Consider the following 55,459-nt stretch of genomic DNA (forward strand, 5'->3'; position numbering starts at 1 on the left):
TCGGCTTCGGTCGCATGCTCGGCGGCCGAGGCGGCGGCGGCGCCTTCCAGCAACTCGCGCACCGCGTAGAGCTGCTGCATGGCGGCATCGTCGATCGAGGCGACGACCAGTCCGCGGCGCGGGTGCGGCGTCAGCAGCCCCTCGTTCTCCAGGCGGCGCAGGCCCTCCCGGACGGGCGTCCGGCTGATCCCCAGCCACTCGGCCACCTTGTACTCCGACACGCGATCGCCCGGCTTGATATCGTTGGCCAGGATGGCGTCGCGCACGGCGTCATAGGCGATGTCCCCCAGCAAGGCCTGGGAATCGGCAATGGTCTTCTTCATCAGGAAAATCTCGGTTCCCACGTTTACCAGGCGGCAGCATAACGCAGCGGAGCCATCCTTGCCGGGGTCTCGCGCAATTCCCGCGGCGCGCATTTCACCGAGGCATCGCGGCGGCCCGGGTCAGAAACTTCCTCTCTACAAGCCAACCTTCTCATCATAGTCTCCATCTATAAGATCCATTGCGACAATGATCTTTAATCCTGGCCGGGCTGGCGTATAGTCGTTTGCACCCTGCTCTGCCGGGCCACGCCGACCGCGCCGGATGCCGCATCGAAGCACGCGCCGGAGGCGTCCCCCCGCATTTACCCAACGGAGATCACATGACCAACGAAGCGAAGTGCCCATTCAATCACGCCGCCGGCGGCGGCACGACCAACCGCGATTGGTGGCCCAAGCAGTTGAGACTGGACCTGTTGAACCAGCACTCCAACAAATCCAATCCCTTGGACAAGGATTTCAACTACGCCGAAGCGTTCAAGAGCCTGGACCTGGCCGCCGTGAAGAAAGACCTCGCGGCCTTGATGACCGACTCGCAGGACTGGTGGCCGGCCGACTTCGGCCACTACGGCGGCCTGTTCATCCGCATGGCCTGGCACAGCGCCGGCACCTACCGCATCGGCGACGGGCGCGGCGGCGCCGGCCGCGGCCAGCAGCGCTTCGCGCCGCTGAACAGTTGGCCCGACAACGTCAGCCTGGACAAGGCGCGCCGGCTGCTGTGGCCGATCAAGCAGAAATACGGCCAGAAGATATCCTGGGCCGACCTGTTGATCCTCACGGGCAACGTGGCGCTGGAAACCATGGGCTTCAAGACCTTCGGCTATGCCGGCGGCCGTGAAGACACGTGGGAACCCGACCTGGACGTCTATTGGGGCAACGAGAAGACCTGGCTGGGCGGCGACGTCCGCTACGGCAAGGGCGCGGCGGGCCGCGACGCCGGCGACGAAGGCGTGCTGGTGGCCGACGCCGACATGCATGGCCAGGAAGCAAGCCGCAACGACGAGCGCCTGCTGGAGAATCCGCTGGCCGCCGTGCAGATGGGCCTCATCTACGTCAATCCCGAAGGCCCGGACGGCAACCCCGACCCGGTCGCGGCGGCGCATGACATCCGCGAGACCTTCGCCCGCATGGCGATGAACGACGAAGAGACCGTGGCGCTGATCGCCGGCGGCCACACCTTCGGCAAGACGCACGGCGCGGGCCCGGCCGACAACGTCGGCGCCGAACCCGAAGCCGCCGACCTGGAGCTCCAGGGCCTGGGCTGGCACAACAAGTTCGGCACCGGCAAGGGCGCCGACACCATCACCAGCGGCCTGGAAGTCACCTGGACCTCGACGCCCACCCGATGGGGCATGGGCTTCTTCGCCAACCTGTTCGGCCACGAGTGGGAGCTGACCAAGAGCCCCGCCGGCGCGCACCAGTGGGTAGCCAAGAACGCCAAGGCGGACATCCCGCATGCGCACGATCCGTCGAAGAAGCTGTTGCCGACGATGCTCACCACCGACCTGTCGCTGCGCTTCGACCCGGCCTACGAAAAGATCTCGCGCCGGTTCATGGAGAACCCCGACGCGTTCGCCGACGCCTTCGCCCGCGCCTGGTTCAAGCTGACCCACCGCGACATGGGCCCGCGTTCGCGCTACCTGGGTCCCGAAGTGCCGGCCGAGGAACTGGTCTGGCAGGATCCCGTGCCCGCCGTCGATCATCCGCTGGTCGACGACAAGGACATCGCCGCCCTGAAGCAGAAGATCGCCGCGACCGGACTGTCCGCGACGGAACTGATCTCCACGGCCTGGGCCTCGGCCTCCACCTTCCGCGGTTCGGACAAGCGGGGCGGGGCCAACGGCGCGCGCATCCGCCTGGCGCCGCAGAAGGACTGGGAAGTGAACCGGCCCGAGCAACTGGCCAGGGTGCTGGCGGCGCTGGAAGGCGTGCAGCGGGAATTCAACAACGCGGCCTCGGCGCCATCGGGCAAGAAGATTTCGCTCGCCGACCTGATCGTGCTGGCGGGCTGTACCGGCGTGGAACAGGCGGCCGAGAAGGCCGGCCATCGCGTGTCCGTGCCGTTCGCGCCGGGCCGCACCGATGCCTCGCAGGCGCAGACCGACGTCCAATCGATCGATGCCATGCGGCCGGCCGCCGACGGCTTCCGCAACTATGTCCATCCGCGCGTGCGGATCCCGGCGGAGCATCTGTTGATCGATCGCGCGCAACTGCTGACGCTGACGGCCCCCGAGATGACCGTCCTCGTCGGCGGCCTGCGGGTCCTGGGCGTCCAGGCCGGCGCGGAAACGCATGGCGCGTTCACCGACCGTCCGGGCGCGCTGTCCAACGACTTCTTCCGCAACCTGCTCGACATGGGCACGGCATGGAAACCCCGGTCGCCGGCCCGCGACGTCTTCGAAGGCCGCGACCGCAAGACGGGCCAGGCCAAATGGACGGGCACGCGCGTCGACCTGGTCTTCGGCGCCGACTCCCGCCTGCGCGCCTTGTGCGAGGTCTATGCCAGCGCGGACGCGGAGAAGAAGTTCGTCGACGACTTCGTCAAGGCCTGGGTCAAGGTGATGAACCTGGATCGCTTCGATCTGGCTTGAATTTGACTTGAGCCGGATGTCGGTTCGGCTTTGAACCGACGCGGCGCCGGGACCTCTCATCACTCACGAGACTCAGGCCCGGCGCCTTTCAGAACAGCTTCCGGGCCTGCACGCTGATGCTGAAGACGTTGCCCGGGTCCTGGTACTGCGCCGCATCCTGTTCGCCGATGTCGATGCGCTCCATCTCGTCGGCGGCATACGACTTCTTCGAAAAATAGCGCACCACCTTGCCGGTGGCGAGCAGCTTGTCCTTGTACAGCGCGGGCGAGAAGTTCACCTTGTGGCGATGGAGGTCGGCGCTGACGGCCACCAGGGTCCAGTGGCACACGCCCTGGCCGTAATAATCCTCGTCCTTGGGCAGGTCGAAGACCAGCTCCCCGCGGTAGGTGTTCGGCGCGACGCGACGCAGTTCGATCGGCGCGCGGTACTCGGGAACGATGGTCGCGCCCGTGAAGCGGGTCAAGGGCACGCAATTCGGCGTGTCCACGACATAATCGGCATAGCCCTGGACCGGTTCGAACGCCAGCGAGGGATCGCTGACGGTGGCCGTGATCTCGTATTTCATCCGGGCATCCGGATTGAGCTTGATATCGGGCTTCCTGCCGGCCGCGGCCTGCGCGGACAGCGAAGACGCGGCTGCAAACGTGGCAGCGAGACTCAACAGAACCGGACCGAACCGCAACGCCATTCCTATCTCCTGTTTCTTGCCCGCCCGTGGCCCACCGCCGCGCGCCGGCGCAATGCATCAACAAGTGCCGGAAAACGAAAGAAGAAAAACGAAAACAAAACGAAAAGCGGCTTGAAGGATAAACCTTCAAGCCGCTTTGACCGCTATACGACACGGTGGAATTTGGCGCGCCCGGCAGGATTCGAACCCACGACCCCTTGGTTCGTAGCCAAGTACTCTATCCAACTGAGCTACGGGCGCTTTGGTAAAGAAGAAAGATTTTAGCACAACTTTTTGCGGGTAGCTCGTGTATTTCACACTCGCTGCAAATCGCTGCGCGGCTTTTTCTCACCGCCTTGCCGGAACATTTGCGTACCCGATTTGTTTTCGTGTCCGCGTTCAAGCAAGAACGCGACTATAGCACGGTTTTTTTAACGCGTGCAAGTCGAAGGGAGAAATCGTTGGAGAGGCAGGAGAAATCCGGTCCGGCGCCAAGCGGAAATGCCGGCATGAAGTCCCGCGCAGCGCCGCATCCCGCCGCCGGAACGCGCGACGTGCGACAGGCCGCGCCCCTGACGGATGCGGCCGGCGCAGGCACAATAGCGGCATGGCCTCACCGGCGCCGGCGCGCGCCGCGCGCCCAAGAATCAACAACAGGAGACCGCCTCATGTCCGTCCCTCGCAATGGCGCCGCGGCGCTGGCGTCCACGCTGGCCGCGGCCGGCGTCAGGCGCTTGTTCACGCTGTCCGGCAATCACATCATGCCGGTATTCGACGCCTGCCTGGACGCCGGCATCGAATTGCTGCATACGCGCCATGAAGCCGCGGCCGTCCATATGGCCGACGCCTGGGCCCGGCTGACCGGCGAACCCGGCGTGGCCCTGGTGACGGGCGGCCCGGGCCATGCCAATGCGGTGTCCGCCCTCTATACCGCCAGCATGGCCGAGTCGCCCGTGGTGCTGCTGTCCGGCCACGCGCCGCACGCGCAACTGGGCATGGGCGCCTTCCAGGAAATGCGCCAGACCGATATCGCGGCGCCCCTGGCCAAGGCCGCCACGCTGGCCGCCAGCGCCGACAGCCTGCCGGCGGACATGCTGCGGGCGCTGCGCCTGGCAGGTTCCGGCCGCCCCGGTCCGGTGCACCTGAGCCTGCCGACGGACGCGCTGGAGGCCGCCTGTACGCAGCCGCTGCCCGAGCAGACCGGCGCCGGCCTTGCCGCGCCCCTTGCCCAGGCGCTGCCCGCGGATACCGCGCGCGCCGTCCTGGATACCCTCGCGCAAGCGCGGCGCCCCCTGATCCTGACCGGTCCCGCGGCCATGCGCGGCGCGGACCAGCAAGCGGCCAACGCGCTGGAGGCGGCCTGCGGCATTCCCGTCATCGGCATGCAAAGCCCGCGCGGCGTCGCCGACCCCGCGCTGGGCGCTTTCGCCGAAATCCTGGCGCAGGCCGATTGCATCCTGCTGCTCGGCAAGCGCCTGGACTTCACCCTGAAATTCGGCGCGGCTCCCGCCATCGCGGCCGCCTGCGCCTTCCTGCAGATCGATGCGGACGCCGTCGAATTCGAACGCAGCCGCCGCGCGGTCGGCGAGCGCCTGGGGCTGACCGCGCAGGCCGACCACGGCACGGCGCTGGCGGCGCTGCGCGACGCCTGCGCCGGCTACACGCCGCGCCATGCGGCCTGGACCGCCGACGTGCGCGCCGCCCTCGCCTACCGTCCCGCCGCCTGGGCCACGGCGACGGCGAAGCAACAGGGACGCCTGCATCCCTACCAGGCGCTGGCGCCCGTCCAGGCCCTGCTGGATCGCCACCCGAACGCCGTGCTGGTGGCGGACGGCGGCGAAATCGGACAGTGGGCGCAAGCCATCCTGCACGCGCCGGACAAGGTATTCAACGGCGTCGCCGGCTCCATCGGCGCGGCGCTGCCCTTCGCGGCGGCGGCCAGCCTGGCGCGCCCGGGCGCGCCGGTCGTGGCGGTGCTGGGCGACGGCACCTTCGGCTTTCACGCGGCGGAGATCGACACCGCCGTGCGCTACCGCCTGCCCTTCATCGCCGTCGTCGGCAACGACGCGCGCTGGAACGCGGAATACCAGATCCAGCTACGCGAGTACGGGCCGGAACGCACCGTGGGCTGCGAGCTGCTCCCCACGCGCTACGACCTCGTCACGCAAGCCTTCGGCGGCCACGGCAGCCTGGTGACGATGGCGGAAGCGGTCACGCCGGCGCTGGCGCAGGCGCGCGGCTGCGGCCTGCCGGCCTGCGTCAACGTCATGATCGAAGGCCTGCCCGCGCCGGTGGTGCGCCGGTAGCCGAACGACGCGCGCGTGAATCCGGCGCAAACCCGATGCATGGCGGCCAGCGCGCGCGAAATACAAAACGGCGGCAATCTTGACATAATCGGCAACTGGCGGGGGCCGGCGACTCCCGTCTTTTATCGTCCGTGCCGACAGCCCGTCCCAACAAGGAGATCCGTATGCGCATTTCCCGTGTCCTTCCCTCGCTCGTGTTCGCCCTGGCCTGCGGACCCGCGGCCCATGCCGCGGGCGTGGCCTTCATGAACAACACCATCGTCGCCCGCATCCCCGCGCAGGAGTGGCCGCAGTTCGAGAAGACGGTGGCGCAATCGCTGAACGACTCGCCCGACGGCGCCGCCACCACGTGGACCAGCCATACGAAGCGCATGCGCGGCGGCCCGGTGACCGTGACGCTGACGCCCAGCAATACGACGCGGGAAGGACGCTGCCGCCTGATGTCGGCCGAGGTCTCGCAACAATCCGCGCGGGAGCACTGGCAATTCCTGTTCTGCAAGAACGCGGAAGGCGCCTGGCGCGCCAGCAGCGACTGACCGGGAGAACGGACGGCCGCGCCGGACGGTAAAGGTAAACTTCCTTCCTTCCCCCTGCCCGGCAAGGGGGAGCGCCCTATCGTGAGAAGATAGCCCCGGAAAACACACGAAACCCAGCGGAAGGATGGAAGTTATGGAAGCAATCGGGATCACCCTGGCGATGTTCGCCGCCGTGCTGGTCAGCGGCATGGTGGTCCGGGTACTACCGGTAGCCGTGCCCTTGCCGCTGGTGCAGATCGCCCTTGGCGCCCTGATCTCCAGTTTTTCCGATCACGGCGTGCGGCTCGACCCGGAAGTCTTCTTCCTGCTGTTCCTGCCCCCCTTGCTGTTTCTCGACGGCTGGCGCATTCCGAAGGAAGGCGTGCTGCGCGACAAGTACTCCATCCTCGAACTGGCGTTCGGCCTGGTGTTCATCACGGTGCTGGGCGTCGGCTACTTCATCCACTGGATGATTCCGGCCATGCCCTTGCCGGTGGCCTTCGCGCTGGCGGCCATCGTCTCGCCCACGGATCCGGTGGCGGTGTCGGCCATCACGCAGCGGGTCGCCATCCCCAAGCGCGTCATGCACGTGCTCGAAGGCGAGTCGCTGCTGAACGACGCCAGCGGCCTGGTCGCCTTCCGCTTCGCGGTCATGGCGGCCGTATCGGGCAGCTTCTCCCTGGGTTCGGCCGCCGTGTCCTTCCTGTGGGTGGCCATCGGCGGCCTGGCGGCCGGCGCGATCTTCACGATCCTGGTGACCGCCGCCAAGAACCTGTTCACCCGCAACTTCGGCGAGGAGCCGGGCTCCGAGATCCTGCTCAGCCTGATCATTCCTTTCGGCGCCTACGAACTGGCCGAGCACATCGGGGCCTCGGGCATCCTTGCCGCGGTGGCCGCCGGCGTGGCCATGAGCTACGTGGAGCTGTCCGGCAAGGCCATGGCCATCACGCGCATCCAGCGCAATGCCGTGTGGAACATGCTGCAGTTCACGCTCAACGGCATCATGTTCGTCCTATTGGGCGAACAACTGCCCGCCATCTTCAACGGCGCCGTCGGCGTGGTGCGGGACACCGGACACCTGAATCCCTGGTGGCTGCTGGCCTACGCGCTGGCCATCAACGTGGCGCTGGCGGCCTTGCGGTTCGGCTGGGTGTGGCTCTCGCTGGCCATCGGCCGCCGGATCGCCGCGCGCCGGGGCACCCTGGCGCCGCAGCCCAGCATACGGCTCATGCTGGCGGTATCGCTGGCCGGCGTGCGCGGCGCCATTACGCTGGCGGGCGTGCTGACGCTGCCCTTCGTGGTGGACAGCGGCGAGCCCTTCCCCGCCCGCGACCTCGCCATCTTCCTGGCCGCCACCGTCATCATCGTCTCGCTGCTCACGGCCAGCATCGGCCTGCCGCGCCTGCTGCGCGGGCTGGACGTGCCGGAAGAAGGAGAGCACCATCGCCAGGAAGACCTGGCCAACGCGGCGGCGCGGGAAGCCGCGCTAAAGAGCATCGAGGCCACGGCGCACGAGCTGACGATCAAGAATCCCCAGACCGATCCCACGATCTATACGGAAGTGGCCACCCGCCTGATGAACAGCATCCAGCAACGCGCCACCGGCGGCCGGGACCAGGAGGTGGAGCCGGAGGTCATCAAGCTGCAGCAGGAAATCGAACGCCAGATGCGGCTCGCCGCGCTGGCTGCTTCGCGCGGCGAGCTTTACCGCATGGCGCGCCACGGCAAGCTGTCGGACGAAATGGCGCGCGAGATGGTGAAGGGAATAGATTTGCAGGAAGCGCGCCTGCGGGCTTGACGGCGGCCCGGCGCGCCGCCCCCGATTGCAAGAAAGGAGTTCTTCCATGGCGCCGGCCTCCAATTCGCTCGCCTGGGTTTTCGACGTCTTCGAAGGCGAGGAGACCTACCTGTCCAAACCCATGTTCGGCTGCCTGGCCGCCTACGTCGACGGCCTGCTGTGCCTGGTCGCCGCGGACCGCGGCGCACCCTGGGATGGCCTGCTCGTATGCACCTCGCAAGACCGCCATGCGGCGCTCGTCGAGGAATTGCCGGCCCTGCGCCGGCATCCGGTGCTCGGCAAGTGGCTCTACGTCCCGGAATCCGATCCCGAGTTCGAGCACACCGCCCGGCGGACGACGGCGCTGGTGCTGGCCCGCGACGAACGGATCGGCGTCGAGCCCAGGCCCAGGCGGCGCGGCGGGGCCGCCGCGCTTCCCAAGGCCTCGCGGACGGGCAAGCGCGCCGATGCCGCGCAAGAGAAAATACCGTTGTCCAGGCCCCTGGGGCTGGGCGATCCCGACGACGGCCAGGGCCGGGCATTGGACCCGTTCACCGGCAAGCGCGGCAAAGCGGTCAAAGGACGCGGGCGACGATAGCGGCACCCCTCACGACGCCGGCATCGCGTAGTGGGTCGCCTGCCGCGCGCCCATCGCAACGCTCGAATGACGTTCGAATGACGCTCGAATGTCGATCAGACGCCGCTCAAGCGGCGCCGGGCCGCCTGGCGTGCCGCGCGAGGAAGCGGTCCAGTTGCCCGGCGAACGCCCTGCCGTCCTGCTGCGAGTACGAGGAAGGCCCGCCCGTCTCCACGCCCGCGCTGCGCAGTTGATCCATCACGTCCCGCATCGTCAGGCGCTCCTGTATGTTTTCACGCGTGAACCAGTTTCCGCGCGGGTCCAGCACGTGGGCCTGCTTGTCGAGCGCGGCGGCGGCCAGGGGAATGTCGGCCGTGATGATGAGATCGCCCGGCCCCGCCATCTCGACGATGCGGGCGTCCGCCACGTCGAAGCCCGCCGGCACCTGCACCGCCTTGATGAAAGGCGAAGGCGGCGTGCGCAGGTACTGGTTCGCCACCAGCGTGACGCACACCTCGACCCGCCGCGCGGCGCGAAACAATATTTCCTTGACGACGCCGGGACAGGCGTCCGCGTCAACCAGCACCTGCATCGCGTTCTTCCGCCAGCAACAAAGGGCCTCCATCTTACCGCCCCGCCCGCTCGCGAGCCGCGGCGACAGCCGAAGCCATCGCGCGGATCCGCGACGCCCCCATTGCGTGCGAAGGCGCGCTCATGGGCGCGCCCCTCCGCAACACGGCGCTAGCCCGCGCGCTTGCGCCCCTTGAAAAACCGCCACATCAGCAGCGAGGCATTGGGCCCCTGCCTGGAATGGAAGCGTATGCGGCCGTCGCCGCCGCTCCAGGCGTGGCCCAACCCGGGCACTTCGCACAGGCTCACGACGGGCCCGCGCCGGCTCGGCGCGTCCATGCGCAGATAGCGGCGGGCGCTGCCGGCGTCCTTTTCCTGGGACGGAGCGGCATCGTCGCCGCCGGCGTCCATGCCGTTGACCCACGCCATCTGCTCGAACAACTGGTGTCCGTTGCGCTTGTCCACCACCACGTCGTCATCCCCCTGCAGGATGATGGCGGGCATGCCGGGAAACGTCTCGCGATCCACCATGAGGGAGGCCATGGCCTGGTCCGGCGTCGCCTCGGCGCCGTGGCGCATCACGCGCAAGCCCTGGCCGGCGTTGTGCGCGCCGCCCAGCGCGGCACCCGAGTGCATGCCCACGGCGGCGAACAGGTCCGGATGCCGCAAGGCCGTCAGCGCCGCCATGCCCGCGCCGGCGGACAGGCCGGCGATGTACACGCGAGCGGGGTCGGCCTGGTAGTCCGCCACCGCGGCGGCCGCGATGCCGGCAATGGCGTCCGCTTCCGCGTAGCCATGGGCGGAGTCCGGCTGGTACCAGTGCCAGCAGCGGTTGTGCTGCCCGCGCCGCGATTGCTGCGGATAGACCAGCAGCAGCCCTTCGCGATCCGCCACGCGGTGCATGCGCGTCCCCACCGCGAAATCCCGGGCGGTCTGCTCGCAGCCGTGCAACATCACCAGCACCGGGCATCCCTTGCGCAATCGCGGCGGCGCGTAGACGAAATAGGACAGGCGCACCGGCCATACGCCGGGGACGGGAGGCGTTCGATACACGCGCGTCTTCCACGTCCCCGCGAACGCGGCGGCGTCGAACTCCGGCCCGGCGCCGGCGGCCGCCTTGTCCACGGACGCGCGTTTCCTGGCGGCCTTGGCGCTCGCCTGGGAAGCCGAGGCCGAGGACTGCCGCATCACCTCCTTGAACAGCGCGTGCGGCGCCAGGCGCCAGGCCGTGCGCTGCAGGCGCGCCATCTTGCGGACGGCGGAGAAAAACAGCGCGGACGATTTGTTTCGGGTCACGATCAACCTGGGTACATGCGGAATCAGCCCATTAAATCGGATTTGCTGCAATGCAGCAACCACGATTCACAAGATGTCACGCTTGACGCGCGTTGCCTGGGGAGCGCTTGGCCTCGTGGACCATTTTTCAGCTTCAAGACAGATTCCGGGCCGGCAAGCCCCCGCCAAGCGCATCGACGGAAGCCCTCCCCGCGGCCGGCCTCCGCTTGTTGGACAATAGCGGATTCCCGCCTTCCCGACCGCCATGTCCCGACCCGATTCCTCCCTGGCCACGCGCCTCCTGCCCTGGGCCGCCCTGCTGCTGCCGTCGCTGTTCTGGGCGGGCAACTTCATCGCGGGCCGGGCGATGCGCGATGCCGTCACGCCGATGACGCTGGCGCTGGGCCGCTGGCTGATCGCGCTGGCCTGCCTGCTGCCCTTCGCGTGGCGCGGCATGCGCCGCGACGCCAGGCGCTACCTGGCGCATCGCTGGCTGATCCTCGGCACCGCCGTGACCGGCGTGGCGGCGTTCAGCTCGCTGGTCTACGTCGGCCTGCACACCACCACCGCCAGCAACGGCCTGCTGCTCAACTCCCTGATTCCGCTGCTGATCGTGCTGGCCGGCGCGGTGTTCTACCGGCAGCGCCTCACGCTCGGCCAGGGCGTGGGGCTGGCGCTGTCCTTCGCCGGCGTGCTCACGCTGGTGCTGCAGGGGCAGTGGACGCAATGGCGGCAGGTGTCCCTGGTCCCGGGCGACGGCATCCTGCTCGTCGCCATGGTCTGCTTCGCCTTCTACACCCTGTGGCTGCGGCAGTTGCCGCCCGAACTGGACCGCCTGGGCCTGACGGCCACGCAGATCGCCGTCGCCATCCTCGTGCTGCTGCCTTTCTGGCTGGCCGAACGCGCGGGCGGCACGCGCACCGAATGGACCCTGGCCAGCGGCGCGGCCCTGGCCTATGTGGGCATCTTCCCGTCGGTGGGGGCCTATCTTCTCTACACGCGGGCCGTGCAGCACTTCGGGCCGGCGCGCGCCGGCCTGAGCATCCACCTGATTCCCGTCTTCGGCGTCGTGCTGTCCGCCCTGCTGCTGCACGAACGGCTGCATGCCTGGCATGCGGCCGGCATCGCCGCCATCGCGGCCGGCCTGGTCTGCTCCAACCTGGCCCCGGCGCGCCCGGGCGCCCTGATCGGGAAGACCGGCGCGCCCGCCCCGGACAAGCCACGCTAGGCGCCGGGCGCGCCGGCCTTATTTTTCGCCCTTCCCCATCCGGCCGAACTCGACCGCCGTCTTCACGAAGAAGACGTCGATGTCTTCCTGCTCCAGCGCGGCGATGAACGCGTCGCCCTTGTCCTCGGCGATGGCCACCGTCACGCCCACCGGCTGGTCGGCGAGTTCGAAGAAATGCGCGGAATGGATCCGGCCGTCTTGCCCGAAACCCTCCGCCGCGCTGAACATCGTGCCGCCCAGCGCGCCGTGTTCGCGCGCGAACGTCAACAGCCATTCGGCCAGCGGCGTCTTGCCATGGCGGCGGTCTTGCTGGGTATAGAAAACCAACTGGTAGCCTTTCATCGGTCACCTCCAGGAGTAATAGGAGTCAGGCGGCCGCCGCGTTCGCCGCGTGCTCGTTCACGCCGTGGATCAGGGGCAGCTCGCACTTCAGCAACACCGCCTTCACCTTGTGCAGTTCGGCGGCATGGTCGCGCAGGAACTTGCGCAGCACGGTCTCGCTGTCGACCAGTTCGACGCATTGGGGATGCCGCATGGCAACGACCTCGGGATGATGGTGCGTGATCTTCTGTCCTTGCAGATAGCCGGCGTGGATGGTGTGCAGCACGGCCTGGCTGATGCCCGACTTCTTGGCGGCGACCAGCAAATGGTGGGCCAGGGCGGGCGCGCTCAGGTGGTGCCAGAAGCGGGTGGCGGTGGCGCGGGCGGAATTGGGGAAATAGAGCCGCAGCGCGGCGTGATCGTTCGTCATGATGTCAGTGAAAGTCGAGGATTTATTTTTCGGCGGGAACCACGGCTTGCTTGCCGAGGGTCTTGCGATAGGCGGCCAGTTCGGAAATGCGCAGCCCCTCGGGCAGCATCCGGTGCTTGGCGTGTCCCACCCGCTGGGCGTGGTAGATACCCGTATGGCCGGAAAAGTGATAGGCGGCGATGCAGGCCACGGCGGCGAAGGGCGCGATCGACGGGCCGAACAGCTCGATGGCCATCACGATGGTGGCGATGGGCGTGTTGGCGGCGCCCGCGAACACGGCCACGAAGCCCAGGCCCGCCAGCATCGAATACGGCAGGTGCAGCAGCGGCGCCAGCGCATTGCCGAAGGTCGCGCCGATGTAGAACAGCGGGGTCACCTCGCCGCCCTTGAAGCCGGTCCCCAGCGAAGTCACCGTGAACGCCAGCTTGCCCAGGAAGTCCCAGGACGACAGCGGGTGCTGGAAGGCCTCGACGATGGTCGGTATGCCCAGCCCGATGTAGCGGTCCGCGCCGAGCGCCCACACCGCCACCGCGACGACGAGGCCGCCGAGGAAGGGGCGCAGCGGCGCATAGGGCACGTGCCGTTTCATGAAGGCGCCCAGCGCGTGCGCGCTGTTGGCGAACACCATGCCGATCACGCCGAACAGGATGCCGGCGACGACGACGCCCAGCATGCTCGCCAGGCCCACGGGCACGACCTGGGTGACGACGTAGTGGGTGTGCTCCACGCCCCACAGCAGCCCGATCTGGTCCGCCGCGATGGCGGCGACGAAGCACGGGAACAGGGCGTCGTAGCGCATCCTGCCGATGGCCAGCACTTCGAGTCCGAAGATGGCCCCCGCCAGCGGCGTGCCGAAGACCGAGGAAAAGCCCGCCGCGATGCCCGCCATGAGCATGATGCGGCGATCCTCGGGGCGCAGGCGCAGCATGCGGGTGAGCTGGTCGGCGAGCGCGCCGCCCATCTGCACCGCGGTGCCTTCACGGCCGACCGACGCGCCGAACAGGTGGGAGATGACGGTGCCGCCGAAGACCAGCGGCACCATGCGCAAAGGGATGGTTTTCTTGGGGTCGTGGATTTCGTCGATGATGAGGTTGTTTCCCGCCTCGACCGGCCGGCCCATCCGCAGGTAGCACCACCCGACGACGAAGCCGGCCACCGGAAGCAGCCAGATGAGCGCGCGGTGCGCTTCGCGGGTGGCCGTCGCCCAGTTCAGGGCATGCAGGAAGACGGCGGAGGCGCTGCCTGCCAGGCAGGCGACGAGAAAGGAGATGACCAGCCATTTGCCCGCGTAGGGCAGGAGATCCAGTTGTTCGAATTTGGATGAGTGTCGCATGTGATCATGTGTAGGGTGCCTTGCGCACCTGACCACCGGACTGCGAGACGCAAAAGTTGCCCACAGCCCTGAGGCGATCAGGGACCTGTAGGCATCATCAGCCGCGTATGAAGGACCGCGGCGGTTGACGGAGGAATGCCATCTCCGGAAAGACGCGAGACTTTAGCAAAATTGCCCGGCGCTGACAATTCGCGCGGGCGGCGCGCCGCCCTTGGCTGGCGCGACTGTCGGCACATTGCTACACTCGGATGGACGGAGATGGCATTCCTCCGTTAACCGCCTCCCGGCGCCGTCAGCCGGTCGGCTGATGATGCCTACATCGCCCCCGAGGGGCCGGTGTGGGCATGTTTCTCCCCCCTCCTCTCCCCTTGGGCCCCGGATCAGCATCGCGGCTTGCGCATTCTTGCCGCCCCGCCTTGGTGCACCGATCCTCGCGCGCGCGCGTCCGGCCGACGCGGCGCGGCAGGAACAGGAGGCCTGAATGCCGTACTACAGCGTGCTCTTCCAGGACCCGGCCGCGGCGGATGCGGTATGGGCCGCGCCGCCCCCGGCGCCCGAATTTTTCGGCGACCTGAATCTGGACCAGGCGGTGCGCCACGCCATCTCGCCGCGCGAGCAGTACGACCTGGCGCCCTTCTTCCACGCTCCCCTGCACAGCCGCGAGGACATCGCCTATCGCCACGAGGTCTTCCGCGACATGGAGGACGCCTCGCTGGTCAACGACCTGGAGCGGTTCACCGAGGCCATGCGGCAGATGCGCACGCACGCCGAACAGACCGCCAAGCTCTACCATCCCCTGCAACGCCAGCGCTGGTTCGTCGAGACGGTGCTGCGCTACTGCAAGGCCGCGCTCACGCTGTTCGACTCGCTCGAATCCGCGGCGCTGCGCTCGCACGCGCTGCTGGGCCTGCGGGACTACCTGGACGGCTATCTCGCCTCGCCCGCCTTCACCGGCCTGCACGGCACGGCGCAGCAGGTGCTCAACGACCTGGACGGCGTCGCCTATACGGTCCAGATCGACGGCCCCACCTTCATCGTGCGCAACTACGAGGACGAGCAGGACTACAGCCAGGTCATCGCCTCGGTCTTCGAGAAATTCCGCCAGGGCGAGGTCAAGGACTACCGGGTGGAGTTTCGCGACTATCCCGACATGAACCATATCGAGTCCCAGGTGCTGGAGTTCGTGGCGCAGCTCAACCCCGCCATATTCGCGCGCCTGGCCGAATTCGAGGCCGGCCACCAGGATTTCCAGGACACCACCGTCACGCGTTTCGACCGCGAGGTCCAGTTCTACCTGGCCTACCGGGAGCTGATCGCCCGCTTCGAGACCATCGACCACGGCTTCTGCTACCCGGAAATCTCCACCGACAAGACGGTGCGCTGCGTCGACGGCTTCGACCTGGCGCTGGGATGGGCGCTGCTGACCGCCGGCAAGCGCGTGGTCCGCAACGACATGGCGCTCGAGCACGGCGAACGCATGATCGTGGTGACGGGGCCCAACCAGGGCGGCAAGACCACGTTCGCCCGCATGTTCGGCCAGTTGCACTACCTGGCCGCGCTGGGCTGTCCGGTGCCGGCCACGTCGGCCACGCTCTACCTGTGCGACCGCATCTTCACGCACTTCGAGCCCCAGGAAGACATCGGCACGCTCAGCGGCAAGCTGCAGGACGACCTCATGCGCATCCGCCGCATCCTGGACGAGGCCACGCCGTCGAGCATCGTCATCATGAACGAGATCTTCACCTCGACGACGCTGGCCGACGCGCTTTTCCTGAGCCAGCGCGTCCTGGAGCGGGCCATGGCGCTGGACCTCATCGGCGTGTGGGTCACCTTCATCGACGAAGTGGCCTCGCGCGACGGCCGGGTGGTGAGCATGATCAGCACCGTGAACCCGGCGCAGCCGACGCAGCGCACCTTCAAGGTCGTGCGCGGGCCGGCCGAAGGCATGGCCTATGCCCTGTCCCTGGCCGCCAAGTATGGATTGACCTTCGATCGAATCCGGGAGCGCATCGCCTCATGAAAGCCTATCTCATGCACCACGACCGCGATTTCGATCCGCGCCGCCCCTTGCCGCTGAACGGCCGCGACCTGCTCGACGACCTGGAGCTGCACGGCATGCTGGAGACGATGGCCGCCGACGACGAGCTCGTGCTGGACGTCTGCCGCGCCGCGCTGCTGGGCGCGACGCGCAGCGACGCCGAGACCATCCGCCACCGGCAGCAGGTCCTGGCCGACGCCCTGGCGCACCCGCAGTTCATCCGCGACCTGTACACGCTGGCCACCAGCGCGCAGGAAGTGCGCAAGAAAGGATACTGGGGGCTTTCGCTGCACCATGCCTCGGGGGTGCTGCACGGCGCGGTCGACTTCGTCGGCAACATCATTCCCCTGCTGCGGCAGGTCCGCATGCTGGCCGCCGAGGGCGGCGTCAACTTCCAGTCCGAGGGACTGCGCCGCCTGTTCTCGATGCTGGAGGCGGAGCTTTCCGACGACTATATCGCCCTGGTGCAGCAGCACCTGAAGACCTTGAAGTTCTCCCATGGCTTCGTCATGAGCGCGCGCATCGGCCAGGGGAACAAGGGACGCGACTACGTGATCCGCACGCCCAACCCCGACACGCGCGGCTGGATACGGCGGCTGTTCGACCGCCGCCTGCCGCCCCAGCACTACACGCTGTCGCCGCGCGACGAGGCGGGCGCGCGGGCCCTGTCGGAGCTGGGCGACCGCGGCATCGACCCGGTGGCCAACGCCGTGGCGCAATCGGCGGAGCACATCATGAGCTTCTTCATGATGCTACGCACCGAACTGGCCTTCTACATCGGCTGCATCAACCTGCACGAACGCCTGATGGCCGAAGGCCAGCCGGTATGCATGCCCCGGCCCCTGCCCCAGGACGAACGCCGCCTCGCCTTCAACGGGCTCGCGGACCTGGCCCTGGTGCTCAAGCTCGGCCGCAAGGTCGTGGCCAACGACCTCGCCGCCGACGGCCGCGACCTGGTCATCATCACCGGCGCGAACCAGGGGGGCAAATCCTCCTTCCTGCGCGGCATCGGCGCGGCGCAACTGATGATGCAGTCGGGCATGTTCGTCACGGCCGCCGCCTTCAGCGCCAACCTGTGCAACGGCATCTACACGCACTACAAGCGCGAGGAAGACGCCGGCATGGAAAGCGGCAAGTTCGACGAGGAGCTCAAGCGCATGAGCCAGATCGTGGATCTCATCGCCGGCGACGCGCTGGTCCTGTTCAACGAGTCGTTCGCCGCCACCAACGAGCGCGAAGGGGCGGAGATCGCGCGGCAGATCGTCGACGCCCTGTTGAGCCGGCGCATCAAGGTGCTGTTCGTCAGCCACCAGTTCGAGTTCTCGCACGGCTTCCTGCGCCGGGGACTGCCGAACGCGCTGTTCCTGCGCGCCCAGCGCCAGGACGACGGCGCGCGCACCTTCAAGATCGCGGAAGGAGAGCCGCTGCAAACCAGCTACGGCCTGGACCTGTATCGCAACATCTTCGGCGCCGACGCGGCGCCGGCGGACGGCGAGACCCCCGCGCCGGTCCCGGAAGCCGAGGGCGAGGCCGAGCGGCGCGAAACGGTCCCGTGACGCCCCGGCGGTCGGCACGCGTCGTCGATACCGGACCGCCCTCGCCTACTTCGGCCGGATGCCCTCCAGGTGGGCCGTGTCGTTGATACGGACGACCTGGATGCCGCGCGGACCGATCTCGATCTCGTTGATGCAGCAGGGACTCTGGGCCAGCGTCCAGTAGGCGGACAAAGGCTGGTCCAGCAACTGCAACAGCAGCGCGCGGTTCACGCTATCGTGCCCGACGAGGAAGACCTCGCCGCGCGGATGGCGCGCCAGCACGTCCCGCAAGCCATCGGCCGTGCGCGCGACCAGGTCCTGCAACGACTCGCCGCCGGGAAACCGTATCAGGTGCGGACGCTCGAACCATAGGCGATAGAGATCCGCCGCGTCCCGCCGGACGTCTTCATGCGCCTTTCCCTGCCACTGGCCGTAGTCGATGTCGTGCAGACCTTCGAGCGGCTGCCCCGCGACGCCCAGCGCGCGCGTAATGGGAAGGGCCGTCTGCACGCAGCGGCCCAGCGGGCTCGTGTACAGCGCGGCGGGCTTGCCGCGCCGCGCCAGGCGGCCGGCCAGGGCCTCGGCCTGTTCCTGCCCGAGGGCGCTGAGCGGCAGCTCGGCCCGGCCCCGGAAGCGCTCCGGGGCGATGCCCTCGACGTGGCCGTGGCGCATGAGAAGAAGCGTGGTCAATGCGTGCAACCTCTACGAAAAAATAAACCCACTGAAAAGGCCATCAAAAAAGCCATCAAAAAAGTCACTACAGCGAATCGGGCTGTCCGATGGTGCCGAACTCCACGTGGCTCTTGGCGTAGAACAGGTGCAGGCCACTCTCCTCGCGCAGGCGTTGCAGCAGCGCGTCGCACTCCTTCTCCGAGACGACCATGGTGATTTCTATCGGCTGGTCGGCCAGGTCGAAGAAGCGCGCCGAATGCAGACGGTGATGGCTGCCCACGCCCTCCTGCGCGGCCAGGAGCGTCGCGCCCCGGATCTCCATGGACTGCACCAGCTTCAGCAGCCACTGGTGCAGCGGTTGCCGATGGTGGTATCGGTCCTGTTGGGTAAAGAAGGTCAATTGATAGCCTTCCATGGCGGCCTCCGTCGTATTGAAGCCGGGGGCGGCCACACCCCCGGGTCGTTTCACTCGGAACAGCGGCGAGTGTCGGGGGATCGGGTCCGCACAAGGCGTATGGCGCGTGGGCGGCCCATGCCGGACAGCCTGCTCAAGCATCCATAAGCGAGCAGGACCAGCAGCAGATCCATGGCGAGGTGATTCATGTCGTCTCCTTCCGGGCAATGAGGGAAGTGCATCGGGAGACTGGAGAGGGCAACAAGCGAAAAAAAACCTACCGCTCCCTATCCAGGGCAGTAGGCATCATCAGCCGCGCGGGGCGGCGGTTAGCGGAGGAATGCCATCTCCGGTGGCTAGTTTGCGACAGTCCCGGCAAAAAGGCAATCGGGCCTGCCCCGGGGATGCATGGGCCCGTCCTTGGGATAGCCAGGCCTGGCCCGAGGACCAATGCCAGGGCCGGGACTAACGCCGCGTGCCGGCCGGCGAACCGGCAGCCGCGGCGGCGGGCGCGCCGGCCGGGGGCACCAGCCGGACGGCCTGTATCGTGCGGCCGTCGACCCGCACGATCTCCAGGCGCCAGCCGTCGACGGTGACGTGCTCCCCGGCCTGCGGCAGGCGCCGCAGCTTGCTCAGGATCAGGCCGGCCACGGTCTTGTAGCCGGGCGCCTCGGCATCGCGCAGCGACAGGAATTCGGCCAGGTCGTCGGCCGGCATGGTGCCCGGGACCAGATAGCTGCCGTCGGACTGGCGCTTGACGTCCTGCGCGCCGCGCTCGTCGCGCTCCAGCTCCGGCACGTCGCCGGCCAGCGCTTCCAGGACGTCGGTCAGCGTGACGATGCCCATCAGGGTGCCGAACTCGTCCACCACGAACAGCATTTGCGCCCGCGCGTGCTTCAGCTTGTTCAACACGGTCATGACCGTGGCGGTGTCCGGAACGAAGACGGGCGGCGTGAGCAGCGGCGCCAGGGCCATGCTCTGCTCGGCCAGGTATTGCCGCAGGAAGTCCTTCTTCGCCACCACCCCGACGGGATGATCGAGATCGCGTCCGCTGGTGACCACCAGCTTGGAACAGGGGGAATGGGCAATGCGCTCGATCGCCTCCTCGCGCGGCATCTCCTGGTCCACCCATTCCAGTTCCTGGCGGGACGTCATGATGGTGCGGACGGACCGGCTGCCCAGTTGCAGGATGCTCTCCATCATGTCGTGCTCGGCGTGGCGCAGCACGCCGGACTGCACGCCGCTGGCGATGACGTACCGGATTTCCTCCTCCGTGGTCTGCGGACCGCGCCAGTCCCGCACGCCCAGCACCCGCAGCACGCCATCGGTGGACCACAGCAGGGCCCAGATGAAAGGGCGGAAAACGCCCATGCTCAGGCGCACCAGCGGCAGCGCCAGCAAGGCGCAGCGCTCGGGAGCCGACAGCGCGAGCCGCTTCGGCAGCAACTCCCCCAGCACCAGGGTCAGGTAGGTCGTCAGCACCACGGCCAGCAGCGAGGCCAGCGGCTGGACGTAGCCGTTCGCGGCGTCCGCGCCCAGCATCGCGGCCGCCTGGGCGAACGCGTGTTCGAACGCCACCACGCAGAAGGTGCCGGCCAGGATGCTGGCCATCGTCACTCCCGACTGGGTCGTCGCCAGGAAGGCGCCGGGCTCCTCCTTCAGCGCCTGGACGCGCGCGGCGGCGCCGTGGGCCGCCGACTGCGTCTGCAACCGCTCCGGGCGCGAGGCGACGAGCGCCAGCTCGGCCACGTTGAAGAACGCCGTCACGGCCAGGAGCAGGACGAACAATCCGATGTAGAAAAACATGGCAAGCGATCCTGAAAGAGGCATCGGCGCCACGCAACGAGCAGGCCGGGCGCCCGACGACGAGGGGAAAGTGTAGGCACGGCGATTTCTTTGATGATAGGATGATCGCCCAGGAGATGGCATTCCTCCTGTATCGAACTGCCGGACCGTCCGGCTGATGATGCCTACGACTTCTTTCAAGGAGATCGTAGTGCTATCCGACCTTTATTCCTACACGGCGCGCAACGCGCTACCCCCCGATCCCGTGCCGCGCGACGCCATCGAAGCGCACGGCCGCCATGCCCCGACGATGCAATGGGCCGTCCTGGGATTGGACGATGCGGAGATCTTCCGCTGCCCCAGCCTGGAGCAGGCCTACCGCGCCATCGAACGGCTGCGGCCGCAACTGAACGAGAAGGCGGCCAAGGCCTTGCGCGTGGCCGAAGCGGCGCCGGAAGTTGCACCGGAACCGACGACGCTGGAAGCCATGCCGGAAGGCGCCCTGGAAGCGGCGCGCCGCCTCGACGACGGCGAAGGTTCCGGCCCGGGCGGCGCCAGCGTGCCCGATTGCACGTGGCTGCTGCGCCGACTGGGATACGTCACGATCTTCGCGTTCAGCCGGGACGACAGCGACGCCCAGTTCCTGGTGGTGGGCCGCGACGGCCAGCGCGTCGAGGGGCCCACGCTGACCGCCGCGCTGCATGCCTTGCTGCGCGCGCGCGATTGCGCGTCCAGGCTCCCGCCGGCCGCCGGCCCCGCGCCGTCTTCCTGGCCGGACGACGACGTCTGACCCTGCCATTGCGGGGACAGTTGCCGAGTCCATCAAACCCAGTTAGAGTAATTCAGCACGGAGATGGCATGCCTCCGATAACCGCCGACCCCGTCGGCTGATGATGCCTACCGATTTCCTGTTTCCCACGCGGAAAGGATAGGTGGCGTCGATGAGAAAAAGAACCAATCTCTCCGTGCATGGCCAGGCGCCGGCCCCGCGGTCCATCGCGCGGCATAGTCATTCCCATATTCATCCCCTTCCCCATCTCCATCCCTATCGCGCGCCCGCACCGCCCCGCGCGTCGCGTTTCGCGTCGACCCTCGGGTCTCTCCCCATCATCGGGCGCAGGGAGACGGCGCGATGATGCGCGACGTCCTCCTGCAGATCGCTCAGGTCCTCGCCGTCCTGGTCTGCGCCCCGCTCTTGCAGGGGCTGATCCTGCAATGGGAGGAGCGCGTCCAGCGCGCGCGTGGCCCCGGCATCTTCCAGCCCTACCGCGACCTGTGGAAGCTCTTCCACAAGCAGACCGTCGCGCCCGACACGGCCAGTTTCGTCTACTGGATCGCGCCGGTGATCGCCTTCACCTGCATGCTCACGGTGCCCATCCTCATCCCCGTCCTGACCGACTTCCCGCTGCCCGAGTCCGACATGGGCGACATCCTGGGCGGCGGCCTGGTCCTGACGTTCGGCTCCTTCATGATCACCCTGGCCGGCCTGGACAGCGGCAGCGTCTACGGCGGGATGGGGTCGTCGCGCTCGGTCATGCTGGGCATCCTGGCCGAGCCGACGCTGATCCTGGTGTTCGTCGGCATCACGCTGCTGGCCAAGGCCATGCTGCCCTTCGTGGTCAACCACCTGCTGGTCCAGCAGCCGGCGGTCTACTGGAGCCCCGCCCATCTTTTCCTGGTGGCGGCATTCTTCATCCTGCTGCTGGTCGAGACCGACCGGCTGCCGATCCACTCCAGCACGCACATCGAGGTCTACATGATCGAGGAGGCGCGCATCCTCGAATACGCCGGCCCGCTGCTGGGCCTGCTGCGCTGGGCGTCGATGATGAAGCAATTCATCCTGTACACGATCTTCTGCAACGTGCTGCTGTTTCCGTGGGGGCTGTCCCGCCTGGGCCAGCCCATGGGCGTGCTGGGCAGCCTGGCGGCGCTGCTGGCGAAATTCTGCGTCGTCGCCCTGGCGGTGGTGTTCGTGGAGACGGCGCAGTCCCGGCTGCGCTATTACCGCTACCAGGAGCCGCTGGCCGCCTCCTTCCTGCTGGCCATCCTGGCCATCGTCGCCAACCAGCTCAGGTGACGCCATGCTCGCCGCGCATCTTTCCCCACTTGCCGCCTCGCTCTTCAGCCTCCTGGCCATCGGCAGCCTGCTGCTTTCCTTCGTGATGCTGGGCTCGCGCTGGATGAAGGACTACCTGGTGGCGTTCATGGCCCAGTCCTGGCTCATCGCGGGGCTGTCGGCCTGCGTGGGCTACTACGGCGGCTACGCCGAGCTGTACCTGATCGCCCTGCTGACCGCCCTCTTCCGCGGCGTCCTCCTGCCCTGGATGGTGCACCGCGTCGTCGTGCGCCTGGACGTCGAGCGCGAACTGCACGAACGGCTCTCGCCCAGTTTCAGCCTGGTCCTGGGCGCCCTGCTGACGCTGTTCGCCTTCGTCGTCTCCAGCCACCTGGCCGACTCGCTGCACCTGTCGGGCACCATCGTCGTGCTGGCGCTGACGGTGATGCTGGCGATGAAGCTGCTGGGCTTCCTGATGCTGTCGGTGCGCGGCGAGGCGATCACGCACGTGCTCGGCCTGCTCGTGCTGGAGAACGGCATCTTTCTCGGCAGCCAGATCCTCGTGCCCGGCATGCCGCTGCTCATCGAACTGGTGATCCTGTTCGACCTGCTGGTGGTGGTGGCCTGTTTCGGCGTGCTGGTGCGCTATCTCGTCGCCCATGCCGGGGCCACCAATGCGCGCGCCCTGCGGCGGCTGGTGGGATAGCCATGGCCCCTACCCTGCTCGCCCCCCCCCTGCTTGCCATCACGCTGCTCGCGCCGCTCGTTGCCATCGCGGCGTGCCTGGCCACGCGCCATCCGCGCGTGGCCGAAGCCGCCAACCTGATCGCCGCCATCCTGGTCTTCGCGGCCGTGCTGGGGCTGGTGCGCGCCAGCGCGGGCGCCACGCAGCGCTATCTCTCCGGCTACATCCTGCTCGACGCCCTGGGCGCCTGGGGGCTGCTGTGCGTGGCCTGCGTCTATCTGCTGGGCTCCCTCTACGCCATCGGCTACATGCGGATCATGGGCGAGGAAGACCGCCTGCACCGCTTCTACGCCCTGTACGCGGGCTTCGCCTTCACGACCCTGTCCGGCCCCTTGATGAACAACGTCGGCGTCTACTGGATCGCCATCGAGCTGACCACGCTCATCTCCACCTTCCTGGTCTGCTTCGAACTGGGGCGGGAAAGCATCGAGGCGGCATGGAAGTACATCGTCGTCGTCTCGGCCGGCATCAGCCTGGCGCTGCTGGGCACGATCCTGTTCTATTGGGCGGGCAGCCTGGTGCTGGGGCCGACCTACGACATGACCTGGGAAGCCCTGCGCGACGTCGCGCCGCGCATGGACCCCGCGCTGGCCACCACCGCCTTCCTGCTGGTGGCGGTGGGCTTCGGCACCAAGGTCGGCCTGGCGCCCATGCACACCTGGCTGCCCGACGCGCACAGCGAAGGCCCGACGCCGGTGTCGGTGATGCTGTCGGGCGCGTTGCTGAACACGGCCATGATCGGCATCGCGCGCTACCTGCAGATCAGCGACGCCGCGCACATCGGGCGCATTCCCCGCGCCGTCGTGGTCGCGCTGGGCGCCTTCTCGCTGTTCGTCGCCGCCCTGTTCATCGTGCGCCAGCGCGGCATCAAGCGGCTGCTTGCCTACTCCAGCATCGAACACATGGGCGTGCTGGCGCTCGGCTTCGGCTTCGGCGGGCCGCTGGGCATCGCCGGCGCGCTGTACCACATGCTGAATCACGCGCTGAACAAATCGCTGATGTTCTTCGGCGCCGGCAACGCGATGCGCGTATGGCGCAGCAAGCGCATCGCGGCCATACGCGACGTGCCGCGGCGCCTGCCGGTTTCCGGCTGGCTGTGGCTGGCCGGCGCGGTGGCCATCACCGGCGCGCCGCCCTTCGGCCTGTTCCTGAGCGAGATCGTCATCCTGCGGGCTGGGCTGGCCAGCCCCGACGCCTGGGCCGCCTATGCGATGGTGGCGCTGCTCATCGTGATCTTCATCGGCTTCCTGAACCATTTCCGCGCCATGTTCTTCGATTCGCCGGCGAATGAAGACGCGGCCGAAGACGCGGCCGCCGCGGATCGCGCCGCCGCGACGCCGGACGCGCACGGCTTCCCGACGCTGTGGTGCACGGCGCCGATGTGGCTGGCGCTCGTTCCGCTGCTGGCGATGGGACTCTGGTGGCCGGATTTCTTCTCCCATCTTTTCGACCTGGCCAGCCGGCAACTGGCCGCGGGAGGCGCGCCATGAAGCCCGGCATCGGACAGCAAGCCGCGGAGGAAGTCACGGTCGACGCGCTGCCCGCGCGCTGCCGGCAGTTGCTGGCCGAAGGCGGCTGCATGCGGTTCGCCTACGTGTGGCTGCCCGACGCGGCGGCGCCGGAGCTGCGCTACGTGGTCAACCGCTCGCCCTGCGAGCCGCCGGAGACCTGGCGCTGCGCGCCGCGGGACGGCAAGGCGCCCAGCCTGACGCCGCTGGCGCCGCTGCTGTCCTGGTACGAGCGGGAGATCGCCGACCTGAGCGGCATCGTCTTCGAGGGCCATCCGCAACCCGTGCCCTTGCTGCTGCTGCCGGGCGCGCAGGTGGATGCCTCCTTGCAGCAGGTCGCGCCGCGGCCGCCGGCGCCGGAAGCGCCGCGCGGCGATCCGCTGCCTTACCACCTGCCCTCGGTCGCGGGGCCGGACTTCGGCGACGTCCAGCGCTTGCCGTTCGGGCCGATCCGGGCGGACGTCGTCGAATCCGCGCAGTTCGTCTTCCTCTACACGGGCGAAGCCATCCTGCACTACCACCCGCAACTCTTCTTCAAGCATCGCGGCATGGAGCGGCGCTTCGAGGGCAAGCCGCCCGCGCTGGGCGTCATCCTGGCCGAGCGAGTGTCCGGCGTCGGCAGCCTGGCCCACGCGCTGGCCTATTGCCAGGCCATCGAAGCGGCCGCCGGCTGCGCGATTCCGCCGCGGGCGGCGATGGCGCGCGTGATACTGGCCGAACTGGAACGGCTGTACAACCACCTGCATTTCCTCGGCCAGCTTTGCCACACCACGACATTGAAAGTGGGAGAAGCCGAGGGCAAATACCTGGAAGAACGCGTCAAGCAGATCAACGCGCGCCTGACCGGCAACCGCTTCCTGCGCAACGTGCTGGCGCCGGGCGGCCTGCGCACCGACCTGCAACTGAACGGGCTGGCGCCCGCCCTGGCCGCGATCCGTGCGGAATTCGCCGGCTACGCGCGCATGCTGGAGTCCAGCACGCCGCACCTGGACCGCCTGATCACGACGGGCGTGCTGTCGGAGCAAGTGGCGCGGGACCAGGGCGCCACGGGCCCGGTCGAACGGGCCTCGGGATCGGCGCGCGACCTGCGCCGGGACCTGCCCTACGCCGGCTATGCCGGCCTGCCCATCGACGTGGCCCAGCGCACGGCGGGCGACGCCCATGCCCGCCAGCAGGTGCGCATCGCGGAAATCGAGGCGAGTTTCACCCTGATCGGCCTGGCGATCGAGGCGATGCCGGCCGGCGAGACGCGGACGGCATGCCGGGTCGACGCCGGCGCCGAGGGCCTGGGGTGGGCCGAATCGCCCCGCGGCGCCTTGTACTACGCCGTGCACGCCGATGCCGAGGGCCGCCTGGCGCGGGTGAAGATCAAGTCGCCCAGTTTCTCGAACTGGCGCGCCTTTCCCTTCACCGTGCACGACAGCAACATGATGGACTACGCCATCAACGAAGCCAGCTTCGGTTCCACCATGGCGGGCTGCGATCGATAGGAGCGGACGATGCCACTCTGGACTCTCTACGGACTGATCAAGGGCAATGCCAGCACGCCATGGCCGTCGCCGGACGGCGCCGCCGCGGACGGACAGGCGGGCGTGCAGGGCATGCCCCGTTTCGATCCCGGCGCGTGCCGGCAAGGCTGCCGCGAATGCGCCGAGGCCTGTTTGCCGGAAGCCATCGCCTTCACCTCGGACCACACGCCGCCGACGCTGGACTATGGCCGCTGCATCAACTGCCAGGCCTGCGTGGAGGCCTGTCCGACGGGCGCCTTCACCATTTCGCAGGATTGGGCGTTCGGCGTGCGCCGCCGCGAGGACCTGGAGTGGGCCGAGACGCTGGCCGCGCCGGCGGCACAACGGTTGCGTCGACAGATCCGGCGCGTCTTCGGCCGCAGCCTCCATGTCCGGCACGTCGACGCCGGCTCGTGCAACGGCTGCGAGTCGGAGCTGCAAGCGTTGGGCAACCCCTTCTACAACCTGCATCGGCTGGGGATATTCTTCACGCCCTCGCCGCGCTTCGCCGACCTGCTGCTGGTCACCGGGCCGGTCACCTACGCGATGCGCGGGCCGCTGGAGGAAGCCTATGCGGCCATGCCGGACCCCAGGTTCGTGATGGCGATGGGGACCTGCGCCGTCTCGGGCGGCGTGGCGCGCGGCGGCTATGCCTGCGGCAACGGGCTGGAGGACGTCCTGCCCGTCGACATCTTCCTGCCCGGCTGTCCGCCCAACCCCGCCGCCATCATCCACGCCCTGCTGATACTGCTCGAACGCGCGGAGCAGCGCGTGCGCCACGGGAAACTGGCGGAAGGAGAAAACCATGGGTGACCTGCTTGCGTGGAGCGCGGCGCCCTTGCTCGCCGGGCTGCTCCTGGCCTTTGCCCGGTGGCCGCGAAGCGCGCGCCTGCTGATCGGATTGGCGGCCGCGCTCGGCGCCGCGTCCGCCGCCTGGGGCCTGGCCCACGAAGGGCAGGCCCTGGCCTTGCCGTGGCGGGTGGCCGGGCAGGCGGTGGCGTTGCGCTACGACACGGCGGCGCGATGGCTCATGCTCTTCGGACTGGCGCCGGCCGCGCTGGCGATCTGGATGGGCGCGTCCGCCCGGACCGCGCAAGCCGGGTGGCTGATCGGCGCCAGCCTTTCCCTGCTGGGCGCGTGGGGCGTATTCGGCAGCCAGGACGGCTATACGCTGTTGATCGCCTGGGAGGTCATGAGCCTGGGCGGCGCCGTCATGCTGCTGTCCGAACGACTCGACCGTGACGCCGGCAAGGCGGTGCTGTTCATGCTGGCGCTGCTCGAGGCCGGGGCGGTCGCCATGCTGCTGGCGGTGCTGCTGCTGGGCCGCGGCGGCGCGGGGCTGGGGGTCGACGACCTGGTGCAAGGCGGGCTGGCGCTCGGCCCGGCCGCCCGCGGCTTCGTCGGCATCCTGCTGCTGATCGGCTTCGGCGCCAAGCTCGGCATCCTGCCTTTCTACGAATGGCTGCCGCGCGCCTACGGCGTGGGCACGGGCGCCACCGGCGTGGTGTTGTCGGGGGTGGTGCTGAACGCGGGCTTCTTCGGCTTGTCGCGCGCGTTGATGCAATGGCTGCCGGCCAGCGCGGGGCTGGGGACGGTGGTCGCCGCGGCCGGGGTGATCTCCGCCATCCTGGCCGCCTTGCAGGCCTTTCAGCAGGACGACTGGCGCCGCCTGCTGGCGTTCTCGTCCGCCGAGAACGCCTCCATCGCCGTCACGGCCCTGGGCGCGGCCCTCATGTTCCGGGCGGACCGTCATCCCGAACTGGCCGCGCTGGCGTGGACGGTCGCCTTGCTGCACATGGGCGGCCATGCGCTGGCCAAGGGCGGCCTGCTCCTGTGCGCCGACGCGGTCCACCGCGCCAGCGGCCGGTATGCGATCGCGCAGGATGGCTGGCTGCGGCGCGCGCCATGGGGTTTTCGCATCGGGGCCTTGCTGTGCACCATGAGCCTGGCCGCCATCCCGCCGCAGATCGGGTTCGCCAGCGAATGGTTCGTCTTCCAGACGCTGTTCCAGGGCTTTCATCTGGGCAGCCTGCCCGGCCGCCTGGTGCTCGCCCTGGCCGGCGCCGGCATCGCGCTGACCGCGGCGGTCGCCTTCGCCACCTTCGTCAAGCTGTTCGGCCTGGGCCTGCTCGGCGCCCCCGCGGACCCGGGCGAGGCGCCTCCCATCGCGCGCCGATATGGCGCGAGCGTCGCCATCCTGGGACTGGGCGTGCTCGTGGCGGCGATCGGCCTGCCGCGCTGGCTGCCCTTGCTCGACGAGCTCGCGACGGCCTCGCTGGGCGTGCATGGCGGGCAGGCCATGGTCAAGGGCTGGCTGCTGGTCCCGCTGACCGATACCTTCGCCTTCATCTCGCCGTCCAAGCTGGTCATCGCCTTGCCGCTGCTGAGCCTGATTCCGCTTGCCTTGCTGGCCATCTCGGCGCGCCATCGGCGACGCATTACGCCGGTGTGGTACGGCGGCATGCGCGAGCGCCCGGCGGTCGTGCGCACCACGTCGCTCAGTTTCTCGAACGCGATGCGCACCTTCTACCGCTTCATCTACCAACCCACCCACGACACCCGCAGGGATACGGACGGCGGTCCGTATTTCCCCAGCACGCTGGAGTTCGAGCACGGCGTCACCGACGTTTTCGATCTGCTCGTCTTCCGGCCCTTGAAGAACGCGGTATGGAGGGCGGCCGGCTACCTGCGCGCGCTGCAGTCCGGCGATTTGAATTTCTACCTGGCCTTGATCGGCGGCCTGCTGGTGTTGATCCTGTGCCTGACTTTCCGCTGATGCCGCCGATACCCCTGATGCCTCTGATGCCCGGGCCCGACGCTCGCATCCACGCGCGTGCCCGCATGCATGGACGCGTTGCGAACCCGTTCCGGCCGGCCGCGCCGCCACGCAGGAAGGGATCGGAAGTGATAGACTTCATGCCAGGAGATGGCATTCTCCCTGAACCGCCGCAAGGCTGATGATGCCTGGAAAAAACGAGTCGCCTGGAAGGCATGCGCCAACCGGACGACTGGTCGATAAACAAGAAACCAGGTTCTCGGCATGTACAAGACTATTCTCGTCGTGGCGGTCGGCGGCGCATTGGGATCACTCGCCCGCTGGATTCTAGGCGTTCGCCTCAACCCGATCTTCCCGTCCTTGCCCTACGGCACGCTGGCCGCCAATCTCATCGCCGGCTACATCGTCGGCGTCGCGCTGGCCTTCTTCGCGCGGATGCCCGGCCTGCCGGGCGAGTGGCGGCTGTTCGTCATCACGGGCCTGATGGGCGGCCTGTCGACGTTCTCGACCTTCTCCGCCGAAGTGGCCACCCATCTTCGGAACGAAGAGTTCGGCTGGGCCCTGGGCGAGATCCTCATCCACGTCACCGGCTCCATCGTCATGACGCTCCTTGGCTTCCTGACCATCGCATGGATCAGCCGCTGAACATGCCCCTGCCGGACCTGGCCGCCGGCCGGCCCGAGCCGGGGGGCGCCTGCGTCGTCTGCGCCGGCCTGCAAGGCAGCGAGCAGCGCTACGTGGCCAGCGTGCTGAATCGCCGGACGACGCCCGAGCGCGTGGCCGAGTCGCTGACCGGCAGCCTGGGTTTCTGCGGCCATCACACCGCGGCGCTGCGGCACGCGCTGGAGGACAGTGCCCGGTTCCGCGCGGCGGCCGGCATGGCGGCCGGCTGGCTGGCGCGCATGGTGGCCGACACCCGCGTCTACGGCGAAAGGCTGAACGAGATCCTGTTCCGCTCGCGCGACGCCTGTCCCGCCTGCCTTCATCGGCGCCGGCTGGAAGGCAGGCTGCTGGCGCGCGTGCTGCGCGGCGCGCCGGCGTCCAGGCGGCAGTTGACGAACCACCTGGATGGCCAGCTATGCCTGAACCATCTTCATGCCATGACGCCGCACCTGCTGTCGGCCGGGCTGCCGCCCGTTGCCGGCCAGGCCTTCAAGCGGGCCGCCGACAGGCTCAGGCGCCAGTATCCGTTATGGGACATGGACGGATGCGCGCATCCGCCCGCGCCGCCCGCCGCCCTGGCGACGCAGCGCATGGCGCTGGCGGCGTCCATCGGCCTGAGCTGCCACGTGCCGCGGACCGATCTCGCTCGTCTCCGGCAAGAAGCGCCGGCCCGCGCCTGCGTGGTCTGCGACGCGGTGCTCGCGGCGCGCGACCAATGGCGCACCAGGCTGGCCCGGACCATCGAACTCGGCTACCCGCTGCGCCTGGCCGCGCCCTCGTGTCCCTGCCACGTGGTGGGCTGCCTGCTGGACGGATCGGCCGCGGCCGGGCATGCCGCCTGGAGCCGGTTCCTGCAAGCGGACAACCGGCCGGCCAAGACCGATGGCGGGTCCGAGGCCGCGCCCGCGCCGCCGCCCCGCCAGCGCAAGGGCGCCAGTTGGCATCTCGAACGTCCGGACGCCGCGGACCGCGAAGGACGGCCCGATCGCTACCTGGCCGCCCTGGGCGCCTCCTGCCCCGCCTGCGGCGCGGACGACGTCGCGCGCATGCGCGCCGTATTGCGTTATATCGCCGAATACCGCGCCCCGGCCGACGGCGATCCGCCGCTCTGCATGAAGCACTTCGCGGAAGCGTATATTCTCGAATCGAGAGGCACGCTGCGCGAGGACCTGGCGCAACGCCGCATGGCGACCTTGCAGGCGCAGGCCGAGCAGTGGCCGGTGCGGGCATTCGGGCGGTTTTCATGACGGCGCGAGGCCTTTTTTTTCATAACCCGGAGGACAACCGACCATGGACTTCAACACTATCCCGGCAGGCGACGACGTTACCCAGGCCTTCAACGCCATCATCGAAATCCCGGCCGACGGCCTGCCCGTCAAGTACGAGGCGGACAAGGCATTGAACGTCATCCGGGTCGACCGCTTCCTGAGCACCAGCATGCAGTATCCGGTGAACTACGGTTTCGTGCCGGGCACCCTGTCGCGCGACGGCGATCCGGTCGACGTACTGGTGGTGACGCCCTATCCGATCATGGCCGGCGCGCTGGTGCAATGCCGGCCTATCGGCCTGATGAAGATGACCGACGAGGCGGGCGAGGACGCCAAGGTCATCGCCGTGCCGATCGACCGGGTCTGCGCAGCGACCTCGGACATCACCGACCTGAAGGGACTGCCGAAGGCGCTGGTGGCGCGCATCGAGCACTTCTTCTGCCAGTACAAGGCGCTAGAGCCGGGCAAGTGGGTGCGCTTCGAGGGCTGGGGCGGCAAGGAAGAGGCGCAGAAGGAATTGCTCGATGGCGTGGCGGCCTATGGGCGCCATGAATAGCCCCCGGCTTATCCGCGGCAACCGGGGCGCTTGAAAACCGGGACGTTCGGAGCGAACGACCGAACGGCGCGCGTCCGGCAGGCACATGCAGAAGAATGGTCATGGAGAAGAATGGCATGGCATACGATCCCGACAACATCTTCGCCCGCATCCTGCGCGGCACGTCGCCGTGCATTCCCGTCTACGAGGACGAGGAAACGCTCGCCTTCATGGACATCATGCCGGAGGCGGAAGGACACGTCCTGGTCGTTCCCAAGGAACCGGCCGAGACGCTGTTCGACCTGTCGGAACGCGGCGCCCAGGCATGCATCCGCACCACGCGGCTGATCGGGATCGCGGTGAAAAAGGCGCTCGGCAAGCCCGGCGTCTACATCTCCCAACTGAACGGCGCGGAGGCCGGCCAGACGGTGCCGCACTGCCATTTCCACGTCATCCCCTGCACCGCGGAGACCACCTACCACCCCCACGCCACCGTGCGCGCCGACGACGAGGAACTGCGCGAGATCGCGGCCCGCATCCGCGCCTGCCTGGCGTAGCGCCGCCTTCCCCCTACTCGGCCTCGGCCCGGCCGTCGCGTCCGGCCCGCGCCAGCGCGAGCGTCCCGATCGCCATCGCCGCCGCGGCCAGGCCGAAGCCCAGGACCGGCGACACGGCCGACCACGCGAGGCCCACGACGGCGCTGGAGACGAACCGCGCCGCGCCGTTGACCGTCCCCAGCGCGCCATAGCACGACGCAAGCGTGTCCGGCGGGACCATTTCCGCGGTCACGGTCGCTTCGAGGGCCTCCTGGATCGCGGCGTAGAGTCCCGCGGCGAAGAAGATGACGGCAAGCAGCGGCAGGCGATCGACATGCAGCCAGAACGCGGCGGCGGTCAACAAGGCCGTCAACGCGCCGAGCGCATAGCCGGCGGCCAGCGTCGCCGCGTGGCCATGGCGATCGGCCAGGCATCCGACCGGATAGGACACGATGGCCTGCACGACGTTGCGCCCCGCGTACAGCAGGCCCGCCGCCTGCGCCGCCTCGATGACGCCGCGCGACGGCGCCAGCAAGGCGGTGGCCGCCAGGATCAGCAGGCTGTGCGAGAAGTCGCCGGCGCCGAAAATGCCCACGGCGCCCAGATAGCGCTTGAAGCGGACCGGCAGGCCGCGCAAGGTCCCGAAGAAGGTCAAGGCGGGATTCGGCGACCGCTCGGGGTCCCGGACCAGCGCCAGGAAAGCCAGCACCGCGAGCGCGCCCGGAATGACGGACAACCAGAGCACGAACCGGAAAGGCCCCGCTACGCCATCCCAGTGCAGCCGCTGCGCCCACCCGAGCAACGCCACACCGAGCAAGGGTCCGAGGACCGCGCCCACCGTGTCGGCCGCGCGATGAAACCCGAAGGCGCGGCCCCGCGTCCCGGGCGCGACGGCCTGGATCACGATGGCGTCGCGCAAGGGGCCGCGCAGTCCCTTGCCGAACCACGAGACGATGCGGCCCAGCAACAGCAGCGGCCATCCCGCCGCCAACGCGATCAGCATCTGCCCGACGGGCGTGAGGCCATAGCCGAGCAGCACCAGTTGCTTGCGATGCCCGAATTTCTCCGCGACGTAGCCGGAGGCCATCCTGGCGCATGCCGCCACCGCATCCGCGATCCCCTCGATGAAACCCAATGCCGCCGCGGGAATGCCGAGGACGGCGAGCAAGCCCGGCAGGATGACCGTGGCGGTCTCATAGCAGAAGTCGCCCAGCGCGCTGGTGACGCCGGCGCCGGCGACGGTCCGGTTGAACCAGCCCGCGGAGGATTGCGCACCGGCCGGCGCCGAATCGGGCGGATGGTCCATCATCTCGCGCAGCTCTGGATTCAAGGGCCTGGGGCGCAGACGCAGGCGTGACGCCAAGGTGGGAGGCAGCATCGCGGTCTCGGAGGCTTATCGCGCCGGGTTCAACGATTTTCTTCGTGGGCATCGAACACGCGCTGCGCATAGGCATCGAGCAAGGCCTCGCATTGCGCCAGCCGCTGCCGGGATTCGGCTGCGCGCGTGGCCACGTAGAAGTCGAGCTTCTGGATCTTCTCCAGCCAGGCCTGGAGTTTCTTCAGGTCCACGTCGTTCTCCTCCAGCTCCGCGTAGGTGAAATGCCGCGCCTGCGTTTCCTTGGCGATCTCGGCCTCGAAGTCGTCGCACCTGGCGATGAACTCGGCGTATTGCTCGTCGCGATCGGCCTTGAAGCGGGACACCACCTTTTCCTCCTGGGCCTTGTCCAGGGCCACCGTCTCCAGCAGGACCGCGCTTCCCGCCATCTCGTCGATCTCGTTCTCGACGATCTTGAGCCGGCGCACGTGGTCGTCGCTCTTGGGCAGCAGGCAAACCCCGTTTTGCAGGTAGACGGCGCCCATGCCCTTGAGCTTGCGCCACAAGGCGAGGCGCTTGCGCGCCGGTTCGGCGGGCACCTTGTAGGTCAACAACAGCCAGTTCTGTGCGTTCAAGTCGGTCACCGTGGGCGTCCATGATTTCGATCGATGGGAACAATCTAAATGAAACGACCGCTACATTCAAAATATTCTCTTGTTTCTTGCTTATTATTCAAACCGGACAACGCGGACGTGCCGCGTCCCGGCGGCGGCTTTGTCCCGGGCGCCCGGAATGCGGCAGTAATACACTCGTGACGCGCCCGTGATGCGCCCGTGACACAATGGTTTTCGCCTCACCGGCTCCGTATAATTCCCCAGGGAGATGGCGTTCCTCCCGCTTCACGCCAACCGCGGCCCCGGCCGCTGATGACGCCTGCGACACCCGGCCATGGTCGGTGCTGCAGGCGCTCGCCCCATACGCCTCCCGCCCCTGGTCAGTCCCGAACTTTTCCACAACGATGGAGCTTTCCATGGCGACTGAAATCCAGACCCTGCATGCTCGTGAAATCCTCGACTCCCGCGGCAATCCCACCGTGGAGGTCGACGTCGTCCTCGCCGGCGGCGCCACCGGACGGGCGGCCGTGCCGTCGGGCGCGTCCACCGGCATCCACGAAGCGGTCGAACTGCGCGATGGCGACCTGCATCGTTTCGGCGGCAAGGGCGTGCGCAACGCCGTCGCGCACGTGAACGGCGAGATCGCCATCGCCCTGCACGGCTGCGACGCGCTGGACCAGCCCACCGTCGACGGCAAGCTGATCGCCTGCGACGGCACGCCGAACAAGGGAAGGCTGGGGGCGAACGCCGTGCTCGGCGTCAGCCTGGCGGTGGCGAGGGCGGCGGCGCAAGCCTCGGGACAGGCGCTGTTCCAATACCTCGGCGGCCCGCGCGCGCATCGCATGCCGGTGCCGATGTTCAACATCCTCAACGGCGGCGTGCATGCTAACTGGCAGGGCACGGACTTCCAGGAGTTCATGATCGCGCCCGTGGGCGCGCCGACTTTTTCCGAAGCCGTGCGCTGGGGCGCGGAAATCTACCATCGCCTGCGCGCCATCCTGGGCGAGCGCGGCTACTCCACCGCGGTCGGCGACGAGGGGGGATTCGCGCCGGCCTTGAAGCACAACAGCGAAGCCGTGGAACTGATTCTGGCCGCCATCCAGGGCGCCGGCTACGAAGCGGGCCGCGACGTGGTGATTGCCCTGGATCCGGCGTCCAGCGGCTTCTACCAGGACGGGCTGTACCGGCTGCGCAGCGAAGGCCGCGACGTCACCGCCGAACAACTGGTGGCCCTGTACGCTTCCTGGGTCGACCGCTATCCGATCGCGGTATTGGAAGACGGCATGGCCGAGGACGACTGGACGGGATGGGAGCGGCTGAACGAAGCGCTCGGCGACAGGATCGAGCTGGTTGGCGACGACCTGTTCGTGACCAATGTCGAGCGCATCGAACGGGGCATCCGCCAGGGCGTGGCCAATGCGGTGCTGATCAAGCCCAACCAGGTCGGCACGCTGACCGAGACCCGCGCGGCGGTCGACACCGCCTATCGGGCGGGATGGGGCGCCATGGTCTCGCATCGCAGCGGCGAGACCGTCGACAGCTTCATCGCCGACCTCACCGTCGCGCTGGGCACCGGCCACTTGAAAACCGGCGCGCCCTGCCGGGGCGAGCGCGTCGAGAAATACAACCAGCTCATGCGCATCGAGGAAGCCCTGGGCGAGAAGGCCGTCTACGCCGGCCACACCGCCTTCGTGCGGTGAACCGGGATGCGGTGAGAATCCCAAGACTCTCATTGCACGCCGCTGATGTTGCTTGCTGCCCTTGCCGCCGTTTGCTGCCTGCGCGGGCGCTTTTCTACCCGGGAGTGCACGGCCCGAGGGCAAAAAAAAATCAACCACCCGAAGGTGGTTGATTTTTCACAGCATCTTGGCGGAGACGCAGGGATTCGAACCCTGGATGCAGTTTTTAGCCACATACTCCCTTAGCAGGGGAGCCCCTTCAGCCTCTCGGGCACGTCTCCAAAAGAGTTTGCGATTCTAGCACGGATTTTCGGCCTGGTGCGTCATTTGCATGGCGGGCGTCGGGCCGGAAGCCCGGGCCAGGCCGGCAACCCGGCGAATCACACCTTGGCGGCGGGCGCCTGGTCCAGGCCGAACGCCTTGTGCAAGGCGCGCACGGCCAGTTCCATGTACTTGTCCTCGATGATCACCGAGGTCTTGATCTCGCTGGTGCTGATCATCTGGATATTGATGTTTTCCTGCGAGAGGGTCTGGAACATCAGGCTGGCGACGCCCACGTGCGAGCGCATGCCGATGCCGACGATGGAAACCTTGGCGACCTTCTCGTCGGTGACCACTTCCTTGGCCTTCACCGCGGGGACCACGTCGCGCTTGAGCGTTTCCACCGCGCGCGCGAATTCGTTGCGGTTGACCGTGAACGAGAAGTCGGTGGTGCCGGCGACGGACTGGTTCTGCACGATCATGTCGACGTCGATGTTGGCGGCGGCGACCGGGCCCAGGATGGAGAAGGCGACGCCCGGGGTATCCGGCACGCCCAACAGGGTGATCTTGGCTTCGTCGCGGCTGAAGGCGATGCCGGAGACAACGGCGGCTTCCATTTTTTCGTCTTCCTCAAAAGTAATCAGCGTGCCCGAGCGCATTTCCTCGTCGAGCGGAATCAGGGGGTCGGTCAGCGAGGACAGCACGCGGGTCGGCACGCGATACTTGCCGGCGAATTCGACCGAGCGGATCTGCAGGACCTTGGAGCCCAGCGAGGCCATTTCCAGCATTTCCTCGAAGGACACGACCGGCATGCGGCGCGCTTCGGGCACCACGCGCGGATCGGTGGTGTAGACGCCGTCCACGTCGGTGTAGATCAGGCACTCGTCGGCCTTGATGGCGGCCGCCACGGCCACCGCCGAGGTATCCGAACCGCCGCGGCCCAGGGTGGTGATGTGGCCGTCGTCGTCCACGCCCTGGAAGCCCGTCACGATGACCACGCGGCCGGCATCCAGGTCGGCGCGGATGCGCGCGTCGTCGATGGAGGAAATGCGGGCCTTGGTATAGGCGCTGTCGGTGCGCACGGGCACCTGCCAGCCGGCATAGCTGCGCGCCTGCACGCCTTCGGCCTGGAGGGCGATGGCCAGCAGGCCGCTGGACGCCTGCTCGCCGGTCGCGGCGATCATGTCCAGTTCGCGGCCGTCGGGCTGCGGCGCAATCTCGCGCGCCAGGCCCAGCAGGCGATTGGTCTCGCCGGCCATGGCCGAAGGCACCACGACAACTTTGTGGCCGGCGGCGTGCCACTTCGCGACGCGGCGCGCCACATTCTTGATGCGCTCGACCGAGCCCATCGAGGTACCGCCATATTTGTGAACGATCAGGGACATCTCGTACTCTGGCTGGAAAATGCCGGAACCAGGGCCTGTTGACACTGGAAATAGCAGGCAGGCAAAGCCTAGTATTCTAACGTGTTGGCGAAAAAGTGCTGCAAATTGTCTAGAAAACGCCGGGTCCAGGCGTCAAATCCTCGATCGCCACCCTGCCCCGCACGCAGCGCACGCGATGCGCGGCATGCGCCCACAACAACTGCCTGTCGTGGCCCAGGGCATGCAATTGGCGCAATTGGCGCAGCAGCTCCGCCAGCCGCGCATCGCTGGGCATGCGCGCGCCATGCAGGCGCAGCCAATACCGCACGACGTGCGCCTGGCGCGCCGGCGACAGCGCCCGCCAGGCGGCCAGCGAAAAGTCCCGGGCGCCGGGCGACGGATCCAGGCCGGCCAGGTCGGCCGCGGCCACTTCGGCCAGGATCTCGGCGCTCTCGGCCGCCTGCCGGGCATGCCGGGCGACGATGGCCTGCCATCCCGGCCAGCGCCGTTCGAGCACGGGCGCCAGCAGGGTGCGCACCGCGGCGCGGGTGTAGCGCGCATCGGCATTGGAGGGGTCCTGCACGGCGGTCCAGCCGCTGGCGGCGGCATACGCCGCCGCGGCCTCGCGGATGCGCGCGCGCGGCACGCCCAGCCAGGGACGCAGATAGGTGATGCCGTCCCGCTCGCTGGCGGCCGCCATGGCGGCCAGCCCCTCCGGGCCGGCGCCGCGCAGCAGCCGCAGCAGCACCGTTTCGGCCTGGTCGTCCTGATGATGGGCCAGCAGGATATGGGCGACGCCGTCGGCGCGCGCCGCTTCGGCCAGCGCGCGATAGCGAGCTTCGCGCGCCGCGCCCTCGATGCCGGCGCCGCTGTCGGCCGCCACCTGGACGGACAGCACGCGCACCGGCAGGCCCAGGGCCGCGCCGAGCGCGCGCACGCGGTCCGCCCAGGCGTCCGCCTCGGCGAACAGGCCGTGATGGACGTGATAGATGAAAAGCGACAGCCCGAGCGGCTTGGCCACCGCCGCCGCATGCACCGCCAGCATGGCCGAATCGGCGCCGCCGCTGACGGCCAGGCCGGCGCGCGGGTGGCCGGCGGCGCGCAAGGCAGACAGCGCCCGTCGCAGCGGCGGGGCCAGCACGGAGTCGGCCGGGGAGTCCAGGGCGTCAGGGCCGGATGGCGCCACGGCCGAAGCCGCAGTCGGCGCCGCGGGCTTGTCGTCGCCGGTCATGGACGAGACTCCCGGCCAGGCGCGCCAGTTCAGGCGCGCGCTTCCTGCACGCGGCCGTAGGAGGCCACGCGCTGCAGGCGCTGTTCGACCAGCGCCTCGGGCGACAGCGTGGACAATTGACGCAAGGTGTCGCCCAGGGCGCGGCGCAGCAGGCGCGCCATGACGCGCGGGTCGCGGTGCGCGCCGCCGACGGGTTCGTTGACGATCCGGTCGATCAGGCCCAGTTCCTTCAGGCGCGGCGCGGTGATGCCCAGCGCCTCGGCGGCCTCGGGCGCCTTGTCGGCGCTGCGCCACAGGATGGAGGCGCAACCCTCGGGCGAGATCACCGAATAGGTGGCGTATTGCAGCATCAGCACCGCATTGGCGACGGCGATGGCCAGGGCGCCGCCCGAACCGCCCTCGCCGATCACGGTGGCGATGATGGGCACGCGCAACTCCGCCATGGCGTACAGGTTGTGGCCGATGGCCTCCGACTGGCCGCGCTCCTCCGCGCCGATGCCGGGATAGGCGCCCGGGGTGTCGACGAAGGTGAAGACGGGAATGCCGAATTTTTCGGCCAGGCGCATCAGGCGCAGGGCCTTGCGATAGCCTTCCGGGCGCGGCATGCCGAAGTTGCGCATGGCGCGCTCCTTGGTGTCGCGGCCTTTCTGATGGCCGATGACCATGCAGGGGGTGCCGTTGAAACGGGCCAGGCCGCCGACGATGGACTGGTCGTCCGCGAACATGCGGTCGCCGTGCAGTTCGTGGAAATCGCTGAAGATTTCCCGCACGTAGTCCATCGTGTACGGACGCTGCGGATGGCGCGCCACGAGGGCGGTCTGCCAGGGCGTCAGCTTGCCGTAGATCTCCTTGGCCAGCGTCTGGCTCTTTTGTTGCAGCCGATTGATTTCGTCGGAGATGTCCACCGCCGAATCGGCCTGCACAAAGCGTAGTTGCTCGATCTTGTTGTCAAGCTCAGCCAGCGGCTGTTCAAAGTCCAGGAAGGTATTGCGCATGAAGAGGGGGATCCTGTTGGTGAGCCCGGGAATGCCCGCGGTCAGTATTGAACCGGAACCGGTTCAAGGCTGTGCCACAGGTACCAGGTTGCCACGGTACGCCAGGGTTGCCAGGCCAGCGAAACCTCGCGCGCTTCGAAACGCGAGACGGGTTCGCCGCTGAAGTAGTGTAGCGAGATTGCCTTGAGCAATCCCGGATCGTCCAGCGGCAGGACGTCCGGCCGCTGCAGATTGAAGATCAGGAACATCTCCGCCGTCCAGCGGCTGATGCCCCGGATGGCGACGAGTTCGTCGACGACCGCCTCGTCATCCATCTTGGACCAGCGGTCCGGGTGCACCTTGCGTTCGCTGAAATGCGAGGCCAGGTCGTGCAGGTAGTCCGCCTTGCGCTGCGCGATACCGGCGGCGCGCAGGCCGTCAGCGCCCAGGCGCAGCACCGCCGCCGGCGAGGGCCGCGCGCCGGCGGCTTCGAGCAGGCGCTGCCAGGCGGTGTCCGCCGCCCGCGCCGACACCTGCTGGCCGACGATGGCCCGCGCCAGCGTCACGAAGGGCGTGCTGCGCGAGGTCAGCCAGACCTCCGGGTGCTGCGGGATCAACTTCTTGAGGATACGGTCGCGCCGCAACAGATGGTTGACGGCATCTTCCCAGTAATGGGGCTTGGCGACGGAGGTTTCGACAGGGGACATGGCGCGCGGTTTCCTTGGGACACGCCTCAAACGCGGCGCCAGTTGGTCTGGCCGCCCGGTTTGTCTTCCAGTTCGATGCCGTGTTCGCGCAATTCCGCGCGGATGCGGTCGGCCTCGGCAAAATCCTTGTCGCGCTTGGCGGCGGCGCGCGCGGCGATGCGCGCGTCGATCGCCGCGTCGTCCAGGGCGTCGGCGCGCGCGGCGTCGGCGGCGCCGGGCTTGTAGCGCGTGGGCGCGCGCAGATACGTCTGCGGGTCCTGCTGCAACAGGCCCAGCAGTCCGGCCAGCGCCTTCAATTGGCCGGCCGTGCGGGCGCTGCCGCCGCGGTTGGCGTCGCCGGCCAACTGGAACAGCGCGGCCATCGCGCCGGAGGTGTTGAAATCGTCGTCCATCGCGGCCTTGAAGGCCTGCGCCTGGGCCTCGTCCCAGTCCACCCCCAGGTCGTCCGCGGCCACGTTGGCCAGCGTCTGGTACAGGCGGTCGAGCGCGTTCTGGGCGTCCAGCAGGTTGTCCGGCGTGTAGTTCTGCGGGCTGCGATAGTGGTTGCGGACGATGAAGAAGCGCAACATCTCCGCCTCGCGCGGATTGGCGGCGTACTCCGCCCGCGGCTGGCCGTCCTCCGCCCCGTCCTGTTCGCCGCTGGCGATGGTCTGGCGGATGGTGCGGAAATTGCCCAGCGACTTCGACATCTTGTCGGCATCCACCATCAACGGGCCGCAATGCATCCACACATTGGCCAGCACGCCGCCGAAAGCGCCTTCGGTCTGCGCGATCTCGTTCTCGTGGTGGGGGAACTTCAGGTCCGGGCCGCCGCCATGGATGTCCAGGGGCAGGCCCAGCAGGCTCTTGCTCATGGCCGAGCACTCGATATGCCAGCCGGGGCGACCCAGGCCGTAGGGCGATTCCCACTTGGTGTCGGCCGGCTCCTCCGCCTTGGCGGACTTCCACAGGACGAAGTCCAGCGGATCGCGCTTGGCCGAGCCCACCGCGACGCGCTCGCCGGCGCGCAGGTCGTCGAGCGACTTGCCGGACAGCTTGCCGTAGCCCTCGAAGCCGCGCACCGCATAGTTCACGTCGCCGTCGTCGGCCTGGTAGGCCAGGCCCTTGTCCTGCAGGCGGCCGATGATGTCCAGCATTTCGGCCACGTATTGCGTGGCGCGCGGCTCATGGTCGGGCGGCTGCACGCCCAGGGCGCGTTCGTCGGCGTGCATGGCGTCGATGAAGAATTCGGTGACCTCGCCGATGCGGCGGCCGGTTTCGACCGCGCGGCGGATGATCTTGTCGTCGATATCGGTGATGTTGCGCACGTAATCGACCGCGTAGCCGCTGGCGCGCAGCCAGCGCTGCACCACGTCGAAACCCACCAGCATGCGGGCGTGGCCCAGGTGGCAATAGTCGTACACCGTCATGCCGCAGACGTACATCCGCACCCGGCCCGGCTCGGCCGGCTTGAAGGGCGCTTTCGTACGCGATAACGTGTTGTAGATCTGCAGCATAGGTTCAGGCGTTAACGTCCGGGGATCATGACCGCGGCGGGTTTCCGCCCATCGGCATGGGACGGGATGGAATCCGCGACAGCGCCGGGCAGCCGGGAAGCGGACGGCCCTGGGCACTCGGAAACGGGGCCCGGGGGACTCGAAACGCAACCGAGGCTAAAATGGCGGTCGTCAAGTATAGCAAGCGGCCCGGTCCGCGCGCCTTTCTCGCGCCAACCGGGCTCTTTCTTTCCGGAATCAATGTGACTAACACGCCGCGCCTTTTTCACGTTCTGCTGGCCGCGCTGCTCCTGTCGGCGCCCCTGGAAGCCGTCCACGCCCAGACCATGCCGGGCGGTTCCCTGCAGCAGTCGCAGAACGCCACCATGACCACCCTGGACAAGCCGCCGCCCGAGGGCGGCTGGCAGGCCCTGGCCAACCTGCTCGACAAGGCCAAGCCGTCGACCGATACCCGCCTGACGCCGACGCCGTCCCAGATTACCGACCGCATCGAGCGGCTGCTCAACCAGGGCAAGAACGACGAAGCCCTGAAGATGATCGAGGACCGCATCGCGGCGACGCGCAGCCGCGGCCCCAACGACGGCACCGACGTCCAACTGGAGTTCCAGCATGCCCGCGCCCTGGCCGCCCTCGGCCGCATCGACGAGGCAATGGATGTTTACACACAAATGACGCAGCAATACCCGGAGCTGCCGGAACCCTGGAATAACATGGCGGTGCTGTACGTCGGACGCGGCGACATCGACCGCGCCCAGGAAGCCTTGCGCAACGCCCTGCTGGCGTGGCCGGACTATCCGGCCGCGAAGGCCAACATGGCCGACGTACAGTTGATGCTGGCGCGCCGTTCCTACTCCGAGGCGTCCAAACTGGGCGTAACGGGGACGCAGAACAAGGCGCGCGCCGTCGACAACCTGCTGAAAGAAAAGAAACCCCAATGATTCCGTCCCACCCGTTTTTGCGCCTGCTGCGCCACGCGGCCTGCGGCCTGGCGATCGCCGCGCTGACGCCGGCCCTGGCCGGCGCCGCGCCCTCCTCCACCCAAACCGGATCATCCACTTCTGAAGGCAAGACATCCATGAGCTCGAACCCCCGCGTCAAAGTGCAAACCAACATGGGCGATTTCGTCATCACCCTCGACGCCGACAAGGCGCCCAAGACGGTGGCGAACTTCCTTGCCTATACCAAGGAAGGCTTCTACAACGGCACCATCTTCCACCGCGTCATCGACGGCTTCATGATCCAGGGCGGCGGCTTCGAGGCCGGCATGAAGCAGAAGCCCACCAAGGCTCCCATCGAGAACGAGGCCAACAACGGCCTGAAGAACGACAAGTACACCCTGGCCATGGCCCGCACCAACGACCCGCAGTCGGCCACCGCGCAGTTCTTCATCAACGTCGCCAACAACGACTTCCTGAACTTCACCGCGCCCACCGCCAACGGCTGGGGCTACGCCGTGTTCGGCAAGGTCACCGAAGGCACCGACGTCATCGACAAGATCAAGGCGGTGAAGACGGGCAACAGCGGTTTCCACCAGAACGTGCCGACCGAGGACGTGGTCATCGAGAAGGCCGAAGTCCTTGAATAAGGTCGCATTGCCGGGCAGCGTCTGGATTGCCTCGGACATCCACCTGGGGCCGGCCACGCCGGCCACCTCGGATGCCTTCCTGGGCTTCCTGGAAGCAGCCGCGGAGGAAGCCTCCGCCCTGCTGCTGCCCGGCGACATCTTCGACGCCTGGATCGGCGACGACGTCATCCGCCAGGCCCCGCCCTGGCTGGCCGCCGCCCTCGAGGGCTTGCAGCGCGCGGCCGCGGCCATCCCCGTATGGCTGGGCCGCGGCAATCGCGACTTCCTCATGGGGCAGGAGCTGGCCGGCGCCCTCGGCGCGCACCTGCTGCCGGAGCCGGCGCTGCTTCGGACCGACTACGGCGACGTCCTGCTGACGCACGGCGACGAGCTGTGCACCGACGACCAGGCCTACCAGCAGTTCCGCGCCATGGTGCGCAATCCGGCATGGCAGGCCGATTTCCTCGGCCGCCCCATACCGGAACGGCTGTCCCTGGCGCAGCAGGCGCGCGGCGAAAGCATGGCCGCCAACCAGGCCAAGAGCGCCGAGATCATGGACGTCAACAGCGAGGCCGTGCAGGCGCTGTTCCGCCAGACCGGCGTGACCACGCTGGTGCACGGCCACACGCATCGGCCGCAGCGCCACGTGCTGCAGATCGACGGCCGCAAGCGCGAGCGCTGGGTGCTGCCCGATTGGGACTGTGACCACGCCCGGCCGCCGCGCGGCGGCTGGCTGGTCATCGACGGCGACGGACTGCAGTTCTTCGACCTGGCCGAGGCCGACGAGTAAACGGACACGGCTCCCGCCGCGCCATGGCCGGCGGGACCGGCCTCCCCTGCCCGCAGATGGGCCCGCGCGCTGATAGGGCCCCGCCCATCGATAGGGCCGCCCGTCGAAGATGACGGCAGATCAGCGCAGGACCAGCACCGCCCCCACCACGATGCCCAGCGCGATGCGGTACCAGGCGAATACGCGATAGGTGTGGTTCGCGACGAAGCGCAGCACCGCGCGCACCACCACCAGCGCGCTCAGGAAGGCCGCGATGAAACCCACGACGATGCCCGTGACGTCGTGCTGGGTGAGGACGCTCATGTTCTTGTAGGAATCGTAGACCGTCGCGCCCAGCATGGTCGGCATGGCCAGGAAGAAGGAGAATTCCGTGGCCGTCTTGCGCTGCAGGCCGGCGATCATGCCGCCGATGATGGTCGAGCCCGAACGGGACACGCCCGGCACCATGGCCAGGCATTGCGCGCAACCCACGCCCAGGGCCTGCTTCCAGGTGATTTCCTCCAGCCGGTGCGCGCTGGCGTGCACCTCCGAGGCGCTGTCGAGCGCGGCCGAGTGCGGCCCCGGCGTCGTCGACCGCGTGCGCCGTTCCACGTAGAGCATCACCAGCCCGCCCAACACCAGCGTGGTCGCCACCACCGCCGGATGGTAGAACAGCGACTTGATCGCGTGGATGAAGATGGCGCCGATCACCGCCGCCGGCAGGAAGGCCACCAGCAGGTTGCGCGTGAACAGCATTTCGCTGCGCACGCCGGTGAACGTGCCCCGGATCAGGCGCCACAGCCGCTCGCGGAAAATCCACATGACGGCCAGGATGGAGCCGAACTGGATCACGACCTCGAACACCTTGGCGCTGTTCGATTCGAAATTGATCCAGTCCCCGATCAGGATCAGGTGGCCGGTGCTGGACACCGGGATGAATTCGGTGAGCCCTTCGATGATGCCCAGGAATATCGCTTTGACCAGATAGAGGGTGTTTTCAGTCACGGTGGCGGACGGGTCGGGGTAAGGTCAGGAATCGGCGCCGTCGCCTCCCTGGGCCACGTCGAGCGACAAGCGCTGGACACGGACCGAAGCGATGCGGCGGCCGTCGAGTTGTAGCACCTCGAACGTGAAACGCGCGTGAGGCGACACGAATTCGCAGGTATCGCCGGGCTGCGGCAGATGGCCGAAGCGAGACAGCAGATAACCCGCGAGGGTCGAGTATTCCTGAGCTTCGTCGACCAGACCATCCGTCTCCAGTACCTGCTCCACATGGTGGAGGTCGGCCGCGCCGTCGATTTTCCAGCGCCCCTCTTCCTCCGGCACGATGTCGGGGGACTCGTCCTCGTCGGGGAATTCGCCGGCGATGGCCTCGAATACGTCGATGGGCGTGACCAGGCCCTCGATGGCGCCGAACTCGTCGGCCACCAGCACCAGTTGGCCGCGCGCCCGCTTGAGGATGTCCATCAGCCGCAGGATGCCGATCGACTCGTGCACGATGATGGGTTCGCGCAGGCGTTCGCGCCGCACGCGGCCTTCCGTGATGAGATCGGCCACCAGGTCCTTGGCGCGCGCGATGCCCAGCACCTCGTCCAGCGTGCCGCGGCAGACCGGGAAGAAGCTGTGCGGGGCGGCGGTGATCTGGGCGCGGATGGTCTCGGGGTCGTCGTCGATGTCGATCCACGTCAGGTCGGTGCGCGGCGTCATGATGGAACGGATGGAACGTTCCGCCAGCGTCAGCACGCCGCTGACCATGTTGCGCTCCTCGACCCCGAAGGCCGGCGGCTGCTGCGCCTGGTCGTCGCCGTCCGTCTCGGCCTCTTCGTCGACCGGCACCGGCGGGCGCTTGCCCAGCATGCGCAGCACGCCCTCGGCGGTGCGCTCGCGCATGGGGCGCCGCGCGTCCAGCCGCAGCAGGTTGCGGCGGGCGAGCTGGTTCAAGGCCTCGATCAGCACCGAGAAACCGATGGCCGCGTACAGGTAGCCCTTCGGCACCTTGAAGCCGAAGCTCTCGGCGACCAGCGAAAAGCCGATCATCAGCAGAAAGCCCAGGCACAGCACCACCACGGTGGGATGGGCGTTGACGAAGCGGGTCAGCGGCTTGGAGGCCAGCAGCATGATGCCGATGGCGATCACCACGGCGATCATCATGATGGCCAGGTGGTCCACCATGCCGACGGCGGTGATCACGGAGTCCAGCGAGAACACCGCGTCCAGCACCACGATCTGCGTCACGATGACCCAGAAACTGGCATAGACGCGCGGCCCATGGCTGGCGTGCTGCACGCCTTCCAGGCGCTCGTGCAGCTCCATGGTTCCCTTGAACAGCAGGAAGAAACCGCCCGCCATGAGGATCAGGTCGCGGCCGGAGGGGTTGAGCGGCCCGAGGGAAAACAAGGGCGTGGTCAGCGTGACCAGCCAGGACATGACCGACAGCAGCACCAGGCGCATGAGCAGCGCCAGCGACAGCCCCATGATGCGCGCGCGGTCGCGCTGCTTGGGCGGCAGCTTGTCGGCGAGGATAGCGATGAAGATGAGGTTGTCTATCCCGAGAACGATTTCAAGGATGACGAGGGTAAGCAGGCCGACCCAGGCAGCGGGGTCCAGCAGCCACTCCATGTGCAACTCCAGCAGTTAAGGAACCGGTAATCGTACTCGAAAAGCCGCGCCGCGCCGGTCATGAAGGCCGGCGGGGGCGCGGACCGGCGGAAAGGATGAGGGTTGTTTAGGCTTTGTGGCGGATGGCGCGCGGCGCCGCGCGGAGGTGAAATAGCCCTACAGACCCGATCGGTCCCCCGCCCCAATCGCCGCGTTCCCCCTCTCCCCCGGCCTACCCACAGCAGGCCCCGCGCGCGAACAAGGCAGGCCCGACGGGTCTGACCGTTTGCGGCGCCGGAATTGACGGATCAGGCCTGCGCCGCGCCGCCCTGCAAGGTGCCCAGCACCTGGGTGAAGATCTTGGGCGTGGCGGCGAGCACGTTGCCCGAATCCAGCCAGCCCTGCTCGCCCGTGAAATCCGCCACCAGGCCGCCGGCCTCCAGCACCAGCAGGCTGCCGGCCGCCAGATCCCAGGGCTTGAGGCCCACGCCGCAGAAGCCGTCCAGGCGCCCGCAGGCCACATAGGCCAGGTCCAGCACCGTCGAACCCATGCGGCGCACGCCGATGACGTTCTCCGCCACCTGGCGGAACTTGCCGCTGCCCTGGTCGGGGCCGGCCGAACCGGCCCAGTGCGCCCCCAGCAAGGCCTCGTGATAGCGCGTGCGGCCCGAAACGCGCACGCGGCGGTCGTTCAGGAAGGCGCCGCTGCCCCGGCTGGCGGTGAACAGCTCGTTGCGCGAAGGATCGAAGACCACGGCCTGGGTCGGCACGCCCTTTTGCAGCAGGGCGATGGAGATGGCGTAATTGGGAAAGCCGTGTATGAAATTCGTCGTGCCGTCCAGCGGATCGATCACCCACTGGAATTCGGCCTGGTCCGAGCCCTGGTGCCCGTATTCCTCGCCCAGCACCGCATGGTCGGGATAGGCGGCGCGCAAGGTCTCCACGATGGCGGTTTCCGAAGCCTGGTCGACTTCCGTGACATAATCCCGCGGCCCTTTCTTGGCTACGTTGAGTCTTTCCAGGTCGAGGCTGGCACGATTGATGATGGTGCCGGCACGCCGGGCCGCCTTGATGGCGATGTTGAGCATCGGGTGCATAGATTTCCGTAATATTCGCACAAACGCGCAAGCGGACCGCCGGCGGCTTGTCGATGGATCGCCATCGATGCCGCGGCCTCGGGCGGGAACCCTTCCCAGCCCGCGCCGCCCCCTGAAACAGGGAGCCGCGGACCGAAACAAGGCCGGCCTGCTTGCGCCAAACGTGGCATTTTAAATGACTCAGGCATTTTCACGCGTTCGTTTCGTCATGGTGCAGCCCAGCCATCCCGGCAACGTCGGTTCGGCGGCCCGCGCCATCAAGACGATGGGCTTTTCCGGACTGTCCCTGGTCGAGCCGAAATTCAGCGACATGACAGCCCAGCCGGAGGCCGTGGCGCTGGCCAGCGGCGCCGGCGACGTGCTGGCCGCCGCCCGCGTGCACGCGACGCTGGAGGAAGCGCTGGCGCCGGTCACGCTGGCCTTCGCCATGACGGCGCGGGTGCGCGACCTCGGTCCTCCGCCCTGCGACATCCGCCAGGCGGCCGAGCTGGCGCGCGCGCACCTGGACGAACACGCCGAAGGCGAGGTCGCCATCGTCCTGGGTACCGAGCGGGCCGGGCTGACCAATGCCCATATCGCGGCCTGCCACCGCATCTGCCATATTCCCGCCAATCCCGAATACAGCTCGCTGAACGTGGCCCAGGCGCTGCAACTGGCGGCCTGGGAGCTGCGCTACGCCCTGCTGATCGACAGCGGCGCGCCCCTGCTGCCGCCCGCGCCCGCCGCCACGCCGGATCCGGGCGCGGCGCCGGCGTCGAGCGCGGCGGTGCAGGCCTTGCTGGCGCATTGGGAAGAAGCGCTGGTCGCCGTCCAGTTCCTCGATCCGCGGCATCCCAAGAAACTGCTGCCGCGCATGCGCCATCTCTTCAGCCGCAGCGGCCTGACGCGCGACGAGGTGGACATGCTGCGCGGCGTCTGCACCGCCATGCTGGCCACGGCGCGCAAGAAGCGGGAAACGTAGGGCGGCGCGCCCCACTGCGCGGCGCGCCTCCCCCAAAAAAACGGGCGGCCATCGTAGGCCGCCCGTTTTAGGTCTCTGGCTCAAGCCATCAAATCAATCGACCGTGGCGCCGGAGGCCTTGACCACCACCGCCCACTGGTCCACTTCCGACTTGATGAACTGGCCGAACTCGGCCCGCGTCGTCTTCGCCGGCACGGCGCCCAGTTGGTCGAAGCTGCGCTTGACCTCAGGCTTGTCGAGGGCCTGCTCCATGATGCCGTTCAGCTTGTCCAGCACTTCCGGCGGCGTCTTGGCCGGCGCGATCAGGCCGAACCAGGACGACACGTCGAACTTGGGGAAGCCCGACTCGGCCATGGTGGGCAGGTCGGGCGCGCTGGGCGAACGTTCCTTGGTGGTCACCGCCAGCGCGCGCAGCTTGCCGCTCTGCGCGTGCGGCCAGGACGACGGCATGTTGTCGAACATGAACTGCACCTGGCCGCCGATCAGGTCGGTAACGGCGGGACCGCTGCCCTTGTAGGGCACGTGCGTCACGTCGATGCCGGCCTGCTGCTTGAACAGCTCGCCCGCCATGTGGATGGAAGTGCCGCTGCCCGAGGACGCGAAATTCAGCTTGCCCGGGTGGGCCTTGGCGTAATCGACCAGCTCCTTGACCGACTTCACCGGCACGCTGGGATTGACCACCAGGATGTTGGGAACCTTGGCCGCCAGGGCGATCGGCGCGAAATCCTTGACCAGGTCGAACTTGATCTTGGGATACAGCGTCTGGTTGATGGCGCTGGTGACCGCGACGAAATACAGCGTGTAGCCGTCGGCCGGGGCGCGCGCCACGTATTCGGCGCCGATGTTGCTGCCGGCGCCCGGCTTGTTTTCCACCACGAAGGACTGGCCGGTGGCCTCGGTCAACTCCTTGGCCATGATGCGCGCGATCACGTCGGTCGTGCCGCCCGCCGAAAAACCCACGATGATACGCACGGGCTTGTCCGGGTAGGCGGCCTGGGCCACCCCGCCGAAAGTCATTACAGCGCACGCGCCGGCCACGGTCGCGGCCACCCTGCGCAAAAGGGCAAGCTTTTGGCTCATCTGCCTCTCTCCAAATTTGTCCAGTCGATGGACGTCTAAAAATTTTTGCTGCCTGATTTTCGGAGATCAGGCAACATACGGCAACAAGATGTCCACGGCTTGGACGCCAAATGCCGGCGGCGGCGCTGCTGCCGCGCCGGCAGGACACCCGACACAACGAGACACCGCGCCGGGCAGGCTCCGCGCGCGACTATCGCGGCCCGAGGCCGCGCGGATGGCCCTTGCCACCCGGGCGCCGCCGGCCGCGGCAGCGCGAACGCAGGCTGCCGGCGCTCCTGGATTTCATGGAAGACAGCCGCTCCACCTCCACCGGCCCCCGCACGCTGCGGCGCGGGCTGCAAGTGCTGGCCGCCTTGCGCGACCACGGCAACGACGGACTCAGCGTGACCGACCTGGCGCGCCATACGCAGATCCAGCGCCCGACCATCTACCGCCTGCTGGCGGCCCTGCTGGAAGCGAGCCTGGTCCAGGCCGTGCCGGACACCAAGAAGTACCGCGCCATGCTGGCGCCGACCGCCGCCGCCAGCGAGCCCGATCCGCGCCTGCGGCAGACCCTGCCCATCCTGAGGCGGCTGGCCGAGCGCACGGGCGACGCCGTGTTCCTGGTCGTGCGCGAAGGCGACGAATCGATCTCGCTGCACCGGGAAATCGGCGGCTATCCGGTGCAGATCCTGGCCACCTACGCCGGCAAGCGCCAGCCGCTGGGCGTGGGCTCCGGCGGCATGGCCCTGCTGGCCGCCCTGCCGGACGACGTCGCCCAGGGCATCGTCGCGCGCAATGCCGGGCAACTGGACGAATACGGCGGCATGACCACCCACGAAATGCTGCGCCTGATCGACACCACCCGCGCGCGCGGTTATTCGGTAGTGGGGAATCACGCGGTGCGCGGCGCGCTGGGCGTGGGATGCGCGCTGCTGGACGCCAACGGCGCGCCCCTGCTGGCCATCAGCGTGACGGCCATCATCGACCGGATGCCCGCGCAGCGGCAACGCGAGATCGCGGGCTGGATCAAGGCGGAACTGGCGCGCCTGAAGACGGCGCAGGGCTAGGGCCGCGTTTCCTGCTGCTGCGCCTCCTGCTGCCCTGCCTCCTGGTGGCGCGCCCCTTCATGCCGCGCCTCCGAGACCACGCGCACGGGCACGGGCGGCTGGTAGCCGTTTTCGTCCAGCAGCAGGCGCGCCTGGCGCAACAGGTCCCAGCGGTACTCCCAGTAACGCGGCGACGCCACCCAGGAGCGCACGTTCACGGTGATCACGTTGTCGAGGTATTCGAACACCCGGACCTCGGGCGCCGGCTCCTTCAGCGCCAGCGGATGCTCGTTGACGAGCCGGGTCAGCAGGGCAATCGCCTGGTCGAGGTCGTCGCCGTAGCGGATGCCCACCGGCATGTCGAAGCGGCGCGTGGGATTGCGGCTGAAATTGGTGATGGTGGCGTTCCACACCGTGCTGTTCGGCAGGCTGACATGGACGCCGTCGGGCTGCACCAGGCGGGTCAGGAACATGCCGACCTCTTCCACCGTGCCGCTGCTGCCGGAACTGAGCGTCACGAACTCGCCGGCGCGCACCGGCCGCAACAGCAGCAGCATGATGCCCGCGGCGATGTTCTGCAGCGTGCCCTGCAAGGCCAGGCCGACGGCCAGGCCGGCCGCGCCCAGCACCGCGATGATGCTGGCCGTCTGCACGCCGAAGCGCGCCAGCACGGCCACCAAGGTGAAGATGCGGATCGACCAGACCACGGTCGAATGGAAAATGGGAATGACGGTGGGATCGACGCGGGTGGAGCGCCCGGCGATGCGCCGCACCCACTTGCCCAGCAGCGCCGAGCCCCACCAGCCCAGCACCAGGATCAGCATCGCGGTCAGCAGGTTCAGGCCCAGGTCGAACAGGCGCGGAACCAGGGTGGCGAGGTCTGACATGGCGAAATTCATGCGGCGCGCTCCGGGTAAATGGAGCGCACTTTAGCAGATGACTGGCAGTTGAATGGCGGGCGAAGCCGCGCGGCCGGCGTCGTCACGGCCGGCCGGCGATTCAGGCCGGCGGTCCGGGCCGGCGGATCAGCCGCCGCGCACGCGCACGTCGTCGCCGCGCAGGCGCAACAGACCGCCCAGCATCCGCAGCGCCGCGGGCGCGGGCGGCCGCGGCACGCCGGGATGCAGCCAGTCATGCAGCACGCGCGTCGCCAGCGGGATCAGCACGTAGGACAGCACGGGCGTCATCAGGGAACACGTCAGCAGCACGCGCCAGAAGGTGGGCATGGCCGACAGCGGCTCCTTGAAGACCAGGCTGAAGGCCAGCAAGGCCGGGAAGTACACGACCCAGATGCTGAAGGCCTGCTTCCAGCGCGGCGGCGCGCTTTTCTGCGGCCCGAACCAGCTATCCATGCCGGTGGCGCGGTGGACCTTGCTGGCGCGCACCAGTTGCGCGCCGCGCTCCAGCCACATGCGGCGCGGCAGCGAGCGCTCGTAGCGGTCCAGGCTGGCCGCGTCGTGGAAACGCAGCACGATCTGGTACTGGTCGCCGCCCTCCGGGGGCTGCAACACCCCCGAGCCCAGGAAGCCGGGAAAACCGGCGGCCAGGATCTCCCCCTGGCGCAGCCAGGCGAGGAAATCGCTGTAGCGTTCGGGGGCGATGTGGCGGGTGACCAGCATGGTCACGGGCGGATTGGCGGGGGTGGACATGACAGCTCCTGCTACGACTGAATCTTGGGGATAACCCTGAATCAGCTAAAGCAAAGTTCGTGCCAGCATTGCATCGCAACAAACGCCGGGCGCCGGGTGAAAGTGCCGGCGTCCTGGACATTGCATTGCACCGCAACATGCCTCGGCGCGGTGAGGATTCGGGATCGATGCACCCGTTCGGTGCATCCCCGTTGTCCCAAGGCATCGGAGATCCGGCCCATCGCGCCACGCAGCACGCCGCTTGCTCCGCCCGCGTCATTGCCCGGCAACGATCGCCTCTCTACACTGGTTGCCGGTCTTTCCCTACGATGAGGAGCGTTCCATGAATTACGACATCGCCGTTCTGGTGGGCAGCCTGCGCAAGGGCTCCATCAATCTTCAACTGGCCAAGGCGCTGGAAAAGCTGGCGCCGGAGAACGTCACCTTCAAGTACGCCAGCCTGGCCGACATCCCGCTTTTCAACCAGGACGACGAAAACGATATGCCCGCCGCCGCCGCGGCGCTGAAGGCGTTGATCGCGGGCGCGCACGGCGCCCTCTTCGTCACACCGGAACACAACCGCTCCGTCCCGGCCGCGCTGAAGAACGCCATCGACTGGGGCACCCGCCCGTGGGGGCAGAACAACTGGAACAACAAACCCGTCGGCATCGTGGGCACCTCGCCCAGCGCCGCCGGCACCGCGATGGCCCAGCAGCACCTGCGCAATATCCTGGCGGCCGAAGGCGCGCCCGCGCTCACCACGCCGGAAGTCTTCCTGCAGATGAAGGAAGGCCTGATCGACGCGCAACACGACATCACCAACGCCGACACCAAGGCCTTCCTGCAAGGCTGGATGGACCGCTACGTCGCCTGGGTCGCCAAGTTCGCGTCCTGACGGGGCGTCTTCCAGCTTCTTGCAGCTTTTACTCGCCGGGCTCCTCGATCCGCATTCCCAGCTTCAGGCAGACCTGCCAGTGCGCGACCTTGCCGTTTTCGACGTGGCCGCGCACGGAGGTCACTTCGAACCATTCGACATTGCGCAGCGTCCGCGATGCGCGTTCGATCGCCCGCTGCACGGCGTCGTCGCTGGATGTGGTCGACGAGCCGACCAGTTCGACCTGTTTGTAGACATGATTGGCCATGAGCTTTCTCCTGTTCCGCGGGGCGGCGGTCACGCTGCCGGCACGCGCCGGCCCGGTCGCGCCGCAAGCGGCGTGCTCAGCCCTTGGCGGGCGGCGGCGTGCCGGCGTGCGTTGCCGCCTCATCCACGTCATCCACGGCACAACGCTTGCTGAAATGGCGTAACCGCGCTGCAGCAGGCTTTCCGACGGCGTGGCCATTCCAGAACGCGCCGCCGCATCGGCATTCCGAACCGCGCGGCCATCTTTCAGGAGGTATTCATCATGCCGGAGAGCAAAACCGTCGCTCGCGCCGCCCGCGACAAGAAGCAGGGCAAGTCCGCTTCCACCCAGGCCGGCGAATTCGTCAAGGAACAGATCCATCACGTGCGGGAAGGCAAGCACGGCGTCCGTTCGGCCAAGCAGGCCGTCGCCATCGGGCTGTCGGAGGCGCGCCGGGCGGGCGTGAAGGTCCCGACCAAGTCGACCGCTTCCGCCGCCACGAAGAAAAAGGCGCACCAGGACGAAGCCCATGCCAAGGAAACGAAGTCCGGCGCGGCGCGCAAGTCGACCCGCCGCGCCACCGCCACCACGCGCGCCCTGAAGCGCGAAAGCGGCGCGGGCGCGTCGAAGCGGGCGCTGTCGGCCCAGGGCCGGTCGGCCGCCTCCAAGCGGACCGCCGCCGACCGCTCCGCCGCCGCCCGCAAGGCGGCCGCCACCAAGGGCGCCGCCGGCCGTTCCGCGGCCGCCAAGAAGGCCGCGCGCACCCGCGCGGCCAATAAGAGCTCGCACGCCGCGAGCCACCGCTAGCGCCGGAGGGCTGCTCCCGGGGCCGTCAGGCCGCCTTCGGCTTGTTGTGCCCGCTGATCGCCGCCCCCGCGTCCGCCCGCAGGCGGAAGCTGTCGACGATCGCCAGCAAGGCCAGCACCGCCGACGCCGCCAGGGCCAGGCGAAACGCCTGCGGCCCGGGCGCGGCCCCCGCCACGCCGGTCGCCCATTCGGCGGCCCGCAGCGCAATCGCGCCGAAGGCGATGCCCATGCCCGCGTTCAACTGCTGGCAGGCGCTGAACAGGGTGGTCGCGCCCGTCATCGCGTCGCGCGGCACGTCGGCGAAACCCAGGGTATTCAGCGCCGTGAACTGCATCGAGCGGCACATCCCGCAGAAGAACAGCAGCGCGCAGGCCAGCCAGTACGGCGTATCGGCGCCCAGCATCGCGCAGCCGGCGAAGCCCAGCGCCACCAGCAGGCCGTTGACCACCAGCACGCGCCGGAAGCCGAAGCTGCGCATCACCCAGCCGGTGCCCGGTTTCATGGCCAGGTTGCCCGCGAACAGCGCCAGCATCAGGCTGCCCGCCTGCACCGGCGTCGCGCCGAAGCCGACCTGGAACATCAGCGGCAGCAGGAAGGGCGCGCTGCCGATGGCGATGCGGAACAGCGACCCGCCGTACACCGTCACCGCGAAGGTCGGATAACGCATGGCCGTCAGGTCCACCAGGGGATGCGGCGCCCGCCGCAAATGGCGCACCGCCAGCGACAAGGCCAGCACGGCCAGCGCCAGCAGCCCCGCGACGGCCGGCAGGCTCACCGTCAGCTCGCCGCACAAGTCCATGGCGTACATGAAGACGCTGCATCCCACGCCGGTCAGGATGAAACCCCACGTGTCGAAAGGCCGGCGGCCGCCCGCCTCGCCATGCACCAGGCGCTGCGTCAGCAGCATGCCCACCAGGCCCAGGGGCACGTTGAGGAAGAAAATCCAGTGCCAGCCCATATAGGTGGTGATCACCCCGCCCACCAGCGGCCCGATCACGGGCGCCGCCAGCCCCGGCCAGGTGATGATGGCGATCGCCCGCACCAGTTCGCTCTTGGGCGTCGCCCGCAACACGGCCAGGCGGCCGACCGGCACCATCATGGCGCCGCCCAGCCCCTGCAACACCCGCGCCGCGGTGAACTGCGCCAGGCTCTGCGACAGGCCGCACAGGATCGACGCGAACGTGAACAAGGCCACCGCGCCGCCGAACACCTTGCGCGAACCGTAGCGGTCGGCCA

The 55,459-nt window shown here is 68.3% G+C and carries 52 protein-coding genes, 2 tRNA genes, 1 pseudogene and 7 riboswitches (2 of these 62 cut by a window edge); of the genes and pseudogenes, 28 read left to right on the forward strand and 27 right to left on the reverse strand.

What is annotated here, in order from left to right; translation table 11 throughout:
- Window positions 1–323, reverse strand: the beginning of a protein-coding gene (locus CAL29_RS21035; RefSeq protein WP_179284128.1) for a GntR family transcriptional regulator. Its footprint begins 421 nt before the window's first position; 323 of the gene's 744 nt are visible here — the first part of the coding sequence; it begins with the start codon at window positions 321–323; its stop codon lies beyond the left edge, outside the window.
- Between the two features lie 320 nt (window positions 324–643).
- On the opposite strand from CAL29_RS21035, the gene katG reads away from it, so the two are divergent.
- Complete coding sequence (katG, locus tag CAL29_RS21040) at window positions 644–2,911, forward strand: catalase/peroxidase HPI (protein WP_094854959.1); 2,268 nt, start codon at window positions 644–646, stop codon at window positions 2,909–2,911.
- 88 nt (window positions 2,912–2,999) lie between these two features.
- Here katG and CAL29_RS21045 read toward each other — a convergent pair whose 3' ends face one another.
- Window positions 3,000–3,599, reverse strand: a complete 600-nt coding sequence (locus tag CAL29_RS21045) for a hypothetical protein (protein ID WP_094854960.1) — start codon at window positions 3,597–3,599, stop codon at window positions 3,000–3,002.
- A 163-nt stretch (window positions 3,600–3,762) separates the two neighbouring features.
- Window positions 3,763–3,839: transfer RNA gene (locus tag CAL29_RS21050), tRNA-Arg, on the reverse strand.
- Window positions 3,840–4,246: 407 nt separating this feature from the next.
- Here CAL29_RS21050 and CAL29_RS21055 point away from each other — a divergent pair.
- The 4 genes and pseudogenes from CAL29_RS21055 to CAL29_RS21070 form a co-directional block, all read left to right on the forward strand.
- Entirely contained in the window at window positions 4,247–5,884 is a 1,638-nt protein-coding gene (locus CAL29_RS21055) for a thiamine pyrophosphate-binding protein (RefSeq protein ID WP_094854961.1), read from the forward strand.
- A 164-nt stretch (window positions 5,885–6,048) separates the two neighbouring features.
- The gene (locus CAL29_RS21060) at window positions 6,049–6,420 is read left to right on the forward strand and encodes a hypothetical protein (protein ID WP_094854962.1); all 372 of its coding nucleotides are present in this window, start codon (window positions 6,049–6,051) and stop codon (window positions 6,418–6,420) included.
- 133 nt (window positions 6,421–6,553) lie between these two features.
- On the forward strand, window positions 6,554–8,197 hold the full coding sequence (locus CAL29_RS21065; protein WP_094854963.1) for a Na+/H+ antiporter: 1,644 nt from the start codon (window positions 6,554–6,556) through the stop codon (window positions 8,195–8,197).
- 46 nt (window positions 8,198–8,243) lie between these two features.
- Window positions 8,244–8,618, forward strand: a pseudogene (locus CAL29_RS21070) (hypothetical protein); the annotation flags it as partial.
- Window positions 8,619–8,880: 262 nt separating this feature from the next.
- Here CAL29_RS21070 and CAL29_RS21075 read toward each other — a convergent pair.
- Both CAL29_RS21075 and CAL29_RS21080 read right to left on the reverse strand, forming a co-directional pair.
- Window positions 8,881–9,345 (reverse strand): YaiI/YqxD family protein, encoded by a 465-nt coding sequence (locus CAL29_RS21075; RefSeq protein ID WP_094854964.1) that lies wholly within the window; start codon window positions 9,343–9,345, stop codon window positions 8,881–8,883.
- 149 nt (window positions 9,346–9,494) lie between these two features.
- Window positions 9,495–10,619 (reverse strand): extracellular catalytic domain type 1 short-chain-length polyhydroxyalkanoate depolymerase, encoded by a 1,125-nt coding sequence (locus CAL29_RS21080; RefSeq protein ID WP_143277711.1) that lies wholly within the window; start codon window positions 10,617–10,619, stop codon window positions 9,495–9,497.
- A gap of 244 nt (window positions 10,620–10,863) precedes the next feature.
- On the opposite strand from CAL29_RS21080, the gene CAL29_RS21085 reads away from it, so the two are divergent.
- Window positions 10,864–11,826: a DMT family transporter gene (locus CAL29_RS21085; RefSeq protein WP_094854966.1), complete on the forward strand. Its 963-nt coding sequence runs from the start codon at window positions 10,864–10,866 to the stop codon at window positions 11,824–11,826.
- 18 nt (window positions 11,827–11,844) lie between these two features.
- Here CAL29_RS21085 and CAL29_RS21090 read toward each other — a convergent pair whose 3' ends face one another.
- The 3 genes from CAL29_RS21090 to CAL29_RS21100 are packed head-to-tail and all read right to left on the reverse strand — an operon-like array spanning window position 11,845 to window position 13,910.
- Window positions 11,845–12,168 carry a DUF190 domain-containing protein gene (locus tag CAL29_RS21090; RefSeq protein ID WP_094854967.1) on the reverse strand — a complete coding sequence of 108 codons (324 nt, stop codon included), beginning with the start codon at window positions 12,166–12,168 and terminating at the stop codon, window positions 11,845–11,847.
- A gap of 25 nt (window positions 12,169–12,193) precedes the next feature.
- Window positions 12,194–12,577: a DUF190 domain-containing protein gene (locus CAL29_RS21095; RefSeq protein ID WP_094854968.1), complete on the reverse strand. Its 384-nt coding sequence runs from the start codon at window positions 12,575–12,577 to the stop codon at window positions 12,194–12,196.
- Between the two features lie 22 nt (window positions 12,578–12,599).
- Window positions 12,600–13,910: a voltage-gated chloride channel family protein gene (locus CAL29_RS21100; protein WP_094854969.1), complete on the reverse strand. Its 1,311-nt coding sequence runs from the start codon at window positions 13,908–13,910 to the stop codon at window positions 12,600–12,602.
- 81 nt (window positions 13,911–13,991) lie between these two features.
- A riboswitch (Fluoride riboswitch) is annotated at window positions 13,992–14,065 on the reverse strand.
- Between the two features lie 90 nt (window positions 14,066–14,155).
- A riboswitch (Fluoride riboswitch) is annotated at window positions 14,156–14,234 on the forward strand.
- Window positions 14,235–14,391: 157 nt separating this feature from the next.
- Between CAL29_RS21100 and CAL29_RS21105 the strand changes: the two genes are divergently transcribed.
- Both CAL29_RS21105 and CAL29_RS21110 read left to right on the forward strand, forming a co-directional pair.
- Complete coding sequence (locus CAL29_RS21105; protein WP_094854970.1) at window positions 14,392–15,930, forward strand: MutS-related protein; 1,539 nt, start codon at window positions 14,392–14,394, stop codon at window positions 15,928–15,930.
- Complete coding sequence (locus CAL29_RS21110) at window positions 15,927–17,504, forward strand: MutS-related protein (RefSeq protein WP_094854971.1); 1,578 nt, start codon at window positions 15,927–15,929, stop codon at window positions 17,502–17,504. Before CAL29_RS21105 ends, CAL29_RS21110 begins: the two co-directional genes overlap by 4 nt.
- Window positions 17,505–17,549: 45 nt before the next feature.
- Here CAL29_RS21110 and CAL29_RS21115 read toward each other — a convergent pair whose 3' ends face one another.
- The 3 genes from CAL29_RS21115 to CAL29_RS21125 all read right to left on the reverse strand — a co-directional run bounded on the left by CAL29_RS21115 (window position 17,550) and on the right by CAL29_RS21125 (window position 20,355).
- Window positions 17,550–18,173 carry a histidine phosphatase family protein gene (locus CAL29_RS21115; RefSeq protein WP_256977649.1) on the reverse strand — a complete coding sequence of 208 codons (624 nt, stop codon included), beginning with the start codon at window positions 18,171–18,173 and terminating at the stop codon, window positions 17,550–17,552.
- 67 nt (window positions 18,174–18,240) lie between these two features.
- Complete coding sequence (locus CAL29_RS21120) at window positions 18,241–18,570, reverse strand: DUF190 domain-containing protein (RefSeq protein ID WP_094856804.1); 330 nt, start codon at window positions 18,568–18,570, stop codon at window positions 18,241–18,243.
- A 272-nt stretch (window positions 18,571–18,842) separates the two neighbouring features.
- A riboswitch (Fluoride riboswitch) is annotated at window positions 18,843–18,909 on the reverse strand.
- Between the two features lie 105 nt (window positions 18,910–19,014).
- On the reverse strand, window positions 19,015–20,355 hold the full coding sequence (locus tag CAL29_RS21125) for a hemolysin family protein (RefSeq protein ID WP_179284129.1): 1,341 nt from the start codon (window positions 20,353–20,355) through the stop codon (window positions 19,015–19,017).
- Window positions 20,356–20,458: 103 nt separating this feature from the next.
- Window positions 20,459–20,529, forward strand: a riboswitch (Fluoride riboswitch).
- A 16-nt stretch (window positions 20,530–20,545) separates the two neighbouring features.
- Between CAL29_RS21125 and CAL29_RS21130 the strand changes: the two genes are divergently transcribed.
- The 11 genes from CAL29_RS21130 to CAL29_RS21180 all read left to right on the forward strand — a co-directional run bounded on the left by CAL29_RS21130 (window position 20,546) and on the right by CAL29_RS21180 (window position 31,950).
- Window positions 20,546–21,124: a hypothetical protein gene (locus CAL29_RS21130; RefSeq protein WP_094854974.1), complete on the forward strand. Its 579-nt coding sequence runs from the start codon at window positions 20,546–20,548 to the stop codon at window positions 21,122–21,124.
- A gap of 50 nt (window positions 21,125–21,174) precedes the next feature.
- Window positions 21,175–21,241, forward strand: a riboswitch (Fluoride riboswitch).
- A gap of 225 nt (window positions 21,242–21,466) precedes the next feature.
- On the forward strand, window positions 21,467–22,411 hold the full coding sequence (locus CAL29_RS21135; protein ID WP_094854975.1) for a respiratory chain complex I subunit 1 family protein: 945 nt from the start codon (window positions 21,467–21,469) through the stop codon (window positions 22,409–22,411).
- Between the two features lie 4 nt (window positions 22,412–22,415).
- Complete coding sequence (locus CAL29_RS21140; protein ID WP_094854976.1) at window positions 22,416–23,096, forward strand: hydrogenase; 681 nt, start codon at window positions 22,416–22,418, stop codon at window positions 23,094–23,096.
- Window positions 23,097–23,098: 2 nt separating this feature from the next.
- Window positions 23,099–24,625 carry a proton-conducting transporter transmembrane domain-containing protein gene (locus CAL29_RS21145; protein WP_094854977.1) on the forward strand — a complete coding sequence of 509 codons (1,527 nt, stop codon included), beginning with the start codon at window positions 23,099–23,101 and terminating at the stop codon, window positions 24,623–24,625.
- Entirely contained in the window at window positions 24,622–26,133 is a 1,512-nt protein-coding gene (locus tag CAL29_RS21150; protein WP_094854978.1) for a hydrogenase large subunit, read from the forward strand. The genes CAL29_RS21145 and CAL29_RS21150 overlap by 4 nt, the downstream gene beginning before the upstream one ends.
- A 9-nt stretch (window positions 26,134–26,142) precedes the next feature.
- Window positions 26,143–26,964, forward strand: a complete 822-nt coding sequence (locus tag CAL29_RS21155) for a 4Fe-4S dicluster domain-containing protein (RefSeq protein WP_094854979.1) — start codon at window positions 26,143–26,145, stop codon at window positions 26,962–26,964.
- Window positions 26,957–28,927, forward strand: coding sequence for a proton-conducting transporter transmembrane domain-containing protein (locus CAL29_RS21160; protein ID WP_094854980.1), 1,971 nt, complete (start codon window positions 26,957–26,959; stop codon window positions 28,925–28,927). The genes CAL29_RS21155 and CAL29_RS21160 overlap by 8 nt, the downstream gene beginning before the upstream one ends.
- A gap of 137 nt (window positions 28,928–29,064) precedes the next feature.
- Window positions 29,065–29,125, forward strand: a riboswitch (Fluoride riboswitch).
- Window positions 29,126–29,191: 66 nt separating this feature from the next.
- Entirely contained in the window at window positions 29,192–29,572 is a 381-nt protein-coding gene (gene crcB, locus CAL29_RS21165; RefSeq protein ID WP_094854981.1) for a fluoride efflux transporter CrcB, read from the forward strand.
- Window positions 29,557–30,837, forward strand: a complete 1,281-nt coding sequence (locus CAL29_RS21170; protein ID WP_094854982.1) for a hypothetical protein — start codon at window positions 29,557–29,559, stop codon at window positions 30,835–30,837. The genes crcB and CAL29_RS21170 overlap by 16 nt, the downstream gene beginning before the upstream one ends.
- Window positions 30,838–30,880: 43 nt before the next feature.
- A complete protein-coding gene (gene ppa / locus CAL29_RS21175; protein ID WP_094854983.1) occupies window positions 30,881–31,414 on the forward strand; it encodes an inorganic diphosphatase in 534 nt (177 codons plus the stop codon).
- A 116-nt stretch (window positions 31,415–31,530) separates the two neighbouring features.
- Complete coding sequence (locus CAL29_RS21180; protein ID WP_094856805.1) at window positions 31,531–31,950, forward strand: HIT family protein; 420 nt, start codon at window positions 31,531–31,533, stop codon at window positions 31,948–31,950.
- A gap of 13 nt (window positions 31,951–31,963) precedes the next feature.
- On the opposite strand, the gene CAL29_RS21185 is transcribed toward CAL29_RS21180, so the two are convergent.
- Together CAL29_RS21185 and CAL29_RS21190 are read right to left on the reverse strand one after the other, a co-directional pair.
- Window positions 31,964–33,307: an MFS transporter gene (locus CAL29_RS21185; protein ID WP_256977650.1), complete on the reverse strand. Its 1,344-nt coding sequence runs from the start codon at window positions 33,305–33,307 to the stop codon at window positions 31,964–31,966.
- A 29-nt stretch (window positions 33,308–33,336) separates the two neighbouring features.
- Entirely contained in the window at window positions 33,337–33,888 is a 552-nt protein-coding gene (locus CAL29_RS21190; protein ID WP_256977651.1) for a Chromate resistance protein ChrB, read from the reverse strand.
- A 225-nt stretch (window positions 33,889–34,113) separates the two neighbouring features.
- Window positions 34,114–34,187: riboswitch (Fluoride riboswitch) on the forward strand.
- An 87-nt stretch (window positions 34,188–34,274) separates the two neighbouring features.
- Here CAL29_RS21190 and eno point away from each other — a divergent pair.
- Entirely contained in the window at window positions 34,275–35,558 is a 1,284-nt protein-coding gene (eno, locus tag CAL29_RS21195; RefSeq protein ID WP_094854985.1) for a phosphopyruvate hydratase, read from the forward strand.
- Between the two features lie 167 nt (window positions 35,559–35,725).
- Here the strand turns inward: eno and CAL29_RS21200 are convergent.
- From CAL29_RS21200 to cysS, 6 genes are all read right to left on the reverse strand, one after another.
- Window positions 35,726–35,818, reverse strand: a tRNA-Ser gene (locus tag CAL29_RS21200).
- Between the two features lie 99 nt (window positions 35,819–35,917).
- Window positions 35,918–37,183: an aspartate kinase gene (locus CAL29_RS21205; RefSeq protein ID WP_094854986.1), complete on the reverse strand. Its 1,266-nt coding sequence runs from the start codon at window positions 37,181–37,183 to the stop codon at window positions 35,918–35,920.
- 109 nt (window positions 37,184–37,292) lie between these two features.
- Window positions 37,293–38,288: a tRNA lysidine(34) synthetase TilS gene (tilS, locus tag CAL29_RS21210; protein ID WP_373559830.1), complete on the reverse strand. Its 996-nt coding sequence runs from the start codon at window positions 38,286–38,288 to the stop codon at window positions 37,293–37,295.
- Window positions 38,289–38,422: 134 nt separating this feature from the next.
- Window positions 38,423–39,388 (reverse strand): acetyl-CoA carboxylase carboxyltransferase subunit alpha, encoded by a 966-nt coding sequence (locus CAL29_RS21215; RefSeq protein WP_094854988.1) that lies wholly within the window; start codon window positions 39,386–39,388, stop codon window positions 38,423–38,425.
- 41 nt (window positions 39,389–39,429) lie between these two features.
- Complete coding sequence (locus CAL29_RS21220; RefSeq protein ID WP_094854989.1) at window positions 39,430–40,074, reverse strand: DNA-3-methyladenine glycosylase family protein; 645 nt, start codon at window positions 40,072–40,074, stop codon at window positions 39,430–39,432.
- A gap of 26 nt (window positions 40,075–40,100) precedes the next feature.
- Window positions 40,101–41,570: a cysteine--tRNA ligase gene (gene cysS, locus CAL29_RS21225; protein WP_094854990.1), complete on the reverse strand. Its 1,470-nt coding sequence runs from the start codon at window positions 41,568–41,570 to the stop codon at window positions 40,101–40,103.
- Between the two features lie 242 nt (window positions 41,571–41,812).
- Between cysS and CAL29_RS21230 the strand changes: the two genes are divergently transcribed.
- From CAL29_RS21230 to CAL29_RS21240, 3 genes are read left to right on the forward strand one after another with little or no spacing between them, the layout of a single operon-like run.
- A complete protein-coding gene (locus CAL29_RS21230; RefSeq protein ID WP_094856807.1) occupies window positions 41,813–42,508 on the forward strand; it encodes a tetratricopeptide repeat protein in 696 nt (231 codons plus the stop codon).
- The gene (locus CAL29_RS21235; protein WP_256977652.1) at window positions 42,505–43,155 is read left to right on the forward strand and encodes a peptidylprolyl isomerase; all 651 of its coding nucleotides are present in this window, start codon (window positions 42,505–42,507) and stop codon (window positions 43,153–43,155) included. Before CAL29_RS21230 ends, CAL29_RS21235 begins: the two co-directional genes overlap by 4 nt.
- Entirely contained in the window at window positions 43,148–43,924 is a 777-nt protein-coding gene (locus CAL29_RS21240) for a UDP-2,3-diacylglucosamine diphosphatase (protein ID WP_094854991.1), read from the forward strand. Before CAL29_RS21235 ends, CAL29_RS21240 begins: the two co-directional genes overlap by 8 nt.
- Window positions 43,925–44,044: 120 nt before the next feature.
- Here CAL29_RS21240 and CAL29_RS21245 read toward each other — a convergent pair whose 3' ends face one another.
- From CAL29_RS21245 to CAL29_RS21255, 3 genes are all read right to left on the reverse strand, one after another.
- Window positions 44,045–44,908, reverse strand: coding sequence for an undecaprenyl-diphosphate phosphatase (locus CAL29_RS21245; RefSeq protein ID WP_094854992.1), 864 nt, complete (start codon window positions 44,906–44,908; stop codon window positions 44,045–44,047).
- Between the two features lie 24 nt (window positions 44,909–44,932).
- Window positions 44,933–46,522, reverse strand: coding sequence for a TerC family protein (locus CAL29_RS21250; protein ID WP_094854993.1), 1,590 nt, complete (start codon window positions 46,520–46,522; stop codon window positions 44,933–44,935).
- 287 nt (window positions 46,523–46,809) lie between these two features.
- Entirely contained in the window at window positions 46,810–47,598 is a 789-nt protein-coding gene (locus CAL29_RS21255; protein WP_094854994.1) for an inositol monophosphatase family protein, read from the reverse strand.
- Window positions 47,599–47,773: 175 nt separating this feature from the next.
- Between CAL29_RS21255 and CAL29_RS21260 the strand changes: the two genes are divergently transcribed.
- A complete protein-coding gene (locus CAL29_RS21260) occupies window positions 47,774–48,559 on the forward strand; it encodes an RNA methyltransferase (RefSeq protein ID WP_094854995.1) in 786 nt (261 codons plus the stop codon).
- 93 nt (window positions 48,560–48,652) lie between these two features.
- Here CAL29_RS21260 and CAL29_RS21265 read toward each other — a convergent pair whose 3' ends face one another.
- Entirely contained in the window at window positions 48,653–49,576 is a 924-nt protein-coding gene (locus CAL29_RS21265) for a Bug family tripartite tricarboxylate transporter substrate binding protein (RefSeq protein ID WP_256977863.1), read from the reverse strand.
- A gap of 347 nt (window positions 49,577–49,923) precedes the next feature.
- Here CAL29_RS21265 and CAL29_RS21270 point away from each other — a divergent pair, with 347 nt between their 5' ends.
- Window positions 49,924–50,688, forward strand: coding sequence for an IclR family transcriptional regulator (locus tag CAL29_RS21270; RefSeq protein WP_094856809.1), 765 nt, complete (start codon window positions 49,924–49,926; stop codon window positions 50,686–50,688).
- Here the strand turns inward: CAL29_RS21270 and CAL29_RS21275 are convergent.
- Together CAL29_RS21275 and CAL29_RS21280 are read right to left on the reverse strand one after the other, a co-directional pair.
- The gene (locus CAL29_RS21275; RefSeq protein WP_094854997.1) at window positions 50,685–51,566 is read right to left on the reverse strand and encodes a mechanosensitive ion channel family protein; all 882 of its coding nucleotides are present in this window, start codon (window positions 51,564–51,566) and stop codon (window positions 50,685–50,687) included. The genes CAL29_RS21270 and CAL29_RS21275 overlap by 4 nt on opposite strands.
- A 126-nt stretch (window positions 51,567–51,692) precedes the next feature.
- Window positions 51,693–52,316 (reverse strand): antibiotic biosynthesis monooxygenase, encoded by a 624-nt coding sequence (locus CAL29_RS21280; RefSeq protein ID WP_256977653.1) that lies wholly within the window; start codon window positions 52,314–52,316, stop codon window positions 51,693–51,695.
- Between the two features lie 322 nt (window positions 52,317–52,638).
- Between CAL29_RS21280 and CAL29_RS21285 the strand changes: the two genes are divergently transcribed.
- Window positions 52,639–53,190, forward strand: coding sequence for an NADPH-dependent FMN reductase (locus CAL29_RS21285; RefSeq protein ID WP_094854998.1), 552 nt, complete (start codon window positions 52,639–52,641; stop codon window positions 53,188–53,190).
- Between the two features lie 28 nt (window positions 53,191–53,218).
- Here CAL29_RS21285 and CAL29_RS21290 read toward each other — a convergent pair whose 3' ends face one another.
- The gene (locus CAL29_RS21290; protein WP_094854999.1) at window positions 53,219–53,437 is read right to left on the reverse strand and encodes a dodecin; all 219 of its coding nucleotides are present in this window, start codon (window positions 53,435–53,437) and stop codon (window positions 53,219–53,221) included.
- On the opposite strand from CAL29_RS21290, the gene CAL29_RS31665 reads away from it, so the two are divergent.
- Together CAL29_RS31665 and CAL29_RS21295 are read left to right on the forward strand one after the other, a co-directional pair.
- Entirely contained in the window at window positions 53,436–53,600 is a 165-nt protein-coding gene (locus tag CAL29_RS31665) for a hypothetical protein (RefSeq protein WP_179284130.1), read from the forward strand. The genes CAL29_RS21290 and CAL29_RS31665 overlap by 2 nt on opposite strands.
- Window positions 53,601–53,698: 98 nt before the next feature.
- Complete coding sequence (locus tag CAL29_RS21295) at window positions 53,699–54,223, forward strand: DUF6496 domain-containing protein (protein ID WP_094855000.1); 525 nt, start codon at window positions 53,699–53,701, stop codon at window positions 54,221–54,223.
- 25 nt (window positions 54,224–54,248) lie between these two features.
- Here the strand turns inward: CAL29_RS21295 and CAL29_RS21300 are convergent, their stop codons facing one another.
- Window positions 54,249–55,459: the 3' portion of an MFS transporter gene (locus tag CAL29_RS21300; protein WP_094855001.1), read on the reverse strand. It continues 268 nt past the right edge of the window; only the last 1,211 of its 1,479 coding nucleotides appear in the window; its start codon lies beyond the right edge, outside the window — the gene reads right to left on this strand; it ends in the stop codon at window positions 54,249–54,251.

Origin of the sequence: Bordetella genomosp. 10, from assembly GCF_002261225.1 — a bacterium.
Classification (GTDB): Bacteria; Pseudomonadota; Gammaproteobacteria; order Burkholderiales; family Burkholderiaceae_B; genus Bordetella_C.

Bases quoted from the DNA above. Each gene is read 5' to 3' on its own strand.
- katG (WP_094854959.1), top strand. From the start codon at position 644: ATGACCAACGAAGCGAAGTGCCCATTCAATCACGCCGCCGGCGGCGGC.
- CAL29_RS21045 (WP_094854960.1), bottom strand. From the start codon at position 3,599: ATGGCGTTGCGGTTCGGTCCGGTTCTGTTGAGTCTCGCTGCCACGTTT.
- CAL29_RS21055 (WP_094854961.1), top strand. From the start codon at position 4,247: ATGTCCGTCCCTCGCAATGGCGCCGCGGCGCTGGCGTCCACGCTGGCC.
- CAL29_RS21060 (WP_094854962.1), top strand. From the start codon at position 6,049: ATGCGCATTTCCCGTGTCCTTCCCTCGCTCGTGTTCGCCCTGGCCTGC.
- CAL29_RS21065 (WP_094854963.1), top strand. From the start codon at position 6,554: ATGGAAGCAATCGGGATCACCCTGGCGATGTTCGCCGCCGTGCTGGTC.
- CAL29_RS21075 (WP_094854964.1), bottom strand. From the start codon at position 9,345: ATGCAGGTGCTGGTTGACGCGGACGCCTGTCCCGGCGTCGTCAAGGAA.
- CAL29_RS21085 (WP_094854966.1), top strand. From the start codon at position 10,864: ATGTCCCGACCCGATTCCTCCCTGGCCACGCGCCTCCTGCCCTGGGCC.
- CAL29_RS21090 (WP_094854967.1), bottom strand. From the start codon at position 12,168: ATGAAAGGCTACCAGTTGGTTTTCTATACCCAGCAAGACCGCCGCCAT.
- CAL29_RS21095 (WP_094854968.1), bottom strand. From the start codon at position 12,577: ATGACGAACGATCACGCCGCGCTGCGGCTCTATTTCCCCAATTCCGCC.
- CAL29_RS21100 (WP_094854969.1), bottom strand. From the start codon at position 13,910: ATGCGACACTCATCCAAATTCGAACAACTGGATCTCCTGCCCTACGCG.
- CAL29_RS21105 (WP_094854970.1), top strand. From the start codon at position 14,392: ATGCCGTACTACAGCGTGCTCTTCCAGGACCCGGCCGCGGCGGATGCG.
- CAL29_RS21110 (WP_094854971.1), top strand. From the start codon at position 15,927: ATGAAAGCCTATCTCATGCACCACGACCGCGATTTCGATCCGCGCCGC.
- CAL29_RS21120 (WP_094856804.1), bottom strand. From the start codon at position 18,570: ATGGAAGGCTATCAATTGACCTTCTTTACCCAACAGGACCGATACCAC.
- CAL29_RS21125 (WP_179284129.1), bottom strand. From the start codon at position 20,355: ATGTTTTTCTACATCGGATTGTTCGTCCTGCTCCTGGCCGTGACGGCG.
- CAL29_RS21135 (WP_094854975.1), top strand. From the start codon at position 21,467: ATGATGCGCGACGTCCTCCTGCAGATCGCTCAGGTCCTCGCCGTCCTG.
- CAL29_RS21140 (WP_094854976.1), top strand. From the start codon at position 22,416: ATGCTCGCCGCGCATCTTTCCCCACTTGCCGCCTCGCTCTTCAGCCTC.
- CAL29_RS21145 (WP_094854977.1), top strand. From the start codon at position 23,099: ATGGCCCCTACCCTGCTCGCCCCCCCCCTGCTTGCCATCACGCTGCTC.
- CAL29_RS21150 (WP_094854978.1), top strand. From the start codon at position 24,622: ATGAAGCCCGGCATCGGACAGCAAGCCGCGGAGGAAGTCACGGTCGAC.
- CAL29_RS21155 (WP_094854979.1), top strand. From the start codon at position 26,143: ATGCCACTCTGGACTCTCTACGGACTGATCAAGGGCAATGCCAGCACG.
- CAL29_RS21160 (WP_094854980.1), top strand. From the start codon at position 26,957: ATGGGTGACCTGCTTGCGTGGAGCGCGGCGCCCTTGCTCGCCGGGCTG.
- crcB (WP_094854981.1), top strand. From the start codon at position 29,192: ATGTACAAGACTATTCTCGTCGTGGCGGTCGGCGGCGCATTGGGATCA.
- CAL29_RS21170 (WP_094854982.1), top strand. From the start codon at position 29,557: ATGGATCAGCCGCTGAACATGCCCCTGCCGGACCTGGCCGCCGGCCGG.
- ppa (WP_094854983.1), top strand. From the start codon at position 30,881: ATGGACTTCAACACTATCCCGGCAGGCGACGACGTTACCCAGGCCTTC.
- CAL29_RS21180 (WP_094856805.1), top strand. From the start codon at position 31,531: ATGGCATACGATCCCGACAACATCTTCGCCCGCATCCTGCGCGGCACG.
- CAL29_RS21185 (WP_256977650.1), bottom strand. From the start codon at position 33,307: ATGCTGCCTCCCACCTTGGCGTCACGCCTGCGTCTGCGCCCCAGGCCC.
- eno (WP_094854985.1), top strand. From the start codon at position 34,275: ATGGCGACTGAAATCCAGACCCTGCATGCTCGTGAAATCCTCGACTCC.
- CAL29_RS21205 (WP_094854986.1), bottom strand. From the start codon at position 37,183: ATGTCCCTGATCGTTCACAAATATGGCGGTACCTCGATGGGCTCGGTC.
- CAL29_RS21215 (WP_094854988.1), bottom strand. From the start codon at position 39,388: ATGCGCAATACCTTCCTGGACTTTGAACAGCCGCTGGCTGAGCTTGAC.
- CAL29_RS21220 (WP_094854989.1), bottom strand. From the start codon at position 40,074: ATGTCCCCTGTCGAAACCTCCGTCGCCAAGCCCCATTACTGGGAAGAT.
- cysS (WP_094854990.1), bottom strand. From the start codon at position 41,570: ATGCTGCAGATCTACAACACGTTATCGCGTACGAAAGCGCCCTTCAAG.
- CAL29_RS21235 (WP_256977652.1), top strand. From the start codon at position 42,505: ATGATTCCGTCCCACCCGTTTTTGCGCCTGCTGCGCCACGCGGCCTGC.
- CAL29_RS21250 (WP_094854993.1), bottom strand. From the start codon at position 46,522: ATGGAGTGGCTGCTGGACCCCGCTGCCTGGGTCGGCCTGCTTACCCTC.
- CAL29_RS21255 (WP_094854994.1), bottom strand. From the start codon at position 47,598: ATGCACCCGATGCTCAACATCGCCATCAAGGCGGCCCGGCGTGCCGGC.
- CAL29_RS21260 (WP_094854995.1), top strand. From the start codon at position 47,774: ATGACTCAGGCATTTTCACGCGTTCGTTTCGTCATGGTGCAGCCCAGC.
- CAL29_RS21265 (WP_256977863.1), bottom strand. From the start codon at position 49,576: ATGACTTTCGGCGGGGTGGCCCAGGCCGCCTACCCGGACAAGCCCGTG.
- CAL29_RS21270 (WP_094856809.1), top strand. From the start codon at position 49,924: ATGGAAGACAGCCGCTCCACCTCCACCGGCCCCCGCACGCTGCGGCGC.
- CAL29_RS21275 (WP_094854997.1), bottom strand. From the start codon at position 51,566: ATGAATTTCGCCATGTCAGACCTCGCCACCCTGGTTCCGCGCCTGTTC.
- CAL29_RS21280 (WP_256977653.1), bottom strand. From the start codon at position 52,316: ATGTCCACCCCCGCCAATCCGCCCGTGACCATGCTGGTCACCCGCCAC.
- CAL29_RS21285 (WP_094854998.1), top strand. From the start codon at position 52,639: ATGAATTACGACATCGCCGTTCTGGTGGGCAGCCTGCGCAAGGGCTCC.
- CAL29_RS31665 (WP_179284130.1), top strand. From the start codon at position 53,436: ATGAGCTTTCTCCTGTTCCGCGGGGCGGCGGTCACGCTGCCGGCACGC.
- CAL29_RS21290 (WP_094854999.1), bottom strand. From the start codon at position 53,437: ATGGCCAATCATGTCTACAAACAGGTCGAACTGGTCGGCTCGTCGACC.
- CAL29_RS21295 (WP_094855000.1), top strand. From the start codon at position 53,699: ATGCCGGAGAGCAAAACCGTCGCTCGCGCCGCCCGCGACAAGAAGCAG.